Below are 55,499 nucleotides of genomic sequence, written 5' to 3'. Positions count from 1 at the left end.
TCCGCACGGCAAGTTCAGCGTGGGCCTGATCAACCCCGGGGAGGCGGGCTGGGCGGCCGGCGAGCGGACGCTGCGCTGCGGCCTGCAGTTCTCCTCCACCACCGGCAACCTGCTGCCGATCCAGGGCAAGGTCGCCGACCAGGACCAGTCCAAGGTCTGGGACGTGGGCACGTGCATCGGCATCAACAACGGCGTGCCGGCGGATCCGGTGGAGTGCGCCCAGCCGCACGCCTTCGAGGTGATCTCCGTGGTGGACCTGTCCGGGCAGTTCCCCGGCGGTCTGCCCAGCGTCGAGGACCAGGACCGGTACCTCGAGGGGACGTGCACCGAGAACGCCAACGCCTACCTGGGCAGTCCCGACGCGCTGCGCAACAAGACCCTCACGCTGTTCTGGGACAACCTCGACTTCGACAGCTGGCTCGCGGGCAGCCGCAAGGTCAACTGCTCGGTGGGCAAGCAGGTCGAGGGCGGCGGATTCGCGTCGGTCACCGGCACGGCCAAGGGCGACATCCTCATCGACGGCCAGCCGCCGGTGCCGCCGCCCGCCGCGCCCGAGGGCCGCTCACTGCCGACCCCGCTGCCGGGCGCAGGTCCCGTGCCGGGCTCCTGAGGTGAGGGCACGAATGGGCGACGAGCGGTTCGAGGAACTCGTCGGCGAGGCCCTGGATCTGATCCCCCCGGAACTCGCGCGGGCCATCGACAACGTCGTGGTGCTGGTCGAGCCCAGAAACGAGGAAGAGCCCGACCTGCTCGGGCTCTACCACGGGATCGCGCTCACCGAGCGCGACAGCCACTATGCGGGGGCGCTACCGGACACCGTGACCATCTACCGCGACGCGATTCTCGACATCTGCGACTCCGACGACGACGTGGTGCACGAGGTCGCGGTGACGGTCATTCACGAGATCGCTCACTACTTCGGAATCGAGGATGCTCGTCTGCACGAGCTGGGGTGGGGCTAGTGGCCCCGTACCGCGGTCCCGTCGCGCCGTACTTCGGCTTGCGTTGCAGAAAGTGCGGACTGATCGTCGAAATGATCAGCAGGGCGAGCGTTCCGATGATCACCTCTGCGACGACGATGTAGACGAAAGCAATACCGACGATCTTCGCGATCTCTTCCATGTGTCGATCACCTCCGGTCCGACCGTACCGCGGGACGGCCGTCCGGACGGGGTAACCGGCAGTGCCGTTGCCGGGCCTCCGCGGCCCGGCAGCGGCGGCCGGTCACTCGATGCGGTCGAGATCGACGCCCTTGGTCTCGCGGCTGCTCAGCACCGCGACGACGGTGATCATCATGGTCACCACCAGATACGCGACGACGGTCCCGACCCCGAACCGGTCGACGAGCCAGACGGCGATGAAAGGCGCGGGCGCACCGGCGATGATGGACGAGCCCTGGAACACCAGCGAGGATCCGGCATACCGGTACCGGGTCGGGAACAGCTCGGTGATCCAGGCGGCCTCGGGACCGGCGAGAGCGCCGTGGAAGAAGGCGCCGACGCAGACCCCCACCCACAGCATCGGCACGCTCTGCATCTGCACGAGCCAGAAGAACACGGGCGCCCACACCACGAGCACCACGGCGGGGACGAGCATCGCGACGCGGCGGCCGACCCGGTCGGACCAGCGGCCGCCACCGATCATGCCGACGAACTGGAACACCGACGCGAAGGTCACGGCCAGCATCACGTCGCCCCGGGCGAAGCCGTGATAGGTGGTGGCGTACGCGATGACGAAGATCGTGTACACGTAGAACGCGATGTTCTCGCCGAGCCGCATGCCGATGCCGATCAGCACCGGGCGCGGACGGGACAGCGCTTCGACGATGCTCGACCGGGGCTCGGGGCGGTCCGCCGCGGCGGCCTGCGCCGCCCGGAAGACCGGGGACTCCTCGACGCCGTGCCGGATCCAGAAGCCGATGACGAGGAGGGGAACGGCGAACAGGAATGCGATCCGCCAGCCCCATGCGTCGAACGCGTCGGCCGGAAGCAGCAGCACCAGGGTCGAGACGACCACGGCGGCGAGCACGGTCCCCGACGGCGCGCCCGCCTGCGGCCACGACGCCCAGAAGCCGCGACGCTTGGGCTCGCCGTACTCACTCACCAGCAGCACCGCCGCACCGAATTCACCGCCGAGCGCGAAACCCTGGATCATGCGCAGCGCGACGAGCAGGACCGTCGCCCAGATGCCGATCTGTTCGTAGGTCGGCAGCAGCCCGATCGACGCGGTGGCCGTACCGAGCATCACGAACGTGATGACGAGCATCGGTTTGCGGCCGAACCGGTCACCGAGATGACCGAAGACGATGCCGCCGAGCGGCCGGGCGATGAAGCCGAGCCCCTGGGTGGCGAGGGCGAGCAGCAATTTGGTGATGCCGTCGGATCCGGGGAAGAACAGAGGTCCGAGGACGGTGGCGGCGAGGATGCCGTAGATGGCGAAGTCGTACCACTCGAGCACGGCCCCGGCCATGCTGCCGGTGAGGACCCGCTTGAAGCTGCTGCGTGGCGCGTCCGGCGCGGTGCGCACGGCGATCGGGTCGAGCGTGGATCCCATGGCGGGTCCCTTTCGGATCGGGTGAGTCAGAGTCGGAGGGTCAGTCGGTCGCCGCAGGCACGCGAGCAGCAGGTCATCATCTGCCGGTTCGCCGCCCGCTCGGCCTTGGTGAGCACGGTGTCGCGGTGGTCGACCTCGCCTTCGAGGACGGTGACCTCGCAGGAGCCGCAGAGGCCTTCCTCGCAGTCGCTGGGCACGTCGATGTTGTTGGCGCGCAACGCGTCGAGGACGGTCTGGGTGGGCTCGACCCGCACGGTGAGTCCCGAGTCGCGCAGGTCGAGGTCGAAGGCGTGCTCGACGTCCGGGTCGAGTGCCGTGAGGGACGAGGTGAAGTGCTCGACGTGCAGCGCACCGTCGGGCCAGTGCCGGCTCGCGTCCTCGAGTCCGGCGAGCAGCCGTCCGGGCCCGCACGCGTAGATCTGGGTGCCGGACACCGGCGTCGCGAGGAGGGCGGCGAGGTCGACCCGGGTGCCTTCCGCCGAGACGTGCAGGGCGGCGCGGTCCCCGTGCCCGGCGACCCGCTCGAGATAGGCCATCCCGGAACGGTTCCGGCCGCAGTAGTGCAGTTCGTAGCTCCACCCCCGGGCGCGGGCGTGGTCGGCCATGGCCAGGACGGGGGTGATGCCGATGCCGCCGGCCACGAACACGTAGTGCTCGGCGTCGGGGTCGAGCGCGAAGTGGTTCCGGGGCCCGCGAATCCGGAGCGATCCCCCCACCCGGAGCTGTTCGTGGACGTAGCGCGAGCCACCGCGGCTCTCGGGGTCCAGCAGAACGGCGATCTCGTAGGTGGGCGCGTCGGGCGCACCGCACAGGGAGTACTGCCGCGACAGCGCACCGAGGTCGACATCGATGTGGGCGCCAGGAGTCCACGCGGGCAACGCATTTCCTGCAGGAGCCCGTAGGACGACGCGCAGCACGTCGTCGACGATCCGGTCCAGGCGCTCGACGGTGACGGTGCGTGACACCGACCGGGTGGAGGGCTCGCCGATGGTGACGGGATGCTGCCGTTGCAGCACGGCCGGGTCGGTGCGCTCGGGGTTCGCCTGCGGATCCCACTGCACCCACACGTGATCGGGACCGCGGAACGAGGTGTTCGGCAGGTAGGTGAACTCCTGATCGGGTACGAGTTCCATGTGGGGAAGCCGCGTGGTCAGTTCCTCGAGGAAGATCTGCATCTCCATGCGGGCCAGGTTCTTGCCCATGCACTGATGGCTGCCGTACCCGAAGGTGAGGTGGTCGCTCGAGTTCGGGCGCCGGATGTCGAACTCGTCGGGACGGTCGAAGTGCCGCTCGTCATGGTTGGCGGAGGCGTTGACGACGAGCAGCTTTGCGCCGGCGGGGATGTCGACGTCGCCGATGCGGGTGTCGGTGGTGGCCACCCGTCGCCACGCCGCGACCGATCCCGAGTGGCGCAGGCACTCCTCGACGGCGTTGGGGATCAGCGACGGATCCGCGCAGATCTCCTCCCACACCGGGCGGTTCTCGAGCAGCAGCTTGAACGCGTTCGCGGACGCGTTGGCCGTGGTCTCGTGCGCGGCGACGATGCCGGCCATCATCATCGAGTGCAGGTAGGAGTCGGTGACGACGTCCGGCATCTGCTGCTGCATGCGGATCCCGTAGGGCATCCAGCCGTGCCCCGAGGGGTCCTGGCGCATCTTCTCGAGCACCGTGCCCGCGTACTGCCAGAACCTGCCGACCGCCTCGGCGACGGCGACCTGCTCCTCGGGCGCGGGGCGGCCCCAGGTGTTCACGGTGTGGGCGATCGAGTACTTGCGCATCGTCGCCATGTCCTCCTCCGGCACGCCGAGGAAGTGCAGGGCGACGGTGAGCGGTACCTCCCACAGCATCTCGTCCACCAGGTCGGCCTTGCCGGATTCGACGAAGCGGTCGACGTATTCGCGCGTGAGCCGTCGCACCATCGCCTCGTGGTGCGCCAGTTCCTTCGGGGTGAACGGGTCCATGAGTGCGCGGCGGCGCGGCATGTGGGCGGGCTCGTCCTCGTTCACGAGGGTCCGGGCCATGGCGTAGTCGTAGCGGGCGAGGGTGGCGGTGGCCTCCTCGGAGACCGGGGTGATCTTCTCGAGGGCGATGGCCGGTGAGAACACGAGGTTGTCGCGGAACACCGCCTTCACATCCTCGTAGCGGGTGACCACCCAGTAGCCGAGTTCGGGGCTGTAGAACACCGGCTCCTCGTCGCGGGACCAGCGCAGCGACTCGGCCGGATCGGCCTGGTACGCGGGCCCGAACGGATCGAACGCCGCGGCGTTCGTCGACACCGGACAGCCGCCGGCCAGGGCCGCGTGATCGACGGGACACGCCGACGCCGGAACTGATGCACTCATGCTGACACCGAAAACCTCTCCACCTGCACTGTTACTTTTATCGAACAGTTCCGTCCTATATACGGACAAGCAGCAGAGTAAGGGGCGTCACAGATCAGGTCAAGCCGAGATCCGGTCACATCCGCCGGGCTCCACGTCGGGGAACCCGCCCTCTCCCGCGGCCGACACCACCTGCGCCCGATGCCGGAACCGGACGTCCCGAGGAAACACCCGCTCGGCCGGAACGGCCCCGATCGCGCCTCAGCCGGCGGCGGCGCCGAACCACTCGGACAGCCGGCCGAGCAGATCCTGCTGATCGTCGCCGACCCACGCGACGTGGCCGTCGGGTCGCAGCAGCACCGCGGGCACGTCCAGTTCCTCGCTGACGTCGACGATGTGGTCGACGCGGTCGGTCCAGCCCGCCACCGACAACCGGCCGGTCTGATCGAACAGCAGCCCACGGCCGCCGTGCATGAGTTCGTAGAGACGACCTCGCTTCAGCCCCACATCCCGCATCCGCCGGCCGAGCAGATCGTGCCCCGCACCGAAGTCGTAGCGGACCCCGACCGCGGTGATCATCTCGGTGATGTGCCGGTTCACCTCCTCGAGGTCCATCAGCTCCGAGAACAGTTCCCGCAGCGCCGTCGCGCCCGGATCGGTTCCCATCAGCGCGATCTGCGCACGGGTGTTCGCCAGCACGCGCGCCCCCACCGGGTGCCGCTCGGCGTGGTAGCTGTCCAGCAACCCCTCCGGCGCCCAGCCGTCCACTGCCGCAGCCAGTTTCCAGCCGAGGTTGAACGCGTCCTGGATGCCGAGGTTGAGTCCTTGCCCTCCGGTCGGCGGATGGATGTGCGCGGCGTCGCCGGCCAGCAGCACCCGGCCGACCCGGTAGCGCTCGGCCTGCCGGGTGGCGTCACCGAAGCGGGAGAGCCAGCGCGGCGAGTGTGCACCGAAGTCGGTGCCGGCGATCGCCCGCAGCTGCCGCGTGAACTCCCCGAGGGTCGGTGCGGCCGCCCGGTCCTCGCTCACCCCGTCGGCGGGCACGACGACGCGGTACATCCCGTCCCCGAGCGGTGCGGCGCCGAACCGCAGCTGGGTCTTACGGACTTCCGCGACGGCGGCGGCCACCGTCGCCGGGTCCTCGGTCATCCTCATCTCCCCCAGCAGCGTCTCGACCCTGCTGGGCTCGCCGGGAAAGCCCACGCCGAGCAGCTTGCGCACCGTGCTGCGGCCGCCGTCGCAGCCGACGAGGTACCGCGAGCGCAGCCGAGCGCCGTCGGCCGATTCGACCGTCACCCCGTGATCGTCCTGGCTCAGCCCGACCACCTCGCAGCCGCGCCGGATCTCGGCACCGAGTTCGAGGGCACGCTCGTCGAGCAACCGTTCGGTGACCGGCTGCGGAGTGGCGAGGCCGTACGGGTGCGCCGTGTCCAGCCGGTCCGGCCACGGCTTGACGATTCCACCGAAAAGACCGCCGAACCGGAACTTCTCGCTGACGGCGAGGAACCGGTCCAGCAGGCCGCGCTGGTCCATCATCTCGACGCTGCGCGCGTGCAGACCCTGCCCGCGCGACTGCCCGCTCGGTGCGGTCGCCTTCTCGAGCACGAGCGTGCGCACGCCGTGCAGCCGCAACTCGGAGGCCAACATCAAGCCGGTCGGTCCACCGCCGACGACGATCACATCGATCATGAAAACCCCGTTCACTGGTTGAATTTCGGCCACCCCTCCACGCGGGCCGGCGGCCCGCCCGGCGTCCCGCGCCCGCAGATCCCCACCGGCGGCGCGACTCCCCCGGGATCACGTCCGGTCACACCTGCGAATCCCCACTTTCCGCAGGTCCCGGCTTCGACTGGCGATTCTGCAGCACGACGGGGGCCTTGCGGCAAGGCCCCGTGCGCGATATACGTTGAAAGGGGCAGGGAGTCGAAGGCATCCCGGCCGTTCTTTCTCCCGCCCCGCGTTCGATGTGCACCGGAGTACCGTCGATTCCCGGACTCGTGCCCGGCAGCGGGGGTATCAGTCGGTGAGCAGAACGCTCAGGCGCGCTGCCGCGTCCTGGACGGCGAGCGCCGCGGCGTCGACGTCGAGACCGGCGATGGCCACCACCCCGACGCTGCATTCGAGACCGGCCCCCCGGGGCGCGCGCACCCCGGCAGCGACACCCACGGCGCCGCGTTCGAGCTGCCCACGGGTGACGCTGTAGCCGAGCTCCCGGGCCTGCTTCACCGCGTCGGGGTCGCGGGCGTCCTCGGGCCGCAGCGCGAGGATCGCGATCCCGGCCGCACCGCGGTCGAGCGGGTGCCGGTTGCCCACCCGGTAGCCCACGTGCAGGAGCGCTCCCTCCGGCTCCGCGACGAGGATGACGATGCACTCGTTCCCGTGCGCGGCGGAGACGAAGGCCGTCGCCTGCGTGCGCTCGGCCAGGTCGTGCAGCACCGGGCCGGCCGCGTGCTGGAACTGCGGCACGAACCGCGACGAAAGGACGGCGGCACCGGCGCCGAGCCGGATCCGGCCGTCGTCGGCCCGCACGACGAGCGAGTGGGTTTCGAGCGTGGCGACGATCCGGTAGCAGATCGCCCGCGCGATCTCGAGCTCCTTGGCGAGGTCCGCGACCGTGATTCCGGCGGGTGACCGGGAGATGAGGTCGAGCGCGCGCAGACCACGATCGAGCGTCTGCAGCGTACTCATGGCTTCCTCCGTCCGTCCGGATCCGACCCTACCGGCGCGGGCATCGCGCCCGATGCAGCGCATTGCAACGCTTGAGCGCCGCGTGCCGCACTGATTGCCTTCGAGTGACACAGATCACTACGAACGGGAGTCGGCATGAGCATCGAAGGCAAGGTCGCGCTGGTCACCGGGGCTGGACAGGGCATCGGACGGGCGATCGCGCTGCGACTGGCATCCGACGGTGCGGCCGTCGCACTGCTCGATGTCGACGGCGGCAAGCTCGCCGCGGTCGAGGACGAGGTGCGGGCGGCCGGCTCGAAGGCGGTCTCCGTCGTTGCCGATGTGACCGACCGCGAGCAGATCCGGGCCGCCGTCGACCGGACGGAGGCCGAACTGGGCGGGTTCGACATCATCGTCAACAACGCCGGCATCGCCCAGGTCAACCCGATCGCCGACGTGACGCCCGAGGAGGTGTCGCGGATCATGGCGGTCAACGTCGAAGGCGTGCTGTGGGGCATCCAGGTCGCCGCCGCCAAGTTCCGCGAGCGCGGGCACGGCGGCAAGATCGTCAACGCGTCCTCGATCGCCGGTCACGAGGGCTTCGCGATGCTCGGGGTGTACTCCGCGACCAAGTTCGCCGTCCGGGCGCTCACGCAGGCGGCAGCCAAGGAGTACGCCTCCGACGGGATCACCGTCAACGCCTACTGCCCCGGCGTCGTCGGCACCGACATGTGGGTCACCATCGACGAACGCTTCTCGGCGCTGACCGGGGCGCCGAAGGGGGCGACGTTCGAGAAGTTCGTCGGCGGCATCGCGCTCGGCCGGGCGCAGACACCGGAGGACGTCGCGGCCTACGTCTCCTACCTGGCGGGCCCGGACTCCGACTACATGACCGGGCAGTCCGGGTTGATCGACGGCGGCCTGGTCTATCGGTGACCCGAACCCGCGGCACCGGAAGGACATTCCCATGTTGACCAGAACGGTACGGGCACTCACGGTGCCCCTGCTGGTGCTCCTCGACCACATGATGGCGCCGAAGCTCTGCGCCGAGCTGTTCGAGCTCTCCGAGCAACTCGCGGAACCAGCGTGCCGGCCGGTGTCCGGGGCATGTCGCCACTGACCACGATCCGGTGCGGGGGCCTGTACTCGGCGAGGCGACCGCGGAGGTGGCCGGCCGGGGCGCCGGGATCGAGGTCGGCGACGGCGAGCCGGCGACCGGCCTCGTTCAGGCTGCGCAGTTCCGTCGCACCCACCAGCGCATCGAGCTGCCGGGTGGTGTGGAACATGACCCACGCCCGGACCAGCGCCTGCAACTGCGCGTCCGGCAAACCACCCGCCCGCAGCAACGCCCCACGGGTCATGGCGATCGCATCGTGCAGCGCCCGGGTCATGATGTCCTGCAGAATCTCCTGCTTGGACTTGAAGTGGTGGTAGATCGAGGCGACGGTGATGTCGGCGTCGCGGGCGATGTCGCGCATCGAGGTGCCGTGGTACCCGCGCTCGTTCATGTTCCGCAACGCCGAGTCGAGGATCGCCTGCCGGCCGTTACCGGTCCCGACCGTAGCCGCCTTCGCCGCGCTCATCGTCTACTCCGTCCGCCGGTCGTGAACCGCTGACAGCGTAGTCGCAGGGCGGGTGCCCGAATCGGCCGGATCCGCCCCGCGAATCCCGAGACGGCCGTCTCCGCGTGCCGAACCGACGGATGTCGGTCCGACCTGGCAGCATCAGCCGCGGCAGCCTCGCCCGGGGCCGCTCACCATCGGACAACACAGGGGGCCGTCATGCCAGCACCCGTTCTCACCGACGAACAGCGCACCGCCGCACTCGCCAAGGCGGCCGAAGTGCGCAAGGCCCGCAGCGAACTGCTCGCCGCCGTCAAGGCCGGAGAGATCGACGTCCCGGCCGTGCTCGAGAAGGCCGAGACCGACGAGGTCGTGAAGAAGACGAAGGTCTCCGCCCTGATCAAGGCGCTGCCCGGCGTCGGCGCGGTCAAGGCCGCCAAGCTCCTCGAGCAGCTGTCGATCCCGGACACCCGCCGCATCGGAGGCCTCGGCGCCAACCAGCGTCAGGCGCTGCTCGACGCCACGACGGCCGCCTGACCCGTCGTTCGGCCCGGCGCAGGTGTTCCCACGTCCCGGGAACACCTGCGCGGGCGCGCCGACCACGCGCTCCGCGACCACGGAGACCGATCGAGCGGGAGGAGTCGGATGACGACGTCGGTGCCCGAGTCGCGACAGCAGCAGGACCGCCTGCTGTTCCGTTTCATGCTGCTCTCGCTGGCCGCCGCGGTGGTCACCATCGTCCTCAAGGCGAGCGCCGCGTGGTCGACCGGCTCGGTCGGCTTCCTCTCCGATGCCCTCGAATCGGGTGTCAACCTCGTCGCCGCGGTGGTGGCGCTGATCGCGCTGCGGGTGGCGGCCCGCCCCCCGGACGCGAGCCACCACTTCGGCCACGGCAAGGCCGAGTACGTCTCCGCCCTGGTCGAGGGCGCGATGATCTTCGTCGCCGCCACCGCCATCATCTGGACCGCGATCGAACGCCTGATCAGCCCGGTTCCGCTCGTCCAGCCCGGGCTCGGACTGGCACTGTCGACCGTCGCCTCGGTGATCAACCTCGGCGTCGGCCTCACCCTGCTGCGCGTGGGACGCACGCACCGCTCGATCACACTCGTCGCGGACGGCAAGCATCTGCTGACCGACGTGTGGACCTCCGCCGGGGTGATCGTCGGCATCGCGCTGGTCGCCGTCACCGGCTGGGAGCCCCTGGACCCGATCGTGGCGCTCGCCGTGGGCGTCAACATCCTGTGGACCGGGTACCGGCTGCTGCGCGGCTCGGTCAGCGGCCTCCTCAGCGCCGCCCTCCCCCAGCACGAGCAGGACCAGGTCAATGCCGTGCTGGACCGGTTCCGCGCCGAGTGCCCGGTCGAGTTCGCGCCGCTGCGTACCGTCGAATCCGGGCGGCAACGTCAGGTGTTCGTCGTCGTGACCGTGCCCGGGGACTGGACCGTGCGGACCGCTCACGACATGGCCGACCGCATCGAGGCGGCGATCGACGCGGTGCTGCCGCACACCGAGACCTTCATCCACGTGGAACCGGCAACCGCCGGCCCGGGCAGTGCCTGACCCAGGGTAGGAGGTGCAGCGACCGCTGCCGTCGTCTTACGCTCCCGCATTCTCCGTGCTCGCGGGACACCCCGCGAGCCCATCCGAGCCGGAGTTCCGAATTCCACTGCCGTCCGGAATGTCTCGTCACAACCCAGAAGTGACGCAGGTCAGTACCGTGCCGGCGCCGCGGCGACACCGGGAGTGCACCGCGGCACCGGTGGCAGCGAGGAACGGTCGACGGTGTGCCGTCCGCCGGCGGCAGTGTCCGACGTAGGGCTCAGCGAAGCTCCTGGATCCGCACCAGATTGCCCGCCGGGTCGCGGAAGGCACAGTCGCGGATGCCGTACGGCTGCTCGGTCGGCTCCTGGACGACCTCGGTGTCGCCGGCCTGCACCTTCTCGAACGTGGCGTCGAGATCCCGGGTGGCCAGCAGGATCCAGCCGTAGGTGCCCTTGGCCATCATCTCGGCGATGGTGCGGCGCTCGTCGTCGGTGATGCCCGGGTCGACGGCCGGCGGCGCCAGGAGGATGGACGTGTCGGGCTGACCGGCGGGGCCCACCGTGATCCAGCGCATCTTGCCCTGCCCGACGTCGTTGCGGACCTCGAAGCCGAGGACGTCGCGGTAGAAGGCGAGGGAGGCGTCCGGGTCGTCGTGCGGCAGGAAGCTCGTGTGAATGGTGATGTCCATGACGAGCAGGTTAGGAGCGTCTCCGTGTCCCGCGCTTCTCGATTCCTGATCGATCCGCCGAGCGCGAGTCCGTTCCTCGCCGTCGCGCGGCCGATACCGCTTCGTCGACGAACTCGCCGTCCACGCGTGGCACGCCGGAAGCGCTGGGCAACTCCGTTGCCACGTGGCACGATCGCGTACGTGACCGGGGGACCTGCTGACGCGCAGCGGCTGCGCGATCTCGCGCGGCTGCGCCGCGTCCGCGACCGCATCGACCGGGAGTACGCCCAGCCGCTGGACGTCGAGGCGCTCGCCCGCGGGGTGCACATGTCGGCGGGGCACCTCAGCCGGCAGTTCCGGGCGGCGTACGGGGAGTCGCCGTACGCGTACCTGATGACGCGGCGCATCGAACGCGCGATGGCACTGCTGCGTCGCGGCGATCTGAGTGTCACCGAGGTGTGCTTCGCGGTGGGCTGCTCGTCGCTGGGCACCTTCAGCACCCGCTTCACCGAGCTGGTCGGTGTGCCACCCAGCATCTACCGGCGTCAGGCGGCGCACGCGGCGGCGGGGATGCCGTCGTGTGTCGCGAAGACGGTGACCAGACCGATCAGGAATCGAGAAGCGGGAGCCGCGGAGCCGCAACTAGCCTGACCGCCATGACGTCACCGTTGACCCGAGCTTTCCCCTCCCGGCAGATGGAGACCCGATGAGCATGGCCACGAAGACGGACACGCGGTCGCACGCGCCGCACGTTGCCGACAGCCACGACCTGATTCGCGTCCACGGTGCGCGGGTGAACAACCTCCACGACGTCAGCGTCGAGATCCCGAAGCGCCGGTTGACGGTGTTCACCGGCGTCTCCGGCTCGGGCAAGAGCTCGCTGGTGTTCGGCACGATCGCCGCGGAGTCGCAACGGCTGATCAACGAGACCTACAGCGCCTTCGTGCAGGGCTTCATGCCGACCCTGGCGCGTCCCGACGTCGACCTGCTCGAAGGACTGACGACGGCGATCATCGTCGACCAGGAGCGGATGGGTTCCAATCCCCGCTCCACCGTCGGCACCGCCACCGACGCGCACGCGATGCTGCGCATCCTCTTCAGCCGGTTGGGGCAACCGCACGTCGGTTCCCCCAACGCGTACTCGTTCAACGTCCCCTCGGTGAAAGCCAGCGGTGCGATCACGGTCGAGCGCGGCGCCGGCAAGACGAAGACCGAGAAGGCGACCTTCCACCGGCTCGGCGGCATGTGCCCGCGCTGCGAGGGGATGGGCTCGGTCACCGACTTCGACCTGTCCGCGTTGTACGACGAGAACCTCTCGCTCGACGAGGGTGCACTCACGATTCCCGGGTACAGCATGGACGGCTGGTACGGCCGGATCTACCGGGGCTGCGGATTCTTCGACCCGGGCAAGCCGATCCGCAAGTACACCAAGCGGGAACTGCACGACCTGCTCCACAGGGAACCGACCAAGATCAAGGTCGACGGGATCAACCTGACGTACGAGGGGCTGATCCCGAAGATCCAGAAATCGATGCTGTCCAAGGACGTCGATGCCCTCCAGCCGCACATCCGGGCGTTCGTGGAACGGGCCGTGACCTTCTCCACCTGCCCCGCCTGCGGCGGCACCCGGCTCGCCGAGGAGGCCCTGTCCTCGAAGATCGGCGGCAGGAACATCGCCGACGTCTGCGCCATGCAGATCAGTGACCTGGCCGACTGGGTCCGCAGCCTGGACGAACCGTCGGTGGCTCCGCTGCTGACCGGGCTGCAGCACCTTCTCGACGCGTTCGCGGAGATCGGGTTGGGCTACCTCTCCCTCGACCGGCCGGCGGGCACGTTGTCCGGCGGAGAAGCCCAGCGCACCAAGATGATCCGACATCTCGGTTCCTCCCTCACCGACGTCACGTACGTCTTCGACGAGCCCACCATCGGACTGCACCCGCACGACATCGCCCGGATGAACGACCTGTTGCTGCAGCTGCGCGACAAGGGCAACACCGTGCTCGTCGTCGAGCACAAGCCGGAGGCGATCGCGATCGCCGACCACGTCGTCGACCTCGGACCGGGCGCCGGCACCGACGGTGGCGAGGTGGTGTTCGAGGGCACCGTCGAGGGACTGCGCACCAGTGGCACGCTCACCGGGCGGCACCTGGACGACCGCGCATCGGTGAAGCCCGCGGTGCGGACCCCGTCGGGTGTGCTCGAGGTGCGCGGCGCCGACACGCACAACCTGCAGAACGTCGACGTGGACATCCCACTCGGCGTGCTGGTCGTCCTCACCGGCGTGGCGGGCTCCGGGAAGAGCTCGCTGATCGACGGTTCGGTGGCCGGGCGCGAGGGCGTGGTCACGGTCGACCAAGGGGCGATCAGGGGTTCGCGGCGGAGCAATCCGGCGACGTACACCGGGCTGCTCGATCCGATCCGGAAGGCGTTCGCGAAGGCCAACGGCGTGAAACCGGCGTTGTTCAGCGCCAACTCCGAGGGCGCGTGCCCGGCGTGCAACGGCGCCGGGGTCATCTACACCGACCTGGGAGTGATGGCCACCGTCGAATCCACCTGCGAGGAATGCGAGGGGAAGCGGTTCCAGGCGGCGGTGCTGGAGTTCACGTTCGGCGGGCGCAGCATCGCGGACGTGCTTGCGATGCCGGTGGCCGAGGCCGAGGGGTTCTTCGGCGCGGGCGAGACACGGATCCCGGCGGCGCACAAGATCCTGCAGCGGCTCGCCGACGTGGGGCTCGGCTACCTCAGCCTCGGTCAACCGCTGAGCACGCTGTCCGGCGGTGAACGCCAGCGGCTCAAGCTGGCGACCCGGATGGCCGAGAAGGGCGGCGTCTACGTCCTCGACGAACCGACGACCGGTCTGCACCTCGCCGACGTCGAGCAGCTGCTCGGGCTGCTCGACGGATTGGTCGACGCCGGCAAGTCCGTCATCGTCATCGAGCACCACCAGGCGGTCATGGCGCACGCCGACTGGATCATCGACCTCGGTCCCGGCGCCGGCCACGACGGTGGCCGGATCGTCTTCGAGGGCACCCCCGCCGACCTCGTCGCCGCGCGGTCCACCCTCACCGGCGAGCACCTCGCGGCCTACGTCGGCGCCTGACCGTGTCCGTCGCGCGTGCGCCCCGCCGGCACGACGGTCAGTTGGGACGGACGGTGAGGATCTGGGACACGGTGCCCACGGGACCGCGGGTGTCGTGGAGGACGCTGCTCGTCAGGCCGAGACCGTCGGGACCGAACGAGACGGTGGTGTCGAAGCCGAGCCAGTCACCGCGGGGTTCGGTGAACAGGTGGGCGGTGAGGTCGACGTTGGGGAAGGCGACGTCTTCCGGGGACACCCGCACGGTCATGCCGTTGGCGATGTCGAACAGACCGGCGACACCGGCCGGCGCGCTGACCTTCTCGTCGAGCACCAGGGGCAGCGGCGTGCGCACCCAGTACGCCGCCCGGCCCGGCTCGAGCTGGGCGCGGCGGACCTCGGTGGAGGCGATGAACCCGCCCGGCCACACCGTCGAGGCGTCCCACGGCTCCATGGCCTCGGGCGGGTCGATCCGCGGCAGCGACGTCGCCTCCAGCGCGGGGGTGGGACGAGGTTGCATCAGCCAGGCCCGCAGCCGGACCGCGGCGCGACCGTCGTGCGTGAGGACGGCCTCGACGAGCTCGATGGTGCGCCCGGGACGCAGGACCGTCACGGTGGTCTCGACCGTGTCGACCGGGACGGTGCCGAGGATGTCGTAGGACAGGCGGGCGACGACCAGTCCGTCGTCGCGGCGGGCATCCCGGTCGCATTCGACGGCGTGGACCAGCAGCCCCAGCGCGGGCGCGATGTGCTGCTCCTGCGGGTTCCAGGCGCCGCCGACGTGATGGGTCGGCCGGAACGCGGCCGGACCGATCCGTTCGAAGTAGGCCATCTGCTGCTCCAGAGGTCGGGGACTCGTCCAGGCATGATCCCAGGCGGGCACGCTCCTCCGCGGACCGGACGGTGCCGAGCAGGACGGTGCCTGATAGGACGGTGCCTGATAGGACGACGGCAGCCCGCCCCCTGGTCGACCAGGGGGCGGGCTGCCGTGAATTGCGGAGGTACCGCGGTCAGGCGGGGACGTGGGCCTCGGCCCAGGCGTTGTACCCGCCGAGCAGGTCCGACACGTTCTCGAAGCCCTGCGCCCGCAGCAGCGACGCGGCCACACTCGACCGCCACCCGCCGGCACAGTGCACCACGATCGGCTTGCCGGTGGGCACCTGCTCGAGCCGCGCCCGCAGCTGCGCCAACGGAATCGGCACCGCCCCCGGAATCGTCCCGAACTCCCGCTCCCCCGGATTGCGGATGTCGACCAACGCCACCGCATCGGCGGCGAGCATCTCGTCGAGCTCGGCGACGGTGGTGCGCGGCGCGCTCTGCACCAGCTCCGCCAGCTCCGCCGGGAACACCCCGTCGTGATCGACCGTCAGATACCCCAGCGCGTTGTCCGACCCGATCCGGGCCAGCCGCACCGCCGCGTCCTGCTCCTCGCCCGGATAGGTGATCAACACGATCGGCTCCCCCACCTCGGCGACCATGCCGCCGGTCTCGGCGAACCGCCCGTCGAACCCGACGTTGACCGACCCGCGCAGATGCCCCGCCGCGAACTCGTCCACGCTGCGCGCATCGAGCACCCGGGTCCCGGCGGCCAGCTCCGCGCGCACCCGCTCCGGGCTCAGCGCCGGGATGGCCCGGCCCTGATCGAGCAGCGGATGCAGGCTCTTGTTCAACCCGGCATCGACCGAGAAGTACGACGGCGCCGCGGGCTGGCCCTCGGTGACCAGCGCGACGAACGCCTCCTCGCTCATCGGCTGCACCGACGGGTTGCTCACCCGCTGCTCCCCGATCGTCGAGGTCAGCTCCGCCGACAGGTTCTTCCCGCACGACGAGCCGGCGCCGTGCGCGGGCATCACGGTGACCTGATCGGGCAGGGTCAGCAGCTTCTCGTGCACCGTGTGGTACATCGCCCGGGCCAGGTCCTCGGTCGACGAATCCCCCAGGTTCACCAGATCCGGCCGGCCCACATCCCCGATGAACAGCGAATCCCCGGTCAGCACCGCCGTCGGGGTCGCGCCCGGATGCTCGCGCACCAGCACCGAGATCGACTCCCAGGTGTGCCCCGGGGTGGACAGGATCTCGAGGTCCACCTCCCCGAGCGAGAGGTGCTCGCCGTCGCGCAGCCGGCGGATCGGGTAGTCCGCCTCGGCGGCCTCGCCGAACCCGATCCACGCCCCGGTCGCCTCGAGCAGCTCGAGGTGCCCGGAGACGAAGTCGGCGTGGAAATGGGTGTTGATCACACCCTCGATGCTCAGCCCGTGCCTGCGCGCGTCGTCGAGGTACTCGGTGACGTCCCGGCGCGGATCGACCACGATCGCCCGGCCGGTGCCCTCGTCACCGATCAGGTACGACGCGTGCGACAGGCACTCGATGTAGTACTGCTCGAGAATCATCGTGGTTCCTCCGTATGAGTCGATTTCGTCCTCGATGTGGACAACCCTGCCACATACCCCCTAGGGTATGTCAAGTACCCCATGGGGTATCCAAGCGAACCCCGCTCCCCCCGACCGGAAGCACAACCATGAACACTCCTGCCGCCCCCGTCGCCCGGACCGCCGTCACCCCCGAAGCCGATACCCAGGTGCTGCATCGGCTGCGCCGCGCCCAGGGGCAGCTCGCGGGCGTCATCGCCATGCTCGAGTCCGGCCGCGAGTGCCGGGACGTGGTGACCCAGCTCGCCGCCGTCTCCCGGGCGCTCGACCGCGCCGGCTTCAAGATCGTTGCCGCACAGCTTCGTCGGTGCATGCTCGACGAGGAGGACGACACGTGCCCCGACCGGCTCACCGAGGAACAGCTCGAGCGCCTCTTCCTCGCACTGGCCTGAGGGCTACCGCCCGGCGACCCTGAGGGCTACCCGCCCAGCGACCCTGAGGGCTACCGCCCAGTGACCCTGAGGGCTACCGCCCAGTGACCCTGAGGGCTACCGCCCAGCGACTCTGAGGGCTACCCGCCCAGCGACTCTGGGAGCTCCCCCCGGGTGACGACGTTCGCGCCGCGATCAGCGCCGTCGGGCCCCGACCACGGTGTCGTGCACGGTGACGACGCGTCCGTCCGGGTCGGTGACCTCCCGCGCGACGGCGGCATCGGTGACGACGTCCCAGCCGTCGGGATCGAGCAGCGCCACGACGTCCGCCCCCGTGAAGAACAACTCGGGTCGCGGCGGACGCGGCACGGTGGTCTGCAGGTCGGAGGGGTGATGCCCGACGATCAGGAGGGTGCCGCCGGGGGCGACCGCCTCCCCCAGCCGACGGAAGAGGACGTCACGTTCCGGCGAGGGCAGGTGCATGTACTGCGCGGAGACCAGGTCGTATCGCCCTCGGCCCGGGTCCCAGGCGGTCAGGTTCTCGTGCAGCCACGAGATGCGGCCGGCGACCTCGGCGCCGGCCCGGTCCGCGTGCTCGGCGGCGCGTTGCAGGGCGACGCCGGAGACGTCCACACCGTCGACTCGCCAGCCGCGCTGCGCGAGCCAGATGGCGTCCGCGCCTTCGCCGCACCCGACGTCGAGGGCGAGTCCGGGCGAGAGGCCGGCCACCTCCCCCACGAGGTGACGATTGGGCTCACCGCTCCACAGCGCGGGACGGGAACGGTAGCGCTCGTCCCAGAGTTCTTCGTCCTGTAGATGTTCGGGCACTACGACTCCTTCGATCGTCGGGAGGGGGGCGCGGCCGGCCGGCCGCGGACCGTATCGGCGAGTCGGGACCACACCGTCCGCGGCCGAGGCCCGATCAGCTCGCCCACCCGGCCGGGGAGATGCCGCTCGATCGCCGATTCAACTTCTTGCACAGAGGGATTGACGAGCGCGACCGGTCCGACGAAGACCGTCGGCACGATCTCGTCGCCGCCGCTCACTGCCCGGATCCGCGCGGCGGCGGCCCGGTCCTGCCAGATGTCGGTCTCGACGACCTCGATGCCGCGCCTGTGCAGGCCCCGGCGCAGGCGCGAGCAGAACGGACACCCGGGCCGCCACAACACCTCGACTCCGTCGACGAAGTCGGGCAATGTCATCCGGTTTCTCCTTCCGCCTACGTCTCGTCCATATACCCAGAGGGGTATACGACCTCACTGTACCGGCCGCCCGGCGCTGCGCCGCGCGGCCGGCGCCGTTCCCCGGCACGGTGACCTTCGACCCTTTCCGGCGACGCCCGAGGGGTGGACCGTGGAACCACAGCCGCGAGGCGATGCGGAAGGAGAAGCCGTGGCCACGTGGGTCGTTCTGACCGGTGTGCTCCTGGTGGTGGCGCTGTTCGTCCTGTCGCAGGCAGTGCACGTGGTGACCCAGTACGAGAAGGGCGTGCTGTTCCGGTTCGGCCGGCTCATCGGCGTCAGGGAACCCGGACTGCATCTGATCATCCCTCTCGTCGACCGGTTGACGAAGGTGTCCCTGCGGATCGTGACGATGCCGATCCAGTCCCAAGGCATCATCACCCGCGACAACGTCAGTGTCGACATCTCTGCTGTGGCGTACTTTCGCGTCATCGACGCCGTGAAATCCGTCGTCGCGATCGAGAACGTGGCGGCGGCTATCGATCAGATCGCCCAGACCACGCTGCGCAGGGTCGTCGGCCGGCACACGCTCGACGAGGCACTGTCCGAAACGAATGTGATCAACGCGAACATCCGTGAGTTCCTCGACGTGTCCACTCTGGAATGGGGTGTCGAGGTGACGCTGGTGGAACTGAAGGACATCCAGTTGCCCGACAGTATGAAGCGGGCCATGGCGCGGCAGGCCGAGGCGGAACGGGAGAAGCGGGCCAAGATCATCGCCGCCGAGGGTGAGTCGATCGCCGCGACCGCCCTAGGGCAGGCGTCCGACACGATGATGGCCCACCCGCTCGCCCTGCAGTTGCGCAACCTGCAGACCTTGGTGGAACTGGGGGTGGAGAAGAACACCACCGTGGTGTTCCCGGCCCCGATGATGAGCGCCATCGCCGAACTGAAGGCATTCCTCGAACGCGAAACCACCGCTGTCACGGACACGGCCGCGCCGGGAGGCCTCGCGGGCCGCACACGACAGACGGAATCGCCGGGACCCGAGTTCACCGGAAACGGAACCCCGGCACCCACGGTATCGGCACACGAGAGGCACGAGGGGTTGGCGCCATGACGGAACTCGACGGCGGATCGGTCATTGTCACGGGCGGCAGTCGCGGCATCGGCGCCGCCGTCGCCACGATCCTCGCCCGCGAAGGCGCCGGCGTCGTCGTCGCCGACGTGCTCGACGACGAAGGCACCCGCCACGCCGCGACACTCGGCGACGGCTCGAAATTCGTGCACCTCGACGTGACCGACGAAGCGCAATGGTCGGAGGCGGTCGCCGTGGCCGAATCCATCGGCCCGCTGCGGGCGCTGATCAACAACGCCGGCATCCTGTCCGTCGGCACCATCGAGGACCAGACCCGAGCGGAGTTCGAACACGTGCTGCAGGTCGACCTCGTCGGAGCCTGGCTGGGAATGCACGTCGCCGGCCCGGCCCTGCGTCGCGGGCGCGCAGTCGTCGTCAACGTCTCCTCCACGGCGGGACTCATCGGCTACGCCGGCCTCGGCGCGTACGTGGCCGGCAAATGGGCCCTGCGCGGCCTGACGAAGACCGCCGCGCTCGAGTTCGCCCCCGACGGGGTCCGGGTGTGCTCGGTGCACCCCGGACCCATCGACACCCCCATGACGGCGGGGATGGACCGCGGCATCGCCGCCACTCAGCCGATCCCCCGTTTCGGCAGTCCCGAGGAGGTGGCCCGGATGGTGCGGTTCGTCGTCACCGAGGCCACCTACTCGACCGGCTCCGAATTCCTCGTCGACGGCGGCGCCACCACCGGCACGGTGCTGAACCTCGGGACGACGGATGTCCCTGCAGCGCAGTAGCTCGGGAAACGAGTGCACCGGCGTCGGTGGGGTGATTCAATGGCCGGGTGTGCAGATGGATGGCCTACTCGGGCGAGCCGATCCTCGTGGAGGACCTGCTGTTCAAGCCCGAGCATTCACTCATCGACCAGAGCCTGCACTCCCATCTCGGAGCCACCACGACCAACGGTGACGGATTCGGAATCGGCTGGTACGGAATAGGTTCCGAACCGGCCCTGTTCAAGAGCATCGATCCGGCGTGGAACAACCACAACCTGCGGGAGATCGCCGGGCAGATCCGCACCCCACTGCTGTTCGCACACGTGCGCGCCTCGACCGGCACGCAGGTGCAGCGCAGCAACTGCCACCCGTTCCGGCACGGGGAGTGGCTGTGGATGCACAACGGCGAGATCCTCGGTTTCCGGGAGATCAAACGAGAACTGATGATGGCCGTGGATCCGTCGCTGTATCCGGACGTCGCGGGCACCACGGACTCCGAGGTGCTGTTCTTCCTCGCCCTCACGTTCGGTCTCCGGGACGACCCGTTCACCGCGGTCGGCCGGGCAGTCGGGATGGTCGAGAAGGTCGCCCGCGACCGCGGGATCGACGACCCCGTCCAGATGACCGTGGCCACCACGGCCGGCGACACGATCTGGGTGTTCCGCTACTCCACAGAGGGCCGGACCCGGTCTCTGTTCTACTCCACCGAGGTCGCCAAGCTCCGCGAGCTGCACCCCGAGGTGGAGATGTTCCATCGCCTGGGCATCGACACCCGGTTCGTCGTGTCCGAACCGCTCCGCGATCTGCCGGGCGCCTGGAACGAGATGCCCGAGTCCTCGGCCGCCGTGGTCGGCCCCGCCGGCAACGACATCCGGCCGTTCCGGCCGCTCGAGCCGGTGTAGCCGAGAGGGGGACCTTGTGCCCTGTAGCCGCGCGAGGGCAGCATGCGAAGGTCGAACCTGCGTGAACCAGCCCTTTGTGAACCCAGCAATGCCGGAGGACGGCCCCGAGAGGTCCATGCCATGAGTCTCGAGAGTTCACAGAAGGGGCCGGCGACGGCCTCGGGTTCCGCGCTGGTGCTCGCGGTACTGGCCTCGAGTCAGTTCCTGATGACCCTCGACAGCTCCGTGATGAACGTGTCGATGGCGACCGTGGCCGCGGACGTGAACACCACCATCACCGGCATCCAGACCGCCATCACCCTCTACACGCTGGTGATGGCCACCCTGATGATCACCGGCGGCAAGGTCGGCACCATTCTCGGCCGGCGCCGTGCGTTCGGGCTCGGCCTGATCATCTACGGTGCCGGCTCGTTCGTCACCGGCATCGCCCCGAATCTCACCGTCCTGCTCATCGGCTGGTCCCTGCTCGAGGGCATCGGCGCCGCCCTGATCATGCCCGCGATCGTCTCCCTGGTCGCGGCGAACTTCCCCGCCGAACGCCGACCCGCCGCCTACGGACTGGTGGCCGCCGCAGGTGCCGCGGCAGTCGCGGTGGGGCCGCTGCTCGGCGGGGCGGTGACCACGTTCGCGTCCTGGCGCTACGTCTTCTTCGGCGAGGTCGTCCTCGTCGTCCTGATCCTGCTCACGCTGCGCCGCGTGGAAGACATTCCAGCGCAGCGGATCCGGCTCGACCTCGTCGGCTCGCTCCTGTCGGTCGTCGGCCTGGGAATGTTCGTCTACGGCGTGCTGCGCTCGAGCGAATGGGGCTGGATCCAGACCAAACCCGGCGGACCGGCAATCCTGGGACTGTCCCCCGTCATCTGGTTGCTCCTCGGCGGCCTGCTCGTGCTCTACCTGTTCCTGCGCCGGGAGACGTACCTGGCGAAGACGGGCGGCGAACCGCTGGTCGACCCCGCGCTGCTGAGGAACAGCCAGCTCTCCGGCGGGCTGGGCATGTTCTTCGCCCAATTCCTCATCCAGGCCGGGGTGTTCTTCTCCGTCCCCCTGTTCCTGTCGGTGGTCCTCGAACTCAGTGCGCTCGAGACGGGTGTGCGGATCCTCCCCCTGTCGATCGCTCTGGTCCTGGCGGCCGTCGGCATCCCCAAGCTGCGACCCCAGGCGAATCCCCGGCTCGTCGTCCGGGTCGGCCTCGGCATCATGGCCGCCGGCATCCTCCTCCTCGTGGGCGGAATGGACCCCGGCGCCAACGCGGCGGTCGTGTCGATCCCGATGCTGCTGATGGGTCTCGGCCTGGGTGCGCTGGCCTCCCAGCTCGGTGCGGTCACGGTGTCCGCGGTGCCGGACTCGCAGAGTGCCGAGGTCGGCGGTCTGCAGAACACGGCGACCAATCTCGGCGCGTCCCTGGGAACCGCCCTGATCGGGTCGATCCTCATCGCCACCCTGACCACCTCCGTCATCGCCGGCATCGAGAACAACCCGGCGGTACCGGAATCGGTGCAGCAGCAGGCCACCACGGACATGGCTGCCGGGGTGCCGTTCCTGTCCGACACCCAGCTCGAGGATGCCCTGGCCGACGCCGGGGTGGACGAGAGCACCGCGGATGCGATCGTCGAGGTCAACTCGGACGCGCGGCTCGAGGCGCTGCAGGTGGCCTTCGCCGTCACGGCCCTGCTCGCCGTCGCTGCCCTGTTCGGCACCGGATCGCTGCCGCGCGTGCCGGTGGGCACCCGGCCCGGGGAAGGTCAGCGCAGGCCCGACGAGACCGACGACGAGCGCTGAGGCCGGAAGGCCAGGTCCCGGAGCCGCACCCAGTCCCAGGTCGGTGCCGAGACCAGGGCTCCCGGACGGTGCCGGGGCACCCGCACGCGGAGCGCCTGCGGCTCGACGGTGCATCGCACGGGCGTGGGCAGCATCAACGCTTCCCCGTCCACCCCGACCGGTATCTCCGGGGCGTCCGCATCGACGACCACCTCGGTGGCCGCGCGCTGCACCAGACCCCGGCTGCGCGTGCGGCGCAGCAGGTCGACCGCCTGCCCGGCGCCGGCCACCGAGATCGCCACCACTCCGAGCACGCCGCGGTCCAGACGGGGCCGGCGTCCCAGCCCCGCGAGGTCGTCGGTCGCGTACGGGTCGTTGCTCACCAGGACGGCCTGCGCGCCCTCCACCGTCGTGTCACCGTCGATGCGGGCCCGCAGCCGGGTCGCGCTGTCGCGGGCGAGCAGGTCGGGCATCATCCGCAGCGCCGTCCCGGTCTTGTCGTCCCGGTATTCCGGGCTCTGCACCACGTCGGCGTAGACGCCGAACGAGGCGTTGTTGACGAACACCCGTCCGCCGATCCTGCCGAGATCGACGCGCAGTTCCACCCCGTCCCGCAGCGCGTCCAGGCCCGCGGCCGGGTCCTCCCGGTCCAGGCCCAGATCCAGCGCGAAGTGGTTCCGCGTGCCGGCGCTGATCACCAGGAACGGCAGTCCGTGCTCGGCCGCGATCGCCGCCACCAGGGCCTGGGTGCCGTCGCCTCCGGCGACACCGAGCAGGTCGGCGCCCCGCTCCACCGCCTGCCGGGCCAGGGCCTCGACGTCGACGGGACCCGGCCCGGCGAGCAGTGCCACCTCGGCGCCGAGTTCTTCGGCCTTGCGTTGCAGATCGAACTTCACGACCTTGCCGCCCCCCGAACGGGGGTTCATCACCAGGAACGGGCGGTGGACCGGCGGGGCGGGGTACTCGGGCATCCCCTGTTCCGAGCCCCGTCGCAGGGCCGCCCGCGCGCACAGCAGCGCGAGCAGCACCAGCGCGACCGACACCAGCGCGACCCACAGCACGCCCTCCCGCACGAACAGCACGGGCAGGGCGAGAGGTGCGACCACAGCCAGGCCCAGTGACAGCGCACGCGCCAGCCCCCGGGTCGCGAGGAACCAGTACAGGGCCGCGACCGTCACCGCTGCCACCGCCACGCTCGCCACCAGGAGTGCAACAGCGCCGCGCAGGCCCGCGACGACCACCGGCACGACGGCAGCGCAGAGGACGGCGACGAATGCCGCCCGCGCCCACCATCGGCGCGAAGCCGGTACCTGGTCGCCGGGAGCGGCGTCCACCGGGTTCACGACCCGGTCTTCGAGCCCGGCAGCTTCTCCGTCGGCTGCTCGCCCGCCGGCTGTTCGCCCGTCGGAGATGCGCCCGTCGGAGATGCGCCCGTCGGAGGTGCCGACGTCACGTCCCCCGCCGGCTCTTCCCAGGCCCGGGCCGGCCGGATCAGCACCTCGAGCGCGAGCAACGCCAGCAGGGCACCGAGAACGATCCACACGACCACGAGACCGGTCGGGTACCGCCAGAACATCAGCATCAGCGCGGCGACGCCGATGATCGCCAGCCGCAACGCGGTCCGCGCCCGGTAGGCCCCGGCTTCCACCTGGTTCGGTGGCCGCGGCTTACGGGACCGCTGCACCGCGTCCATGCCTCGCCCGAATCCGCGACGGACGGCTGCCGCGGAGGCCGATCCCCCGGTCAGGTACGCCCCGACCGCGATCACCAGGCCGAGGACCGCCACCGCCCGCAGCGCGGTCCGCAGCGGCACCAGCACCGTGTCGGCGATCGCCGAGGCGGCGTCCGGGGACAGCACGTCCGGAGGAATGTCGCCGAGGTAGAGGGACCGGGCGACGATCAGCGCGATCGCGAGGATCAGCATCCCCACGAGCAGTGCCGTCCCGACGAACGCCAGGGCACGACGGCGACGGCCGGGCGGAGCAACGGCCACCGCGGCCACCGCGGCGGCGATCGTGAGCCACGGCAGCACATCCGACGCCGTGTTCAGGGCGCTGACCGCCCGTTGCGCCTTGATCAGTTCCGGCGACTGGAACAGCACGAACTGCTTGTCGATGTCCGGGATCTTCTCGGCGAAGGAGAATCCCCGGTCCAACAGACGAGCCTTGACGTTGTCGATGATCGTGCCGAGGGAGATGCTGACCGTGCCGCTCTCGTCCACCGTCACCGAGGACGGCCCGCCCTCACCGGTGACGACTGCCACCAGACCGGTGTGCGCGGCTCGGTTGGCCTGGATCCACAGATCCTCGAACTGGTCGGTCTGCACCAGCGACAGCACCGTCTCGTACACGAAGTTGCGTGCCTGCCCGGCGATCACCGGCGCGAGGCCCTCCACCGCCCGGTCCACGCGCGGCGCGTCCGCGGTCGCCGGAACGGCATCGGTCAGGGCGGTCAGCGCGTCGGACGTGAGGCCTTCGACATCGACCCGCGCGAAGATCTCGTCGGTGACCGTGCCCGCGATCTCGGTCTGCACCGCGGGATCGGAACCGAGCGGGGCCACCGTGGTGACGTACCGATCCGTGTCGAGGATTTCGCTGCGGACGAACCGCGCCGTCACCGACGTGATCGCCAGCAGAGCGACCAGCACGGTCAGGATCGCCACCGCAGTCCAGCGCAACGCGTGCCGCGGCGGACGCGACACGGGCGGGGGCGACGGCGGGGGCGCCTCGGGCGCGGCCTCCGTCCGCGCCCGCAGCGCGGCCACCTCGGCCCGCAACCGCTCGAGCTCGGCCCGTTCGGCGGTGTCGAGCGGAGCGGTGCCCGTGCCGCTGCGCGTAGGCTCGCTGTCCATCGTCATCTCATTCCACTCGGTGTGACACGGCGGCGGACGAAGCGCTCCAGGGGGATCGAAACCTCTGCACCCTTTGATATTCCGCCGATCGGTGGACGGCCCGGGGTCGATCACCTCGGTCCGGCCTTCACGCGAACCTAGTAGTCCAGCCGTGGATTCCAGGTCGATACCGCCCAGATGACCACCACGTCGAGAGCGATGATCAGAATCGACCACCACGGGTAGTACGGCAACCACATGAAGTTGAGCAGGATCGACAGGGCCGCGACGACGATCGCCGCGACCCGGCCCCAGGTGGCCCCGGTGAGGAGGGCAGCACCTACCACGATGAGGACGGCACCGGTGACGATGTGGATCCAACCCCATGTGGTGAGATCGAACTCGAAGGTGTATTTCTGTCCCACCACGAACAGTTCGCCCTCCGCGACCGCCGCGACGCCCTGCAGCAGTTGCAGAATTCCCACGGTGGCGAGAACGACGGCGGCACCGACCGAAGTGCCCGTCGCGATCTTCTGTCCGACGCTCCTTTCGGCGGTACTGCCCCGGCTCACGCTGCCGTGGCTCGCACTGCCCTGCCCGACACGCACATCCTCGGACACGACCCGTCCCCTTTCCTGAGATCCGGCTCGGTGATCTGCGGTGAAACGACCCGTCGTATCGCCTCCGTTCCTCAGCCGGCGGGTGAGCTTCGGAGCCGGGACCCGACTCGGGTCTGCGCCCAGGACTCGGGCCTCAGATCGTCGACCTGCACACGGGGACCGTAGAACTCGTGAACCAGGCCGAGGACGCGGGCGAGCACCTCCGCGTCCGTGAGATCGTCACGGAGCACCAGATGCAGTTGAGCCGGACTGTCGCCGAAATCCTTCGGCATCATCAGCCGGCACACCCAGTCGCTCATCCGGGCCTCCCGACGCAAGATCTTACCCGGCAAGAAGATCGAGAATGCCGCTTCGCGCCGACCGGCATCCCGACGGTCAACCCATCGACCATCCCGGGCTCCTTCCGACGTCGTTCCACTCCCGATCCAGGGCCGAGATCCTCCGCTTCGCACCGGCCCGGTGCACTCCGTAGAGGAGCAGCAGCGCGACACCGGAGCCCATCCCCCACACCGTGAGCGCGGCAACGACACCGGCTACGACGCCGTCCGAGCCTGTTCTGGGCGCGGCGACGGGATCACCGTTCGAGTCGATCCAGATGTCGATCGTCTCGCCGGGTTTCGCACCGAAGGGCACCTCCACCCTGCCCGTGCGTGTTTCACCGGTCTCGGTCGTCCACCGCGCCGTCGCTCGGTCCGGGTCGCCCGGACCCCGTGTCGCGGTGTCTGTCAGGGCGTCGGCTCGCGCAGGTGCCGGTTCCTCGAGAAGGACCGCCGCCACCTGGTGCCGTTGCTGATGCTCCTGCATCGCCAGTTGGCCGATCCGGGCGTAGGTCGCCGTCCCGTAGGCGGCGGCGAACGGAATCAGGACGAGCACGAACAGTGCCACGGCCAGGACGAGGGCGGATTCCACTCGCTCGGATCGTCGCATCAGGGGATTGCCGCTCCACGGAGCGCGGCGCCACAACCGGAGGGCCAGGGGCTGCTCTGCGTTCATCTCGATACTCCTGCAGTTGCTCGACTACAGTGTTCCGCCGCCGACGGCCGGTGGTGTAGAGCACAAGGTCACCGCTCGATTCGGGTGGTCGCGAGAAGGAGCCGGGGCCTCCGCCCGGCGGTGAGATCGAGGGTCTTTGTCCCCTGGGGAGAGGCCGGTCGCGGTGTCATTCTCGATGTGAGTCGCCCGGGTCGTCGGGAGCTCCGCCCCACCCGGGGTCCGCACACAGAGAGGTGCACATCATGGATTCGTTCTGGGATTACGTGTGGTACACGATCATCGTCTTCGCCTTCGTGGCCTACCTGATCGTGCTGTTCCAGATCTTGGTCGACCTGTTCCGCGATCACACCGTGTCCGGCTTCGCCAAGACCCTCTGGGTGATCGGGCTGGTCCTCTTGCCGTACCTGACAGCCTTCGTCTATCTGATCGCCCGGGGCCGCGGCATGGCGGAGCGGTCGATGCGCGCCCAGCAGGAGACCAAGCAGGCCACCGACGAGTACATCCGGCAGGTGGCCGGCAAGTCCCCGGCCGAGCACATCGCCGATGCGAAGGCTCTGTACGACTCGGGAGTGATCACCGAAGCCGAGTTCGAGCAACTCAAGGCCACGGCGCTGGGACGGACATCCGCTGGACAGGCGGGCATGCAGGTCCGGTAGGAGAGGTCCTGCACGGCATCGCGAGGACGGGCGATCCGGTTCCGAGATGCTCGAAGCAGGCAACCAGTAGGCCGCGCACCGAACGACATGAGGTGGTTCCGGGCGGGGCCTTCCGGATGGGGTCGGAGGACTTCTGCCCCGAGGACATCACCGGCAACGTGCGAGAACGGACGACGGTGCCGACACCCACCCCGGCGGGTCCTCGAGGGCGGATCACACCTCTGCGCACCGACTGCCGGCGCTATCGGCCCGCAGCCAGGCAAGGGGAAAGCACGGAAAGGTCCACCTGCCTCATCGGGTTCCCCTGCCTCATCGCGCTTTACTGCATCGTGCGCGGTCGCTGAGCAACGCGGGTCAATCGATCGAGAACCAGGCCCGCACCTGCGCCTCGTGGTCGACGTAGCGTTCGCCGGAGACGTCGACGACAACCTTGTCGATCGTGCCCCCGGTGAAGCGGAACGGGGACACGTAGTCCGGGGTGACCGGCGAGGCGCTGTCGCGCCCGACGCAGATGCCGTCACCGACGAGGCAGAACGCCCCCGGCTGGGTGACGATCTCATCGGAGGCCACCTGCTGATCGTCGACATAGAGAGTCAGGGTGCCGGCGAAACCCGGCATTGCCGGATCGGTGTTCTTCCCCGATACGGCGAATTCGGCGGTGCACACGTGAGCGCCGAGGGTCAGGTCCCGGTCGGCGACCACGGTCTGCAGGTGCGTGCCGACCCAGTTGAAGGCATAGCGCAGACGACCGTCCTTGACGTACAAGCTGTGACCACCGGCCAGACCGCCGTGGGCGTACAGGACTCCCTCGGCAGCGGCCGAGTCCACGTGCACACCGGCGACGATCGTGTAGGACCGACCGGTGATGGCGACGCCGGCCGCCTCCGGGACGTCCGCGCAGTCCGGATAGTAGACATAGTGGTCGCGCTTCTTGCCCGGGTGGGGACGTTCGGCGAGCACCTGTTCGAGGGCGCTGCGATCGTCCAGCGGTAGCCCGTGGTGACGACCCGCGTAGTAGAACCACAGGCTCTTCAGAGCTTCCAGCCGCTCGGGTTCGGCGTCTGCGAGGTTGTGCAGTTGCGCCCGGTCCTCCGCGAGGTGGTACAGCTCCCACACGTCCTTGTCGAAGTGCCCCCACCCGGACAGGGGCGGATGCACGGAACAGACGAGCCACCCTTCGTGATACAGCGAACGCTGCCCCAGCATCGTGTAGAACTGCACGTCCTTGCCCGGTGCTGTGGGATCGGTCAGCGAGGCCGCGAAGCTCTCTCCTTCGAGGGGGCTCTGGGTGTATCCCTTCAGAACCGCGGGTGGGGTGATGCCGAGCAGCTCGTAGATCGTCGGGACGACGTCGACGGCATGGACGTACTGCGAGCGAGGTTCGGCCGAGGCCTCGATCCGCGCCGGCCACGAGACCACGCACATGTCGGCGACTCCGCCTTCGTAGCCGGCCCAGCGCTTCCAGTACGGAAACGGGGTGTCGAAGGCCCACGCCCAGCCGGTGTTGTAGTGGTTGTACGACACCGGTGTGCCCAGCTCGTCGAGGTGCGGCAGGGTGGTTTCGGTGGTGTCGGGGATCCCGTTGAAGAAGCGCCATTCGTTGAACGATCCGTTGGGTCCGCCTTCCCCGCTGGCACCGTTGTCGGAAACCACGACGACGAGGGTGTTGTCGAGCTCGCCGCTCGCGTCGAGCATGTCGATCACCCGGCCGAGCTGGTCGTCCGTGTAGGAGATGTAACCGGCGAAGACCTCGGCCATCCGGACGAACAGGCGTTGCTCGTCGGCGGTGAGCGAGTCCCAGGGCCGGACGGTGTCGAGCAGCGGCCACGGCTGACCGTCGGGCCCGGTGGTGGCCGGCTCCCCGTGCGGATTGATCGGTGACAGCTCGGTGTTCTCAGGCAACAACCCGAGGTCCTTCTGCCGCTGCAGGATCTCGACGCGGATGGCCTCGTAGCCCTGGTCGAACCTGCCCTTGTACCGGTCGGCCCATTCGGTGAACACGTGGTGCGGGGCGTGCCCGGCCTGCGGGGCCAGGTACATGAAGAACGGCTTGTCGGGGTCGATGGTCTTGGCGTCACGGATGAACCCGATCGCCTTGTCCGCAAGGTCCTTGGACAGGTGGTAGCCGTCCTCGGGCGTTCCGGGGGCGTCGATCGGGTGATTGTCGTAGACCAGATCGGGGTACCAACTGCTGGATTCGCCGCCGAGGAATCCGTAGAAGCGCTCGAATCCGCGGCCCAGCGGCCACCGGGACTTGACCGCCGACATGTTCATTTCTTCCCCCGGCGTCAGATGCCACTTGCCGACGCAGTAGGTGTTCCATCCCCGCTCGGCCAGGACCTCCGAGACGAACCCGTTCTCGGACGGAATGTGGGTGCTGATGCCGGGGAATCCGGAGCTCAATTCGGCGATGGTCGCCATTCCGTTGGTCGTCGCGTTGCGTCCGGTCAGCAGCGACGCGCGGGTCGGGGAACACAGCGCGGTGGTGTGGAAGTTCGAGTACTTCACGCCGCGGTCCGCGATCCGCCGCATCGTCGGGGTCTCGATCGGACCGCCGAAGATGTCCATACTGCCGTACCCGACGTCGTCCCAGGCGATGATCAGGACGTTCGGGGCGTTCTCGGGTGCCTGGGCGGGCAGATACGGCGCCCAATCAGGGACGGAATCACGAATGTCGACCGCGATCTTTCCGTGGTGGGTTCTTGCCATGGCAACGCTCCCGATCTCGAGCAGACCTGTCGTCCTCCGGCATCTCGAGCGTACCGACCAGCCGAATCACCAGACATGCAAACGGCACGATCCGGCGAAGTCTCATCGCATGATGTCTCGGATTCGGCAGAATATGACGACGCCGCCCCTCCGGTCGCGCCTGTCCCGGAACTCCGACGCGGCGAGGCGAGAAGGGCCCGACTCATGATGTGGATCATCTTGGTGTTCCCGGAAGTTCCACTGTGGTCGGGCGTGGCAGCTCTCGTTCTGCCGCGCGGACGCCGATGGCCGACCGGCGCACCCCGCCACCGCCCTCCACCCCCGGAGGGGGCATCGTGACCTGGGCACTCCCGGCGATCGCCGGCATCTTGCTCGTCTTCGCGGCGATCTCCGGACGGGTCGCGGGCACCTCCGTCACGGCTCCGATGGTCTTCACCGTCGGCGGCCTCGTGCTGGGCGCACAGGCTGCCGGGCTGATCGACGTCGAGGCCACCAGCGAAACAGTGAAACTGCTCGCCGAGGTCACCCTTGCCCTCGTGCTGTTCTCCGACGCCGCTGGTGTGGACCCGACTGCTCTACGGTCCGAGATCTCGCTTCCTGCACGCCTTCTCGGTATAGGACTACCGCTGACCATCACGGCCGGCTTCGCCGCCGCGGTACTCGTCCTGGGCGACCTCTCCTGGCCCGAGGCGCTGCTGCTCGCCGTTCTCCTCGCGCCCACCGACGCCGCTCTCGGACAGGCGGTGGTCACCCTGCCGATCCTGCCGACGCGGGTGCGCCAGGGACTCAACGTCGAAAGCGGCCTCAATGACGGCATCTGCGTACCGCTGTTCCTGATCGTGCTGGCGATCGCACGTGCCGAGTCCGGGGCAATCGGTGGCGGTGCAGCCGTACGGTTGGTCACCGAGCAGATCGGCTACGGCATCGTCGCCGGGGTAGGTGCCGGAGCGGTCGCGGCGGCGGTACTGATCCTCGCCGGCCGGCACCGCACGATCGACCCCCTGTGGGTTCAGATCGTGCCGGTGGCCGCCGCCACGCTGGCCTACACCGCCGCCGTGCCCCTCGGCGGCTCGGGATTCATCGCCGCGTTCGTCGGCGGGCTGACCTTCGGGACGATCCGGCACCGCGCCGACGAGGAGGTCTCCCAACTGATCGACGAGGCCGGGGATGTGTTCAACGCCGTGACGTTCATCGTCTTCGGGGCGGTGTTGCTCGGGCCGGCCCTCGAACACCTGTCGTGGCCGGTACTCGCCTACGCCACGCTGAGCCTGACCGTCGTGCGCATGGTCCCCGTCACACTGTCGCTGCTCGGCACCCATGCCCGCGCCCCCACCCTCGCCTTCCTCGGCTGGTTCGGCCCCCGCGGACTGGCCACCATCGTCTTCGTCATCCTGATTCTCGAAGAACCCGGTACCCTGCCCCACGAAGACCTGCTACTGCTCACCGCTGTCGTCACCGTAGGCCTGTCGGTCCTCGCCCACGGAGTCACCGCCGCCCCCCTCGCCGACCGGTACGCCGCATGGTTCCGCCGCCACCCCCGACCCGAACGGAAGCCGGCACACGAGGCGTAGACGCCGCGGCACCGGATATGCGTCCGGAATATCCGATCTGTCCTGCTCGGGTCCATTTCAGGCGCCGTAGGTCACCGGATCGAGCGGTCTTCACCGAGCTCCTTTCCGGGCGCGGCCATCAGGTCTACCGTCGATTGCGTAGAACCCACCGGCAGACCGACTTGCCAGGTCGTCATCGGACTCTCCGACAAGCCGGCCGTCCGGGACGAGGCGGCACGTGGACGCCGCCGAACCGGACGTGGAACCCGCCACGGGTACGTGGCCTTGCCACTCCATCGACGACAACTCGGCAAAGGAGACGACGCGATGACCGAACAGGTCGAACGACAAATCGACAGTGACATCGACGAACTCGGTCCGGTGGACTGGATCGTAGTGGAGTTCCCGGGCAGCAGGTTCAGGGGCGAGATCGCACCCGCCCTCGAAGAACTCGTCGAACGCGGAACAGTACGCGTCCTGGATCTGCTGTTGCTGAAGAAGGACACCGACGGATCGCTCGAAGCGTTCGAGCTCGCCGACCTGGACGAAGCGGAGATCGGCGCGCTGCGCTCCTACGAAGCCGAGCTGGCGATGCTGCTCAGCGAGGAGGACGTCGAGGCGGTCGCCGCGGCCGTAGAGCCCGGCAGCACCGCGGCCTTGCTCGTGTGGGAGAACCTGTGGGCCGCACCGTTCGCGTCGGCGATCCGCCGCGCCGGGGGACAGCTGGTGGCCAGCGGCCGCATTCCCGTACAGGCCCTGCTGGCCGCAATCGAGGCCGACGAACAAGAAGGAGATTGACATGCCACTCGCAGCCAGGCGCATGCGTCGCGCCGCGGTGATCGGACCCGCACCCGTGGCACGTACGGCCACCACCGTTGCGACGGCGGCGGTAGTCGCCCACGGTGTCCGCCGGCGTTCCGACCGCCGGGAAGATCGGCGAGAGGACCGCAGAGACCGGCGCTGACCCGACGGCCGGAACACGGCCGGCTCGTCCGTAAGCCCGACAGCGAAAGGGACTGCCATGGTTGCCACGACGTCAGCGGTGTCGCCGCGTCGTCCCGCCCTCGAACGGTTGCGGGAGGCCGAACATCTCGTCCTGGAGCTGCCCGTCATGGGCCACATCAGCCTCCCGCCGCCCGAACAGCTCGCATACCTCGCGGGCGTCGGCACCTTGGTGGCCCTCGAGCTCCTCGAGTGGCCGGTGGCGGTTGCCATCACCGCGGGCCACCTTCTGGCCGAGGCGCATCACCACCGCCTGCTCCAGGGAATCGGCGAGGCGCTGGAGGAAGCCTGAGCTCCAGCTCGGCGAGGCGGTCCGGCAGGCGTCCGGACAGCAACGCCGGGACGGGGCGGGCGGCGCTCTCTCGGATCAGAGACCGCGCTGAGCGGTGATCCGCCCCGCGGCGATCGCATCGACGAGCGCAGCGTGGTCCCGGACGTTCTGCTCGGCGTAGGCGACCGCGAAAGCCGCTATGGCGTCGTCGAATTCGGTTCCGGATCCGAGGTATGCGGCGATCGCGATGCGGTCGCCGGATCGGGCGTGCCCGTACGCCAGCACCCGTCCGCACAGCCGCCCGTACAGCGTCATGCCGGTGGGGGTCATCGCCTCGACGACCGCAGAGCCCTTGCCGTCCCGCAGCTGCCGCAGGTAGAAGTCGCGCCGGATCCCGTCCGGGCCGGGGCCCTGCTGCCAGCCGAGGAAGATGTCGCTGGCCGCCTGCATCAGCCGCTGGCCGTTGACCACCCGTTCGCCCTCGTTGGCGAACGTCGGTCCGTCCACGTAGTACGAGAGCACGGACCGTTGCGCCTCCTTGGCCTGCAGGAAGAGCGGGTCGTCGTCACCCGTGCCGCGCAACAGGAAGATCCACGCCCGGGTCCCGACGCTACCGACACCGACCACCTTGCGCGCCGCCTGCACGAACTCGAACTGCTCGAGCAATACCCGCCGATCCCACTGGAGGGTCGAGCGGTACTGGCGCAGGCGCTGGTGCAGGTCGGCGTAGAGTTCGTCCGCGTCCGCGTCGGGCAGCACCTCCTCGATGGGGACGATGAGCGGCGGGTTGCTGATGATCCGGCGCCGGCCGTCGACCACCTCGGTCAACTTGGCCAGCGCCTGGACGCTGTCCCGGTGCCGGGACTTCTCGAGAGTCTTGCGCAGGCGCTTCTTCATGGACGAGTCGAGTTCGTCGCGCAGCTCCGCGAGTTCCGCGCCGGCTTCGATGTGCGAATACCAGACCGCCAGATTCCCACGCTCCGCCTGCCGGGCGATCGTCTCGCGGTATTCGGCGGCACAGGCGCGGGCGATGCGCGCCTGCTGCTTGCTCGTGAATCCGTTGTCCTGCGCGGCGATCACGAGACTGGCGACGAGCCGCTTGACGTCCCACTCGAACGGCCCGGGATACGTCTCGTCGAAGTCGTTGATGTCGAAGGTCAGCTTGCGTTCCGGGGTGGCGAAGATACCGAAGTTGCTCAGGTGCGCGTCCCCGCACAGCTGAGTGAGGACGGTCGTGGTCGGCCCGCGGGACAGATCGTCGGCCATCACCAGGGCCGCACCGCGATAGAAGGAGAACGGAGTTTCTGCCATGCGGCCGTAGCGCACCGGAACCAGGTCCGGCACCCGGGACGTCGCCTGCTGCTCCAACAGGTCGAGCGGATCGGGACGACCGCTCGTATCGAACTCGGCGAGCGCGGAGAGCGGGATCCGGGCGCGTGCCGCCCGGCCGCGTTCCGCCCGCTCCTCCCTGGTGAGGTGTTCGACTGCTGTTGCGCTTCTCGAGGTCTCGGCCATCGGATTCTTCCTCTCACGTCTTCTTCTGCTGCTGGCGCCACTTCACGGCCGCGGTCAGGAAACGGATGCCGAGCGCGATAAGGACAAGGTTGCCGACCATCTGCGCCGTGACGAGCGCCCGCGCGCCCTCGGTGGTCGCGACGATGTCGCCGAAGCCCACCGTCGCGAAGACGGTCATGCAGAAGTACAGCGCGTCGATCCGCGAGAGCGGCTCGTCGAACGCTTCCGGATAGTTGTAGGACAGGACGTGATACACCGTCGAGTACCCGACGAGGTAGACGGCGACCGACAGCAGCAGCGCCTCGATCGCCTGCACGGCCGGGTACGGGGACCGCAGCACCTGCCGGATCTGCCAGGCGCACACTGCGCACACCAGGAGGGTCCCGCCGATCAGCAACGCCAGGGTGGAGACATCGTCGATGTCCTCGAGCGGCAGCACGAAGTACGCGATCACCAGCAACACCGTGGTGAGCAGCGGCCGCAGCACCGCCAGCCAGAGCAGCCGTCGGCCTCCTACGTCGGGCAGGCCGGACGGGGCGTCACCGTCGGTCATCGGCGACGTCCCGGCCTGCCGGCGAAGCCGTCAGTAGGAGTCCCGACGCGGGTTCCACGTCGACACCGCCCAGATGACGACCACATCGAGCGCGATGATCAGTATCGACCACCACGGGTAGTAGGGCAGCCACATGAAGTTCGCGAGAATCGACAGTGCCGCAAGCACGATGGCCGCAACCCTCGCCCAGGTCGCGCCGGTGAAGAGGACAAGACCGACGAGGGTGATCACCGCACCGAGCACGATGTGGATCCATCCCCAGGTGGTGAAGTCGAACTTGTACGTGTACTCGATCCCGACGACGAACAACTCGTCCTCGGCTACGGCGGCGATCCCCTGGAAGATCTGGAGGATACCGATCGTGGTGAGGATGATCGCGGCGCCGATGGACGTACCGGCCGCCACACCCTGTTTGACACTCGTGTCCTGGGACATGCCACTCGCCTTCCCTTCGCTCCGGCCCGACGTACGGTATTGTGCGCGCGCCACCGGCCACCCCGCATCGAGTTGACGATCTTCGTGCGATCCCGACCGCATGGCTGCGCGGGAGGGATCCGAAAGGTCTTCGGTCACCACATCGACCGAAGGGCGAGTCGTCCGCGGCCGAGCGGAGAACGACGCCACTGCCGGTCGTGCGCTCCAGTCACCGCGTCGACACAGCCGGACACGGCCCGACCACCTGTTCCCGGCACAGCGGAAAGAGGAATCCCATCGGCGATGCCGACATCCTGGGTCCCGTCGACCATCTCGTCGTCGAGTTACCGCAGACCGACGGCTCGGCCCTGCTGCTGCCGGACGGCCTCGTCGCGCGCGGGATCATCGCGGTGCCGGACCTCGCCTTCGTCCGCAAGGACACCGACGCCTCCCTGGGCGGGATCGACGTCTCCGAGATCGGCTCGAGGACGACATCGACGTGATCCTCTTCGCCGGGGCGGCCACCTGCATGCTCGACGACACCGACCTCGGTGAGACCGGTGCGGCCCTCGGGTGCTCGGCGGCGATCGTCGTCTACGAGAACACCAGGGCCGCACCCTTCGCGGCCACCGTGCGCCCCAACGGCACCCGACTCGTCGCCTCACTCGAGGTGCTCGAAGACCAGACCTGAAGTGCCAGGGAGCACTGACCGAGCTCGAGGCCGAGAACTCGGTCCTCGGCTCGTAGCGGTTTCCAGGAGTTCTCTACTCCGCGCGCCATACCGGCGCGCGCTTCTCGGCGAACGCGCGGGCGCCTTTCTGCGCGTCCGCGGAGGCGAACACGGGCTCGACGAGCGCCCGCTGCGACGCGAACGCCTCCGCATCGGTGTACTGCACCGCCGAGGACATGATCTGCTTGGACGCCCGGACGGCGAGCGGCCCGTTGCCGCTGATGCGGGCGGCGAGCGCCCGCGCCCCGTCCAGCGCCGCACCCGGCTCGGTGAGGGTGTTGACCAGACCGTGCGCGTGCGCCACCTCGGCGGTGAGCGGGTCGCCGGTCAGCACGATCTCCATGGCGAGCTGGTACGGCAGCACCTTGGGCAGGCGCAGCAGGCCGCCGGCTGCCGCGACGAGTCCGCGCTTGACCTCGGGCAGCCCGAATTTAGCGCCCCGGGCAGCGACGACGAGGTCCGCCGAGAGCGCGAGTTCGCATCCGCCGGCGAGAGCCCAGCCCTCGACCGCGGCGATCAGCGGCTTCGTCGGCGGACGCTCGGTGAGCCCGGCGAATCCCCGGCCGGGCAGCGACGGCCGCTCGCCCCGGGTGAACGCCTTGAGGTCCATGCCGGCGCAGAAGGTGCCGCCGGCGCCGGTGACGATCCCGACGACCAGGTCCGGCCGCGCCTCGAACTCGTCGACGGCGGCAGCGAGCGCCTTGGCGACCTCGAGATCGACGGCATTGCGCGCCTCGGGCCGGTTGATGGTCATGACGGCGATGCCGTCGCCGAACTCGGTCAGTACAGCGCTCACGTGGCGTCTCCTCGTCGCGGGGGTTCCGGCCGCACCCGCGGCGCCGCCGGAGCGTCCCGTCGAGTCGATCACCGGACCGGCGCCCGGGACAAAGTCCGAACGGGAGATCGACCCATAGCCGAAACCTATGTAGCGGAACCCGGGCCGTGAGGTACCCGTCACTGTTCTCGCACCGAGGGGAAGAACCCGGGCGGCGGGGGGCGTTGGACTCGACCGATCGACGACGACCACGACATGGAAGGAGACACGCGATGCGCACAGCGCCACCGGCTGCCCCGCCGGAACGACCGGCGCCGCAGCCGATGCGACATCCCGTCGCGTGCGTCCTTCCCCCAGCGGGACCCCGGCAGGCGGGGTCGCCGACGACGCGACCCGGCATCTGCTGACCGCCGCCTCCGCATCCATCCGTTCCTCGACACCGTTCTGCGCCACAACGCGTTTCGTTCTGCCACGACTTCATGCCGGGGCACTGCGCCGCCCCGACCGAACCCGCATTCCATCCTCGGAAGGAGGACCTGCCCGTGACTACGATGCTCACCGACCTGCTCGCCCCGTCGGACACCACGCCGGACTGGGACCTGGCCGCGTGCCGCGGCGACGCGACGCCGGACGCCTGGTTCCCGGACCCGTCGGAGTCGTTCGACTACGCCCGCCGGGTGTGCGCCCGCTGCCCGCTCGTCGCCGCATGCGCCGCCTACGCCGGCGAGACCCGGCAGTCCGGCATCTGGGGCGGCAAGGAGTTCCGCCGCGGCCGCGTGACCCGCGGATAGCCCCTGCACGTCACGCCTGCGCCCCCGTCACCGACTCGCGACGGGGGCGCCGCGCTGTGCGCGACCGGGACACCTACCGATCGCTCAGTAAACATGTCATGCTGACCGGCGTGGAACACATCGACCTGTCCGTCGCCGACGGCATCGCCACCATCACCCTCGACCGTCCCGACCAGCTCAACGCCTTCACCACCACGATGGAGCACGAGCTGATCGAGGCCTACGACCGCTGCGACGCCGACGATTCCGTGCGCGCCGTCGTCATCACCGGCGCCGGACGCGCCTTCTGCGCGGGCGCAGATCTCTCTGCGGGCGCCGACACGTTCGCGCAGCGACTCGACGAACCGCGCGCCGACGACGTCCGGCGCGACGGTGGCGGCCGCGTCGTGCTGCGCATGTTCGAGTGCCGCAAGCCGATCATCGCGGCGATCAACGGCCCGGCCGTCGGCGTCGGCATCACCATGACGCTTGCGGCGGACTTCCGCCTCGCCGCCGACGACGCCCGTATCGGCTTCGTCTTCAACCGCCGCGGCCTCGTCCCCGAGTCGTGTTCCACCTGGTTCCTGCCCCGCCTGGTTCCGCTGCAGACCGCCCTGGACTGGGTGTACTCGGGACGGATCTTCGACGCGACCGAGGCCCACGCGGCCGGGCTCGTCTACGCGCTCCATCCCGCGGCCGATCTGCTCGATCAGGCCCGCGCGTTGGCCCGCAGCCTCACCGAGCACTCGGCGCCGGTCTCGGTGGCGCTGTCCCGGCAGATGATGTGGCGCACGCTCGGCGCGGAGCATCCGATGATCGCGCACCGCATCGAGACCCGCGGCATCAACATCCGCGGCACGGGCCCCGACGCCCGGGAAGGCATCTCGTCCTTCCTCGAGAAGCGTCCCGCGGCGTTCCCGGACCGGGTGTCGAGGGATCTGCCGGATCTGTTCGGTGACGACCTGCCGACGCCACCGTTCCGTCCCTGAACGGTCACCATTGACTGTTTAGATGGGTGGCCCCTACGCTCGGGGGCGACGAACCGAGAGGGGATCCTCATGTCGACCCACGTCCGACCCGCCGTCGTCGAACGCTGGCACCACATCGTCGAGCACAGCGACGAGGCAGCCCTGGACGATCTGATCGCCGACGACGCCGTCTTCTACTCCCCCGCGGTGTTCACGCCGCAGGAGGGGAGAGACCTGACCCTCGCCTACCTGCGGGCCGCGCTCGCCGTGTTCACCGGGCGGGACTTCCGGTACGTCGGCGAGTGGTACTCCGACGGATCGGCGGTGCTCGAGTTCACCGCCGATCTCGACGGCATCCACGTCGACGGCATCGACATGATGCACTGGAACGACGCCGGGCAGATCACCTCGTTCAAGGTGATGATCCGGCCGGTCAAGGGCCTGCAGGCCCTCATGCCGCTCATGGCCGCCCGGCTCGGGCACTCGTGAGGCCGCACCGCCGGCAAGACCGCACCGCTGGCAGGACCGCACCGCCCCCGAGAACGCACCGCCCCTGAGAACGAACCGCCCCTGAGAACGAACCGTAAGACCGCACAGCACAAGGAGTTCCGCATGGCCCTGCCCTCGATCCTGCAAGACCGGCTGCGCCTGCCCGTCGTGGCGTCGCCGATGTTCATCGTCTCCGGCCCGGACCTGGTGATCGCCCAGTGCACCTCCGGCGTCGTCGGCTCGTTCCCCTCGCTCAACGCGCGCCCCCAGGCGATGCTGCGCGAGTGGCTCACCCGCATCACCGAGGCCCTCGCCAAGCACGACGCCAACCACCCCGAAGCGCCGTCCGCGCCGTATGCGGTCAATCTCATCGTGCACCGCTCCAACGACCGCCTCGAAGAAGACCTCGCCACCATCGTCGAATTCGAGGTCCCGGTCGTCATCACCTCCCTCGGCGCCCGCACCGACGTCAACGACGCCATCCACTCCTACGGCGGCATCGTCCTGCACGACGTCATCAACAACACCTTCGCGCGCAAGGCGATCGACAAGGGCGCCGACGGGCTCATCGCCGTCGCCGCCGGCGCCGGCGGGCACGCCGGCGCCCAGTCCCCGTTCGCGCTGGTCCAGGAGATCCGCGAGTGGTTCGACGGCCCACTGCTGCTGTCGGGCTCGATCGCGCACGGCCGCTCGGTCCTCGCCGCGCAGGCCGCCGGCGCCGATCTCGCCTACGTCGGGTCGGCGTTCATCGCCACCGAAGAGGCCAACGCCGACGACCGCTACAAGGACATGATCGTCGACTCGACCGCCGCGGACATCGTCTACTCGAACCTTTTCACCGGCGTGCACGGCAACTACCTGCGCGGCAGTATCGAAGCCGCCGGCCTCGACCCGAACAACCTCGCCGTGTCGGACCCGTCGGCCATGGACTTCGGCACCGGCGAGAGTTCGGGATCGGCACCGGCGGCCAAGGCGTGGCGCGACATCTGGGGTTCAGGACAGGGCATCGGCGCGGTCGACGCCGTCGTACCCGCTGCCGAACTCGTCGACCGGCTCACCACCGAGTACCGCGCGGCGCGCGAGCGGCTCGCCGGCCTGTAGGCGCACCGTCCGGCTGACGGCGGTCGCCACGACCACCCCGCCGAGGAGCGCGGCGAGCACCCCCGCGGTGCTCGCCGCGCCGACGGTCGTCGTCAGCACGCCCACCGTCAGCGGAGCGAACATCGCCGGCAGCGACGTGACCAGACCGGTCGCCGCGCCGACCCGTCCCCGTACCTCGTCGGGTACCAGTTCGGCACAGCGAGCGGTCACCACCACCGACCACGACGGGGTCACCGCCAGCAGGGCCGCGTAACCGGCGGCCGCCGCGACCGGCGAACCCGTGGCCGCCGCGAGGACCGCCAGAGCCCCGAGGGCCGCCGAGAGCACAAGCAGACGGTGTGCCGGAATCCGGCGCCGGAGCCACGGCACCGCCAGGGCTCCGAGCATGCCCCCGCCGTACGCACCGGCGAGCACGATGCCGACCGTCGAGGACGGCGCGTCGCTGCCGACCAGGAGCACGACCACCACCAGGCCACAGCCGTTGACCACGAACTCGGCGACGGCCGTCAGCGCCGCGGTGGTACGAACGAACGGGTGGGATGCGAACCAGCGCAACCCTTCCCGGATCGCGACCCACGGCCGCTCCACGACCGGGCCGTGGACGCGAGGTGCCTGCAGCGGGGTGCGGACCCGGGACGCCGCTGCCCCTGCCACCACGAACGACACGGCATGTCCTGCGAAGGGCAGCGCGGCACCGAGGCCGTAGAGGGTGGCCGCGAGCGGTGGCCCGGCCACGCCCGTCGCATATCCCCGTGCCTCGAACAGCCCGTACGCCGCGCCGAGCTGTTCGCGCTCGACCACCTGCGGCACCGCCGCGTCCTCGGCGAGGCCGCGCACCGCCCACCCCGCCCCGAGCACCGACACGGCGGCGAGGACGGGCACCGGGTCGAACGCGCCGCGCCACGCGCAGAACGCCAGCACCGCGGCGGCGGTGGCCGAGCAGGCGTCGACGGTGAGCATGACGCGGCGGCGATCGAAGCGGTCGACGATCCAGCCGGCGGGCACCGTGGCGGCCGTGAAGGCACCCATCGTCACGGTGGAGACCAGACCCACCGTCGCGGCCGACCCGCTGACCGCGAGCACCCACAGCATGATCGCGACGCCGTAGCCGCGGCTGCCGAGCTGCGCGACCGCCTGCCCGGCGCACAGCCGCGCGAAGTCGGGATTGCGGAGCGCACCGGACACCGGACGTCACCCGAGTCCGGCGGCGGGGTGCCCGAGCGCCGTGACCGCCAGGACCGGTTCGGCGGTGGGGTCGCAGCCGAGCAGGTCTTCGAGCTCGCGGTCACGCATCGCCGTCGCCGTCACCGCACCGAGCCCGAGCGCGGTGGCGGTGAGCAGGACGGTCTGACTGACGTGGCCGAGCTCGACGAGGATGTCGCGGTAGGCGCGGGAATGTTCATACCGCCACCGGGTCCGGGCCGGTACCGCCGTGTAGATGAGCAGCGCCGGGCAGTCCGACAGCCACGGCTGCTCGCCGAGCGCCGCGTCCAGCACGGACCGGGGCACGCTCTGCCCGATCCGTTCCAGCCCACCGCGCATCGGCGCGTAGTGGAAGAACCCCGGCTCGAGTCCGTCGACGCGGTTCGCGTAGAGATACAGCTCGAGGGGGGTGCGGGCACCGGCGGACGGGCTGGTCTTCAGCAGCACCTGCCCGACCTGCGGATGGTCGATCACCGTGACGGGCCCCGCCGCGACGCGCGCGACGGTGCCCACGGCGTCGAGAGACACGGGATCTGCGGTGAACTGCCGGACCGAACGGCGCTCGAACAGGGCCTCGACGAGGCCCGGACGCTGCCATCCCGACGAGTCCGGCCGATCGCCGGGTACGGGAATCATCGGGTGCTGCGGATAGGACTTGGCGGCTGCGGGCGCCGGCTGCTCGCTCGCTTTGGCAGCCGACCGCAGTTCGTCGTCGACTACGTCCGCGAACCGGACGTCCGAGCCGGTGCGGGCCGCGAAATGCAGGTAACGGGCCGACGGGCCCCACGTGCCCCATTCGACGAGCATCTGCTCCTGCTCGGCGTGCTCGGCCGAACCCTCGGCGACGAGCACCTGCGCCTCGAGCAGCCGGTGAGCGATTCCGAGGGGTAACTCCCCCAGCTCGGAGATGCTGTCGAGTTCGCGCCACGACGCGAACCAGCGCAGGACCCGCTCGCTGTCGGGGGTGAGGGCGAACTGCCGGTGGTGCAGGTAGTCGTCCCACACCAGTGTGCCGTTGCGCCAGAACAGCACCGCGTACTCGGCGACGGCGACACGGGTCATCGGTTCTCTCCTCGGTGTGCGGGGACGGCGGCGGCGATCAGAGCACGCACCGCGTTCGTGGTGTCGGAGTCACCGGCGCCGTGTTCTGCCCAGCGCCAGTCGAATTCGGGGTTGACCTCGAGGAAGACGGGGCCGGTGGGGGTGTCGAGCAGGTCGACGGCGCCGAGGTCGAGCCGGAACCGGTCGAGGAGCTCCCGCACGGCCTCGGCGACGTCGGCGGGAATGTCGCAGCGCCGCACGGTGATCGACTCCGGCCGGGTCCACAGCGACTCCGGGGTGGGTCGCGTGACGGCGTACCCGATCAGCGTTCCGCCTACGGCGTGGATGCGCAGTTCCCGGTCGGCGGCCACATATTCCTGGACGAGCACCGGGGCGCCCGTGTGCTGTGTACCGTCGAGCGCCGTACGGGGGATGCGCTGAGGGTAGACACCGAGCAGACGGCCGGGCCGCGGTTCGACGCAGTGCCGGCCGAGGCTCTTGACCAGCAGATCGCCGGTGCCCGGCAGAGCCCGGGCCGCGACGTCGAGCCGCGTCGTCACGAGGGTCGCGGGGACGCGCAGTCCGGCCGCCCGCGCGGCGGCGAGCTGGGTGAGGCGATCGGGGGTTCCGGGCCGCGCGGCGGGATTGAGCGTGCGCACCCCCTCGTGCGCTGTGAGGGCGGTGACGAACGCCTGCCACTGGTCACGCACGTGCAGCGTCGCGTCGGGCGCGGGGTGCCCGCTGCGCAGGGCGTCCACGTCGAAGTACCGCAGCCAGCATACCCGCGGCCGGAACGTCCGGCCGTCACGGGCGAGCAGACCGGTGAGCGGATCCCACTGCACGTCCGTGCCGACGCACCGGTCGCTGTCCAGCCGCACCAGCGCGGTGCCGCGCGCGGCCAGCCACAGCGACAGATCGTCGACCTCGCGGTCGGCGGCACGGGTGAGGACGAGAACGCACGGCGCGGGATCCGGCACCGTGGGATGCCCGACGCGGGCCTGGAAGTCCAGGGATTCGGCGGAGGCCGCGGTGAGATGGGGGTGCGAGCGCAGCAGCAGCGGCAGCGCAGCGGTCATGAGGGTTCCTTCGGTGGCGGTCGTGGGGACGGGACGGCCGGAGCACCGTGGTACTCCGGCCGCTGCACGTCCGTCGATCAGCCGCCGTGACACCCCTTGCAGCCGGGCCGGGTCATGGCCTCGACGTAGTCGCTCGCGTAGGCGGCGAAGGTGGCGTCCTCGATCGCTGCGGCGCTGCGCAGCGCCGCTTCGTCGTCGAGGGTGAGCAGGGTCCGGGCCATCTCTTCGACGTTCATGGCGTCCGCCTTTCCTGGGAGGTTCCGCCGTCCCGGGACCGGGTGGGCGGGCGTCGATCCGACATACCGATCGTCGGCGACGACGCCGCCTCCGCCCAGGCACCCCAGGGCGGAATCTGCTCACCCCCTACCTGTCAGACCTCGTCGAAGTAGGTCAGCTTCGGCGCGCCGGCGAGCAGCGGGCCGAGCTCGGTGATGGCGCCGGGCCCGGCCCGGAACTCGCGGTAGGCGGCGTCGTGCTGCTCCGACTCCCACTTCTCCACGACAACCCAGTGCGCCTCGTTCGACCGGTCGGCGAGCACCTCGATGCCGAGGCAGCCGTCGAACGCACGGGTCTCCTTCAGCACCCGGTCCATCAGTGCGCGGGCCTCCCCGAGCGTCTCGGGCTTGAACTCGAGCTCCAGGAATGCGGTCAGTGCCATAGCTCCTCCTCGTGGTCGAATCTTGCTGGACAACACTTCCGGCGGTTCAGAAGATCGAGTATCCGCCGTCGATCAGGGTGGACGATCCGGTCTGGAACGCGGAGGCATCACTCGCAAGGTACACGGCGATGCCGGCGAAGTCCTCGGGAGTTCCCCACCGGCCCAACGGCACCCGCGAGATCACGTGGGACTCGAACGTCTCCGAGTCCTGCAGCGGCCCGGTCATGTCGGTGGCGATCCAGCCGGGCAGCACGCTGTTGACGCGGATGCGGTGCCGGGCGAGTTCCACCGCGCAGCCGTTGGCCAGAGCCAGGACCCCGGCCTTGGTGGCGGCGTATGCCTGATTGCGTCCGGCGCCCTGGATCGCACCCAGGCTCGACGTGACGATCATCGATCCGCCGGTGCCCTGGCCGACGAGGACCCCGGCCGTCTCGCGCAGGGTGAAGTACGCGCCGTCGAGGTTGGCCGCCATCACCTTCCGGTAGTCCTCGGTGCTCGAGTCGACGAACTGCGCGGGCCGCCCCCCGATTCCGGCGTTGACCACGACGACGTCCAGCCCGCCGAGTTCCTCGACCGTCGCGGCGACACCGTCACGGACGGCCGCTTCGTCGGACACGTCCACCGATCGGGTGAGCACGCGGACCCCGGTGGCCTCGAGGTCGGCCGCCGCCTTCGCGAGACGTTCGGTGCCGCGGCCCCACAGCGCGACGTCGGCGCCCGCGGAGGCGAGCCCCCGCGCCATGCCCAGGCCGATGCCGGCCGAGCCGCCGGTGACGAGTGCCCGCTTACCGGACAGATCGAACATCGTGTCGCTCCTTCGAAGGTGGAGTGGATCAGGCGAATTCGGCAGCGATGTCGCGGCCGATGATCTCCTTCATGATCTCGGTGGTGCCACCGTAGATGGTCTGGATGCGGGTGTCGACGTAGGCGCGCCCGATGGGGTACTCCATCATGTACCCGTAGCCGCCGTGCAACTGCACGCACCGGTCCACGACGCGCTTCTGTAGCTCGGTGGCCCACCACTTGGCCTTGGCGGCGTCGACGGCGGTCAGCTCCCCGGCGTTCAGCGCGAGCACGCACCGGTCGACGTGCGAACCGGTCACCTCGATCTCGGTGAGCATCTCGGCGAGAGCGAAGCGGGTGTTCTGCAGGGCGCCGATCGGCTTGCCGAATGCCGTGCGTTCGAACACATAGTCCTTGGTCCACTCGTACGCCGCCCGGGCCGCGGCGACGGCACCGACGGCGATGGAGATACGTTCGAGGGGAAGGTGTTCCATGAGGTGGACGAACCCCTGCCCCTCGGTCCCGAGCAGGTTGTCCGCCGGCACCCGTACGGCGTCGAAGGACAGCTCGGCGGTGTCCTGGCCGGCCAGGCCCACCTTGTGCAGTTTGCGGCCGCGGGTGAAGCCCGGCATGTCGCGTTCGACGACGAGCAGGGAGAAGCCGCGGGCGCCGGCCTTCGGGTCGGTGCGGGCGACGACGATCACCAGGTCGGAGTGGATTCCGTTGGTGATGAACGTCTTCTGCCCGGTCAGGATCCAGTCGTCACCGTCGCGCACGGCGGTGGTCTTGATCCCCTGCAGGTCTGACCCGGTGCCGGGCTCGGTCATGGCGATGGCCCCGATGAGTTCGCCGGCGGCCATGCCGGGCAGCCAGCGGCGCTTCTGCTCCTCGGTGCCGAGGTCGGCGATGTAGGGGACGGCGATGTCGTCCTGCAGGCTCATGCCGGAGCCGAACGAGGTGGTGCCGGTGCGGGCGATCTCCTCGGCGACGACGCAGCGGAACCGGTAGTCGGTCACGCCGGACCCGCCGTACTCCTCGGGGACGCCGAGGCCGACGACGCCCGCCTTGCCCGCGGCGATCCAGGCGGAGCGGTCGATCAGCCGCTCGTCCTCCCAGCGTTCGTAGTTCGGTTCGACCTCGCGGGCGAGGAACTCGCGTACCGTCTCCCGGTACGCGTCGTGGTCGGCGTCGAAGAAGTAGCGCTTCATGAATGTCCCTGTCTCGGTGTGCACGGTCTCGGTGTGCAGGGCGGGCGGTGCGGCACGGCAGTCACGCTCCGGACGGGCACCCCACGATGCGCAGCGCGATGACGGTGTAGCGCGCGGCGACCTGGTCGGGGGTCAGGGGCCCGCCGATCCGGTACCAGCGGGCGATGGACTGGCACATGCCGAGCAGGGCCCGCACCGCCTCGGCGATGTCGTCGACGACGAACACGCCGCGTTCGACGCCCTCGCCGACGAGATCGAGGGCGATCAACTCGACACGCTTGCGGGTTGCGGCGTAGTGGCGGCGATTCTGCGGCGACACGTGGCGCAACTCGGAGTCGAGGGCGGACTGCCGGGATCGGTAGGTCGAGTTCAGCACGATCGCCTCGACGAAGTGGGTGAAGCGCCGCACGGGGTCGTCGCCGCCCGCGGCGACGGCCGCGAGGGCGCGCTCGGTGAGATCACGTACGGCGGTGTGGAGGAGTGCGACGAGGACGGCTTCCTTGTTCTCGTGGTGGTAGTACAGCGCGGGTACCGTCACCCCGACCCGGCGGGCCAGATCCCGGACGCTGGTGCCGTGGAAACCGTTCTCGCCGAAGGCGTCCAGGGCATGCTCGAGGATGGGGTCGAGCTGCAGCGCCTCGAACTCCCGCCAGTTCGCCAACCGGCGGGGTTCGGGCTGGGCAGTCATCGACCCCGTCCTCTCACATGTTGCTCGTGTGCGACGATCAGCGCGGGGCCATGCGGATGGCACCGTCGAGGCGGATGACCTCGCCGTTGAGCATGGGGTTGGAGACGATGTGCGCGGCCAGGGCGCCGTACTCGGACGGGTCGCCGAGGCGGGCCGGATGCGGGACCTGCTGACCGAGGGACTTCTGTGCCTCCTCCGGCAGCGACCCGAGCAGCGGGGTCTTGAACAGGCCCGGCGCGATGGTGACGACGCGGATGAGCAGCGACGCGAGGTCGCGGGCGATCGGCAGGGTCATGCCGACGACACCGCCCTTGGACGCGGAGTAGGCGGCCTGCCCGATCTGACCGTCGAACGCGGCGACGGAGGCGGTGTTGATGATGACGCCGCGCTCGCCGTCGACGGGCTCGGTCTTCGCGATGCGCTCGGCGGCCAAGCGGATGACGTTGAACGTGCCGAAGAGGTTGACGTCGACGACCTTCTTGAACGCGTCGAGCGGGAAAGCGCCCTTCTTGCTCACGGTCTTGACGGCGTTGCCGATGCCGGCGCAGTTGACCGCGACCCGCAGCGGGCCGAGCGATTCGGCCAGGTCGAGGGCCTCGGTGACGGCGGCCTCGTCGGTGACGTCGGCGGCGGCGAAGCGGACGCGGTCGCCGAGTTCCTTGGCGATGGTCTCGCCGTTGGAGGACGGCAGGTCGATGATGACGACCTGGGCGCCGTCGGCGAGCAGGGCCTCGACGGTCGCGAGGCCGAGGCCGGAGGCGCCCCCGGTGACGACGGCGACGCTGTCGTTGACGATCATGTTCTTCCCTTCGGTTCTGTTGTGTCTCAGAGGCGTTCGATGACGGTGGCGTTGGCCATGCCGGCACCCTCGCACATGGTCTGCAGGCCGTAGCGGCCGCCGGTGGCCTCGAGATGGTTCACCAGTGTGGTCAGCAGGCGGGTGCCGGACGAGCCGAGGGCGTGGCCGAGGGCGATGGCGCCGCCGCGCGGGTTGAGCTTGGCCGGGTCGGCGCCGAACTCGTGTGCCCACATCAGCGGCACCGGGGCGAACGCCTCGTTGACCTCGTAGGCGTCGATGTCGTCGATGCTGAGCCCGGACTTGGCGAGGATCTTGCGGGTGGCCGGGATGGGCGCGGTGAGCATGAACAGCGGGTCGTCGCCGGCGACGGCGAACGAGTGGAACCGGGCCCGCGGCGTCAGGCCCAGCTTGGCCGCGGCCTCCTCGCTCATGATCAGCGCCGCGGAGGCACCGTCGGACAGCGGCGACGAGTTGCCCGGCGTGATGTGCCACTGCGCCTCGGGGAAGCGCTGGGCGTACGCCTCGGTGTAGAACGACGGCTTCAGCCCGGCCAGGCCTTCGACGGTGGTCGCGGCGCGCACCGTCTCGTCGACGGTGTGCCGGACCTGCTCGCCGGCGGCGTTGGTGACCGTGATCGGGACGATCTCGCGGTCGAAGAAGCCGGCGGCGATCGCCTCGGCGGCCCGCTGGTGCGACTGCGCCGAGAACGTGTCGAGCGCCTCGCGGTCGAACTTCCACTTCGCGGCGATCAGTTCGGCGGAGATGCCCTGGTTGACCAGGCCCTCCGGGTAGCGGGCGGCGATGCCCGGGCCGGCGGCGTCCTGGCCCATCGACGAGGTGCCCATCGGCACGCGGCTCATCGACTCGACACCGCACGCGATGACGATGTCGTAGGCGCCGGCGATGACGCCCTGCGCGGCGAAGTGCGCGGCCTGCTGGCTCGAGCCGCACTGGCGGTCGATGGTGGTGGCCGGCACCGACTCGGGGAAGCCGGCCGACAGCAGGGCGGTGCGGGAGATGTTGAGGGCCTGCTCGCCGGCCTGATTGACGCAGCCGCCGATGACGTCGTCGACCAGCGCCGGGTCGAGGTCGTTGCGCGCGGTGATCTCCCGCAGGACGTGGGCGAGCAGTTCGACGGGGTGGGTGCCGGACAGGGCGCCGCCGGGCTTGCCCTTGCCGACCGCGGTGCGGACCACGTCGACGATGACAGCGTTGGTCATGAGGAATTCCTTTCGAGGGGTTGGAGCGGCCCGGGTGTCCCGGAGGGATCGACGAGACCCCGGGCCGAGATCAGAGGGTCAGCGACCCGTCCAGACCGGCTGCCGCTTCTGCGCGAACGCGGTCGGGCCTTCCTTGGCGTCCTCGCTGGTGAAGACCGTCCGCAGCGCGGCGTCGTTGGCCTCCCACACCCCCGGCTCCCAGTCGTCGCCGTGCGCGGTGCGGTGGATCATCGCCTTCGATTCGCGCACCGACAGCGGCGCGTTCGCGGCGATCGTCTCGGCGAGGCCCAGCGCCACCTCGAGCGCGGTTCCCGCGGGGGCGACCCGGTTGACCAGGCCCAGTTCCCTGCCCTGGGCGGCGGAGATCGGCTCGCCGGTCAGCGCGATCTCGAGGGCGATCTTGCGCGGGATCTGCTGCTGCAGGCGGATGACCCCGCCCGCGGCGGCGAACAGGCCCCGCTTGACCTCGGGCAGGCCGAGTTCGGCGTCCTCGTCGACGACCGCGAGGTCGGACGCGAGCACCAGCTCGGTGCCGCCGCCGAGGGCGAACCCGTTGACCGCGGCGATGGTCGGCTTGCTGATCCAGTGCTGGGCGTACCCGGCGAAGCCCCATTCGGGATGTCCCTCGGCGGCGAGACTCTCGCCGGTGGCGAGCGCCTTGAGGTCGGCGCCCGCGCAGAACGCGCGGCCGGCGCCGGTGAGGACCACCACGCGCACCTCCTCGTCGGCCTCGGCCTGCTCGAGCAGCGTGCCGACCGCCGTCGAGAGCGCCGCGTTCACGGCGTTGAGCGCCCGTGGGCGGTTGAGCGTGATGACGGCGACGTTGCCGCGGCGCTCGTACAGCGCGGCAGCTTCGGTGACGGTGGACTCCTCGGCCATGGGGCTCCTGTCGGAAACGGTCAGGTCTACTTATCGATCGCTAAATCACTATCACGGACCGATCGATCGGTCAATGGTCTCGTCTAGCTAGCGTCCGATCAGGACGTTCTGGTATGGATGAGCGGTACGCGATCACCGGGCCGCGGAGCACCGAAACCCGCTCGGCCACAAGGACGGCAGGAGAGCCCATGCAGGCCGTGCAGTTGATCGACAGAACCGGACCCGAGGGCGTGCGGCTCGTGGACGTGCCCGAACCCGACCCGCACGGCAGCGTCCTCGTCGATCTCCACGCCGCCGGAGTCTCGTTCCCGGACCTGTTGCAGACCACCGCCGGCTACCAGGTCGTGCGCCCCCTGCCGTGTGTGCTCGGTGTCGAAGGGGCCGGCGTCGTGCGCTCCGCGCCGGCGGACAGCGGCCTGACACCGGGACAGCGGGTCGCCGTGCTCGCCGCCGCCGGCGCGTGGCAGCAGACCGTCGCGGTGGCCCCGGAATCGGTGTTCCCGCTTCCCGATTCGGTGTCCCTGACCGCGGGCGCCGGGTTCCTCATGAACTATCTCACCGTCCACTTCGCGCTCGACGAACGCGCCCGGTACCGCGCCGGCGACACGGTGCTCGTGCACGGCGCCGCGGGCGGTGTCGGCGTCGCCGCCCTGCACGTCGCGGCCGCCCTCGGCCTCGAGACCGTCGCGGTGGTGAGCACCGCGGAGAAGGCGGCGGTCGCGAAGGCCAACCGCGCCACCCACACCGTCCTCGCGGACGGCTTCAAGGACCGGGTCCTCGAGCTCACCGGCGGCCTCGGGGTCGACATCGTCCTCGACCCCGTCGGCGGGGACCGGTTCACCGACAGCCTGCGTAGCCTGGCACCGAACGGACGCCTGGTGGTCCTCGGCTTCACCGGCGGCGAGATCCCCACCGTCAAGGTCAACCGCCTGCTGCTCAACAACATCTCGGTCCTCGGCGCCGGATGGGGCGAGTACGTGCGCACCTTCCCCGGCTACACCGCCCGCCAATGGGCGCAGCTCGAACCGCTGCTGCGCTCCGGGGCCCTGCTGGTCCCCGAGCCCACCGTCCACCCCATGACGCATGCCGCCGAGGCGCTGCGGTCGCTCGCCGACCGGACCGCGACCGGCAAGGTCGCCCTGAACCTGCGCCCCTGATCGTCCCGAGCACCCGACCCCCGGAGGACCCATGACCATCGACCCGATCGGTCTCGACGTGACCGTCGACGACGGCATCCTGCGTATCACCCTCGACCGGCCCGCCCGGATGAACGCCGTCACCGCCGCCACCCTCGAGGCCGTCGCCGACGCCTTCGAGAAGCACGCCGGCGACGACGCCGTGCGCGTCGCGGTCCTCACCGGTACCGGCCGCGCGTTCTGCACCGGTGCCGACCTCGCCGGCAAGGACCTGTCCGCGCCGCCGTCGGCCGAGACCATCGACGCGGCCAACCGCACCGTCGCCGCGATCCGCGCTTTCCCGCGGCCGGTCGTCGGCGCCGTCAACGGTCCCGCTGCCGGTGTCGGTGTGTCCCTCGCACTGGGCTGCGATCTCACCGTCGCGGCGGAGTCGGCCTACCTGCTGCTCGCCTTCACCCGCATCGGCCTCATGCCCGACGGCGGCGCGACGGCACTCGTCGCCGCGTCGATCGGTCGGGCCCGGGCGCTGAAGATGGCGCTGCTCGCGGAACGGCTGCCCGCGAGCGAGGCCCTCGCGGCCGGCCTGATCGCCGAGGTGTACCCCGACGACGGTTTCGCCGCCGCCGTCGATGCGCTCGCCGCCCGGCTCGCCGCCGGCCCCGTCGAGGCCTTCCGTTCCACGAAGGACGCGATCAACGACGCGACCCTCGGCGAGCTCGACAACGCGTTCGGCCGCGAACGAGCCGGCCAGCTCGAGCTGCTGGCGTCCGCGGACTTCCACGAGGGCGTGAGCGCCTTCCAGGAGAAGCGGACGGCGGTGTTCGGGCGGAGCTGAGCCGGCCCGTCAGGACGTCGAGGCGGGGGTGGCGCCGACCGTCTTGAGGGCGATCGCGACGTACTTGCGCGCCACCTCTTCCGGAGTCAGGGAGCCCTCGCGGTGATACCACCGCGGGATGGACTGGCACATGCCCAGCAACGCGCGGGTGGTCTCGGCCGGGTCCTCGACGTCGAACACCCCGCGCCGGGTCCCGTCCTCGACGATCTCGAGGACGAGCTTCTCGATCTCCTTGCGCACCGCGCGGTAACGCTGCCGGTTCTCGGGACTGAGGTAGCGCACCTCGCCCTCGAGCGCGGCGAGTCGGGGACGGTTCGTCATGCGCAGCACGATCGCCTCGACGGCATTGGCGAGCCGCTGCACCGGGTCGTCGCCGCCGTCGGCGTCCGCGGCGTAGGCGCGCGCCATCACGTCACTCGTCGAGAGCTCGAGCAGCGCGATGAGCAGGCCTTCCTTGTTCTCGTGGTGGTAGTACAGGGCGGGCACGGTGACGCCCACCCGGCGGGCGATCTCCCGCACGGAGGTGCCGTGGAACCCGGTCTCGTAGAACGCATCGAGCGCCGCGGAGAGGATGGGAGTCAGCTCCATCGGCTCGAGACGTCGCCAGTCCGGCCCAGCGACACCGTCCGCGACGGTGCCGTCGGTGGAAGTTCCCATGTGCCGTACCCAACCTATCGATCGCTACGTTCGGACGGCTCGAGGATACCCGTGCGCCGGCAGCACCCGGGACGCCTCCGCGTCCGGGCGCTTCCAGGGCGGACGGTGGGGGCGAACTCTGCCCATCGGATCGTCGGCGCCGGCGCGCCCGGTGTCGTGGAACGGCCCCTGGAAGGTGCCCCAGCGGACGCACTCCCAGCCGCCACCCGGCAGCGGGACCAGCTCGACGCTCTCGGTGTTGGCGAGGTGGTTGCTGGTCGCGAAGCTGCCCGGCACCCGGCCGAGGTGGGCGGCGACGAGGCGGATCGCGGCACCGTGGCTGACCACCACGACGTCCCCCGAACCGCTGTCGAGATAGTCGGCCCGCACCGACTCGACCACCGGCAGGTAGCGGTCCAGGACGTCCATGCCCGATTCACCGCCCGGCACCCGGTCGCGCAGGTCGCCGGTGTGCCAGGACTCGTACACCTTCATGAACAGCGTGTGGGATTCCTCGTCGCTGCGGTCCTCGAGCTCCCCGACCTGCACCTCGTGCAGGCCTTCGCGGACGACGGTGGTCACCCGCGCGGCGAGTTCGACGTGCTCGGCGGTCTGCCGGGCGCGCAGGGCCTGCGAGGCGAACAATGCCGTCGGCGGCTGCTGCGCGAACCCCCGCCCGAGGGTGCGGGCCTGCGCGACGCCGAGCTCGGTCAGTTCGGCGCCCGGCAGTTTGGTGTCGAGGCGACGCGCGACGTTCGCCACCGTCTGTCCGTGCCGCACCAGGATCAATCGGCCGCTCAACGCTCTTCCTCCCCGCGCCGCAGCCGTTGCAGCCACCGCGCATCCTCTTCGTCCGACACCGGGGCCACACCGTGCTGGGACACCGCCGCCCAGGAGCCGAGGAACCGCACCTGCGCGAAGCGGTGCAGCGCCTTGAGCGCCTCGGCGACGAGCGCGTCGTCGATGTGGCCGACACAGTCCAAGTGAAAGAAGTAGGTCCCGTATTCCTGACGGGTGGGACGGGACTCGATCCGGGTGAGGTCGATGCCGCGGGTGGCGAACTCGGTCATGGCCCGCACGAGGGAGCCCGGCTCGTTGGGCAGCTGCAGGATCACCGAGGTGCGGTCGACGCCGGTGCGGGCCGGGGTGGCGGCGGGCCGGGTGGCCAGCACGAAGCGGGTGCGGGCGCCGGAGTGATCGGCGACGCTGTCGGCGAGGACCTGCAGGCCGAGTCGCTGCCCGGCCAGCGCGGTGGACACGCCCGCGTCGGCCTTGCCGGCCGCGACGTCCTCGGCGGCCCCGGCGTTGGACGAGGCGGTCACCACCTCGGCCTGCGGCATGTGGTCGGCGATCCACTGGCGCACCTGTGCGGCGGCCACCGGATAGGCGTGCACGGTGCGGGCCTCGCCGAGCGTGACGCCGGGCCGGGCCACGACGGTGAAGGCCACGTCCAGCTCGGTCTCGGCCACGATCTGCAGGCGCGGGCCCACCGCGAGGGCATCCATCGTGGGGGGCACGGAACCCTCCACCGAGCTCTCGATCGGCACCACGGCAGCGTCGACCGCGCCGTCGCGCACGAGTTGCAGCGCCGCGGGCGGGCTGGCGGCCGACACCCGCTCGACCGGACCGTCGAAGGTTCCGGCATCCTCGAACCGGGCGAGGGCCATCTCCGTGAAGGTTCCGGTGGGACCGAAGTAGGCGATGCGTGGCACGCCTAGAAGGGTACGCACCGAATTCGTCCGGACCCTGTCGTCACGGCAAACGTCGTCCCGGCAAACGTCGTCAGGGCAAACGGAATCATCGCGGCGGCAGGCCGAGGCCGGCGAGGTCCCGCGCGACGGCCGGCGGGTCGTCGACCTCGACGGCGAGCAGGATCTCGCGCACCGCGGCCGCGGCCTCGGGGATCAGCCGGGTCAGCCGGGCGGGGTCGGGTGCGGCGAGCGCGGCGCGCACGTCGTCGCCGCGCAGGGCGGCGACGGTGGCGGCGAGCAGGGCGAGCACCTCGTCGGCGTCGCGGGCGCGCGCGGCGAAGCCGGTGCCGGCGTGGGCGAGGACGGACAGGAAGTCGGCGACCTCCCCCGCCTCGCGCCCGGCGGGCAGGCCGGGGCTGTGCCCGGCACCGACGAGCGCGCGGGCCGTCTCGGGCAGGTCACCGGCGTCGACGTAGACGGTCAGGGGGGCGGGGACGGCGATCGCGAGCGCCACGTCGAGCTCTTCCGCGGGGCAGTCGAGCTGGTAGCGGACCGGGACCGGATGCAGGCCGGACAGGCGTTCGGGTGCGACGTCGAGTTCACCGACGATCCGCAGCGTGGCGGCGCTCCCGGCGAAGGCCTCGGTCAGCGCGGACACCGGCACGACGGGGTCGCCGATCGCGGTGTGGGCGGGGGCGGCGAGTGCGTCGGCGAGGGTCGGGTGCCGGCGGGTGAGCAGGGCGGTGAGCAGGCCGCGGGGCTCCTCGCGGGACGGCGGCATTCCGAGCGTGAGCGGGATGGGCACCTCCTCAGGTTA

Annotated in this window: 57 protein-coding genes and 1 pseudogene (1 of these 58 running past the window's edge); 23 read left to right on the top strand and 35 right to left on the bottom strand. The window is 70.1% G+C overall.

All coding sequences use genetic code 11. The annotated features are described in order from the left end of the window. On the top strand, positions 1-610 hold the 3' portion of the coding sequence (locus ACWPQI_RS01315; protein WP_017681156.1) for a septum formation family protein. 467 nt of this gene lie to the left of the window's left edge; the window shows 610 of its 1,077 coding nt (coding positions 468-1,077); the start codon falls outside the window, past its left edge; it ends in the stop codon at positions 608-610. A gap of 13 nt (positions 611-623) precedes the next feature. Beyond that, positions 624-962: a metallopeptidase family protein gene (locus ACWPQI_RS01310; protein ID WP_017681155.1), complete on the top strand. Its 339-nt coding sequence runs from the start codon at positions 624-626 to the stop codon at positions 960-962. A 262-nt stretch (positions 963-1,224) separates the two neighbouring features. Here the strand turns inward: ACWPQI_RS01310 and ACWPQI_RS01305 are convergent, their stop codons facing one another. From ACWPQI_RS01305 to ACWPQI_RS01290, 4 genes are all read right to left on the bottom strand, one after another. Beyond that, on the bottom strand, positions 1,225-2,553 hold the full coding sequence (locus ACWPQI_RS01305; RefSeq protein ID WP_017681153.1) for an MFS transporter: 1,329 nt from the start codon (positions 2,551-2,553) through the stop codon (positions 1,225-1,227). A 26-nt stretch (positions 2,554-2,579) separates the two neighbouring features. Next, a complete protein-coding gene (locus ACWPQI_RS01300; RefSeq protein ID WP_474738609.1) occupies positions 2,580-4,895 on the bottom strand; it encodes a cytochrome P450 in 2,316 nt (771 codons plus the stop codon). Between the two features lie 240 nt (positions 4,896-5,135). Further along, positions 5,136-6,563: a rifampin monooxygenase gene (gene rox, locus ACWPQI_RS01295; RefSeq protein ID WP_432793630.1), complete on the bottom strand. Its 1,428-nt coding sequence runs from the start codon at positions 6,561-6,563 to the stop codon at positions 5,136-5,138. Positions 6,564-6,890: 327 nt separating this feature from the next. Continuing rightward, positions 6,891-7,562 carry an IclR family transcriptional regulator gene (locus ACWPQI_RS01290; protein WP_040271453.1) on the bottom strand — a complete coding sequence of 224 codons (672 nt, stop codon included), beginning with the start codon at positions 7,560-7,562 and terminating at the stop codon, positions 6,891-6,893. Between the two features lie 135 nt (positions 7,563-7,697). Here ACWPQI_RS01290 and ACWPQI_RS01285 point away from each other — a divergent pair, with 135 nt between their 5' ends. Further along, a complete protein-coding gene (locus ACWPQI_RS01285) occupies positions 7,698-8,477 on the top strand; it encodes an acetoin reductase (RefSeq protein ID WP_048774109.1) in 780 nt (259 codons plus the stop codon). 56 nt (positions 8,478-8,533) lie between these two features. On the opposite strand, the gene ACWPQI_RS01280 is transcribed toward ACWPQI_RS01285, so the two are convergent. Further along, a complete protein-coding gene (locus ACWPQI_RS01280; protein WP_302070955.1) occupies positions 8,534-9,124 on the bottom strand; it encodes a TetR/AcrR family transcriptional regulator in 591 nt (196 codons plus the stop codon). 198 nt (positions 9,125-9,322) lie between these two features. Between ACWPQI_RS01280 and mihF the strand changes: the two genes are divergently transcribed. Beyond that, positions 9,323-9,640, top strand: coding sequence for an integration host factor, actinobacterial type (mihF, locus tag ACWPQI_RS01275; protein ID WP_017681145.1), 318 nt, complete (start codon positions 9,323-9,325; stop codon positions 9,638-9,640). 108 nt (positions 9,641-9,748) lie between these two features. Further along, positions 9,749-10,663 (top strand): cation diffusion facilitator family transporter, encoded by a 915-nt coding sequence (locus tag ACWPQI_RS01270; RefSeq protein ID WP_017681144.1) that lies wholly within the window; start codon positions 9,749-9,751, stop codon positions 10,661-10,663. 259 nt (positions 10,664-10,922) lie between these two features. Here the strand turns inward: ACWPQI_RS01270 and ACWPQI_RS01265 are convergent, their stop codons facing one another. Then, positions 10,923-11,333 (bottom strand): VOC family protein, encoded by a 411-nt coding sequence (locus ACWPQI_RS01265; RefSeq protein ID WP_017681143.1) that lies wholly within the window; start codon positions 11,331-11,333, stop codon positions 10,923-10,925. Positions 11,334-11,513: 180 nt separating this feature from the next. Between ACWPQI_RS01265 and ACWPQI_RS01260 the strand changes: the two genes are divergently transcribed. After that, positions 11,514-11,963: a helix-turn-helix transcriptional regulator gene (locus ACWPQI_RS01260; RefSeq protein ID WP_017681142.1), complete on the top strand. Its 450-nt coding sequence runs from the start codon at positions 11,514-11,516 to the stop codon at positions 11,961-11,963. A 55-nt stretch (positions 11,964-12,018) separates the two neighbouring features. Next, complete coding sequence (locus tag ACWPQI_RS01255; protein WP_474738608.1) at positions 12,019-14,412, top strand: ATP-binding cassette domain-containing protein; 2,394 nt, start codon at positions 12,019-12,021, stop codon at positions 14,410-14,412. A 37-nt stretch (positions 14,413-14,449) separates the two neighbouring features. Here ACWPQI_RS01255 and ACWPQI_RS01250 read toward each other — a convergent pair whose 3' ends face one another. Continuing rightward, a complete protein-coding gene (locus tag ACWPQI_RS01250) occupies positions 14,450-15,220 on the bottom strand; it encodes a thioesterase family protein (protein ID WP_102031855.1) in 771 nt (256 codons plus the stop codon). A 178-nt stretch (positions 15,221-15,398) separates the two neighbouring features. Next, complete coding sequence (locus ACWPQI_RS01245; protein ID WP_474738607.1) at positions 15,399-16,778, bottom strand: MBL fold metallo-hydrolase; 1,380 nt, start codon at positions 16,776-16,778, stop codon at positions 15,399-15,401. A 128-nt stretch (positions 16,779-16,906) separates the two neighbouring features. On the opposite strand from ACWPQI_RS01245, the gene ACWPQI_RS01240 reads away from it, so the two are divergent. Then, a complete protein-coding gene (locus ACWPQI_RS01240; RefSeq protein WP_003939454.1) occupies positions 16,907-17,209 on the top strand; it encodes a metal-sensitive transcriptional regulator in 303 nt (100 codons plus the stop codon). A gap of 174 nt (positions 17,210-17,383) precedes the next feature. Here the strand turns inward: ACWPQI_RS01240 and ACWPQI_RS01235 are convergent, their stop codons facing one another. Next, on the bottom strand, positions 17,384-18,016 hold the full coding sequence (locus ACWPQI_RS01235; protein WP_059174817.1) for a class I SAM-dependent methyltransferase: 633 nt from the start codon (positions 18,014-18,016) through the stop codon (positions 17,384-17,386). Beyond that, positions 18,016-18,390: a glutaredoxin domain-containing protein gene (locus ACWPQI_RS01230; protein WP_010596017.1), complete on the bottom strand. Its 375-nt coding sequence runs from the start codon at positions 18,388-18,390 to the stop codon at positions 18,016-18,018. The genes ACWPQI_RS01235 and ACWPQI_RS01230 overlap by 1 nt, the downstream gene beginning before the upstream one ends. A 190-nt stretch (positions 18,391-18,580) precedes the next feature. Between ACWPQI_RS01230 and ACWPQI_RS01225 the strand changes: the two genes are divergently transcribed. The 4 genes from ACWPQI_RS01225 (at position 18,581) to ACWPQI_RS01210 (ending at position 22,904) form a co-directional block, all read left to right on the top strand. After that, positions 18,581-19,489, top strand: a complete 909-nt coding sequence (locus tag ACWPQI_RS01225) for a slipin family protein (protein WP_017681534.1) — start codon at positions 18,581-18,583, stop codon at positions 19,487-19,489. Next, on the top strand, positions 19,486-20,244 hold the full coding sequence (locus ACWPQI_RS01220; protein WP_304434261.1) for an SDR family oxidoreductase: 759 nt from the start codon (positions 19,486-19,488) through the stop codon (positions 20,242-20,244). Before ACWPQI_RS01225 ends, ACWPQI_RS01220 begins: the two co-directional genes overlap by 4 nt. A 59-nt stretch (positions 20,245-20,303) precedes the next feature. Next, positions 20,304-21,125 carry a class II glutamine amidotransferase gene (locus ACWPQI_RS01215; RefSeq protein WP_026137962.1) on the top strand — a complete coding sequence of 274 codons (822 nt, stop codon included), beginning with the start codon at positions 20,304-20,306 and terminating at the stop codon, positions 21,123-21,125. A gap of 120 nt (positions 21,126-21,245) precedes the next feature. After that, a complete protein-coding gene (locus tag ACWPQI_RS01210) occupies positions 21,246-22,904 on the top strand; it encodes an MFS transporter (RefSeq protein WP_017681537.1) in 1,659 nt (552 codons plus the stop codon). Here ACWPQI_RS01210 and ACWPQI_RS01205 read toward each other — a convergent pair. The 5 genes from ACWPQI_RS01205 to ACWPQI_RS01185 form a co-directional block, all read right to left on the bottom strand. Beyond that, entirely contained in the window at positions 22,868-24,226 is a 1,359-nt protein-coding gene (locus ACWPQI_RS01205) for a diacylglycerol/lipid kinase family protein (protein ID WP_040271444.1), read from the bottom strand. The genes ACWPQI_RS01210 and ACWPQI_RS01205 overlap by 37 nt on opposite strands. Further along, positions 24,223-25,740, bottom strand: a complete 1,518-nt coding sequence (locus tag ACWPQI_RS01200) for a hypothetical protein (RefSeq protein ID WP_010596011.1) — start codon at positions 25,738-25,740, stop codon at positions 24,223-24,225. Before ACWPQI_RS01200 ends, ACWPQI_RS01205 begins: the two co-directional genes overlap by 4 nt. A gap of 131 nt (positions 25,741-25,871) precedes the next feature. Further along, positions 25,872-26,333, bottom strand: a complete 462-nt coding sequence (locus ACWPQI_RS01195; RefSeq protein WP_010596010.1) for a DUF7144 family membrane protein — start codon at positions 26,331-26,333, stop codon at positions 25,872-25,874. Between the two features lie 71 nt (positions 26,334-26,404). Beyond that, a complete protein-coding gene (locus tag ACWPQI_RS01190) occupies positions 26,405-26,632 on the bottom strand; it encodes a hypothetical protein (RefSeq protein ID WP_010596009.1) in 228 nt (75 codons plus the stop codon). A gap of 76 nt (positions 26,633-26,708) precedes the next feature. Beyond that, positions 26,709-27,326, bottom strand: a complete 618-nt coding sequence (locus ACWPQI_RS01185; RefSeq protein WP_010596008.1) for an Rv1733c family protein — start codon at positions 27,324-27,326, stop codon at positions 26,709-26,711. Between the two features lie 242 nt (positions 27,327-27,568). On the opposite strand from ACWPQI_RS01185, the gene ACWPQI_RS01180 reads away from it, so the two are divergent. After that, positions 27,569-27,982, top strand: a complete 414-nt coding sequence (locus ACWPQI_RS01180) for an SHOCT domain-containing protein (RefSeq protein WP_010596007.1) — start codon at positions 27,569-27,571, stop codon at positions 27,980-27,982. 354 nt (positions 27,983-28,336) lie between these two features. Here ACWPQI_RS01180 and ACWPQI_RS01175 read toward each other — a convergent pair whose 3' ends face one another. Continuing rightward, complete coding sequence (locus ACWPQI_RS01175; protein WP_040271438.1) at positions 28,337-30,691, bottom strand: arylsulfatase; 2,355 nt, start codon at positions 30,689-30,691, stop codon at positions 28,337-28,339. A gap of 335 nt (positions 30,692-31,026) precedes the next feature. Between ACWPQI_RS01175 and ACWPQI_RS01170 the strand changes: the two genes are divergently transcribed. The 3 genes from ACWPQI_RS01170 to ACWPQI_RS01160 all read left to right on the top strand — a co-directional run bounded on the left by ACWPQI_RS01170 (position 31,027) and on the right by ACWPQI_RS01160 (position 33,535). Beyond that, a complete protein-coding gene (locus tag ACWPQI_RS01170) occupies positions 31,027-32,262 on the top strand; it encodes a cation:proton antiporter (protein ID WP_040271489.1) in 1,236 nt (411 codons plus the stop codon). A gap of 306 nt (positions 32,263-32,568) precedes the next feature. Continuing rightward, entirely contained in the window at positions 32,569-33,039 is a 471-nt protein-coding gene (locus ACWPQI_RS01165) for a DUF6325 family protein (RefSeq protein ID WP_010596004.1), read from the top strand. A 223-nt stretch (positions 33,040-33,262) separates the two neighbouring features. Further along, positions 33,263-33,535 (top strand): hypothetical protein, encoded by a 273-nt coding sequence (locus ACWPQI_RS01160; RefSeq protein WP_029540166.1) that lies wholly within the window; start codon positions 33,263-33,265, stop codon positions 33,533-33,535. Positions 33,536-33,610: 75 nt separating this feature from the next. Here the strand turns inward: ACWPQI_RS01160 and ACWPQI_RS01155 are convergent, their stop codons facing one another. The 3 genes from ACWPQI_RS01155 to ACWPQI_RS01145 are packed head-to-tail and all read right to left on the bottom strand — an operon-like array spanning position 33,611 to position 36,017. Then, complete coding sequence (locus ACWPQI_RS01155) at positions 33,611-35,029, bottom strand: DUF2252 domain-containing protein (RefSeq protein WP_010596002.1); 1,419 nt, start codon at positions 35,027-35,029, stop codon at positions 33,611-33,613. Between the two features lie 13 nt (positions 35,030-35,042). Further along, on the bottom strand, positions 35,043-35,582 hold the full coding sequence (locus tag ACWPQI_RS01150; protein ID WP_003939435.1) for a potassium channel family protein: 540 nt from the start codon (positions 35,580-35,582) through the stop codon (positions 35,043-35,045). A 30-nt stretch (positions 35,583-35,612) separates the two neighbouring features. Further along, positions 35,613-36,017, bottom strand: a complete 405-nt coding sequence (locus ACWPQI_RS01145; protein ID WP_003939434.1) for a DUF7144 family membrane protein — start codon at positions 36,015-36,017, stop codon at positions 35,613-35,615. A gap of 275 nt (positions 36,018-36,292) precedes the next feature. Here ACWPQI_RS01145 and ACWPQI_RS01140 point away from each other — a divergent pair. Then, positions 36,293-36,687, top strand: a pseudogene (locus ACWPQI_RS01140) (DUF6325 family protein). Positions 36,688-36,760: 73 nt separating this feature from the next. Here the strand turns inward: ACWPQI_RS01140 and ACWPQI_RS01135 are convergent. Continuing rightward, positions 36,761-37,522 (bottom strand): crotonase/enoyl-CoA hydratase family protein, encoded by a 762-nt coding sequence (locus ACWPQI_RS01135; RefSeq protein WP_474738606.1) that lies wholly within the window; start codon positions 37,520-37,522, stop codon positions 36,761-36,763. 521 nt (positions 37,523-38,043) lie between these two features. Here ACWPQI_RS01135 and ACWPQI_RS01130 point away from each other — a divergent pair. The 4 genes from ACWPQI_RS01130 to ACWPQI_RS01115 all read left to right on the top strand — a co-directional run bounded on the left by ACWPQI_RS01130 (position 38,044) and on the right by ACWPQI_RS01115 (position 40,829). Beyond that, positions 38,044-38,292: a WhiB family transcriptional regulator gene (locus ACWPQI_RS01130; RefSeq protein ID WP_017681556.1), complete on the top strand. Its 249-nt coding sequence runs from the start codon at positions 38,044-38,046 to the stop codon at positions 38,290-38,292. 110 nt (positions 38,293-38,402) lie between these two features. Continuing rightward, entirely contained in the window at positions 38,403-39,260 is an 858-nt protein-coding gene (locus ACWPQI_RS01125; RefSeq protein WP_029540165.1) for a crotonase/enoyl-CoA hydratase family protein, read from the top strand. 69 nt (positions 39,261-39,329) lie between these two features. Then, the gene (locus ACWPQI_RS01120) at positions 39,330-39,728 is read left to right on the top strand and encodes a nuclear transport factor 2 family protein (protein WP_432793622.1); all 399 of its coding nucleotides are present in this window, start codon (positions 39,330-39,332) and stop codon (positions 39,726-39,728) included. Positions 39,729-39,851: 123 nt separating this feature from the next. Next, entirely contained in the window at positions 39,852-40,829 is a 978-nt protein-coding gene (locus ACWPQI_RS01115) for an NAD(P)H-dependent flavin oxidoreductase (RefSeq protein WP_474738605.1), read from the top strand. On the opposite strand, the gene ACWPQI_RS01110 is transcribed toward ACWPQI_RS01115, so the two are convergent. The 11 genes from ACWPQI_RS01110 to ACWPQI_RS01060 form a co-directional block, all read right to left on the bottom strand. Continuing rightward, complete coding sequence (locus ACWPQI_RS01110) at positions 40,722-42,014, bottom strand: MFS transporter (RefSeq protein ID WP_040271431.1); 1,293 nt, start codon at positions 42,012-42,014, stop codon at positions 40,722-40,724. The genes ACWPQI_RS01115 and ACWPQI_RS01110 overlap by 108 nt on opposite strands. Positions 42,015-42,020: 6 nt before the next feature. Then, positions 42,021-43,094 carry a SagB/ThcOx family dehydrogenase gene (locus tag ACWPQI_RS01105; protein ID WP_040271429.1) on the bottom strand — a complete coding sequence of 358 codons (1,074 nt, stop codon included), beginning with the start codon at positions 43,092-43,094 and terminating at the stop codon, positions 42,021-42,023. Next, positions 43,091-44,149 carry an ATP-grasp domain-containing protein gene (locus ACWPQI_RS01100; protein WP_040271426.1) on the bottom strand — a complete coding sequence of 353 codons (1,059 nt, stop codon included), beginning with the start codon at positions 44,147-44,149 and terminating at the stop codon, positions 43,091-43,093. Before ACWPQI_RS01100 ends, ACWPQI_RS01105 begins: the two co-directional genes overlap by 4 nt. Positions 44,150-44,226: 77 nt before the next feature. Then, positions 44,227-44,385: a hypothetical protein gene (locus tag ACWPQI_RS01095; RefSeq protein ID WP_003939424.1), complete on the bottom strand. Its 159-nt coding sequence runs from the start codon at positions 44,383-44,385 to the stop codon at positions 44,227-44,229. A 134-nt stretch (positions 44,386-44,519) separates the two neighbouring features. Further along, a complete protein-coding gene (locus ACWPQI_RS01090; RefSeq protein ID WP_040271424.1) occupies positions 44,520-44,807 on the bottom strand; it encodes a putative quinol monooxygenase in 288 nt (95 codons plus the stop codon). A gap of 46 nt (positions 44,808-44,853) precedes the next feature. Continuing rightward, a complete protein-coding gene (locus ACWPQI_RS01085) occupies positions 44,854-45,612 on the bottom strand; it encodes an SDR family NAD(P)-dependent oxidoreductase (RefSeq protein WP_040271422.1) in 759 nt (252 codons plus the stop codon). 28 nt (positions 45,613-45,640) lie between these two features. Then, positions 45,641-46,798, bottom strand: coding sequence for an acyl-CoA dehydrogenase family protein (locus ACWPQI_RS01080; protein WP_040271419.1), 1,158 nt, complete (start codon positions 46,796-46,798; stop codon positions 45,641-45,643). A 61-nt stretch (positions 46,799-46,859) separates the two neighbouring features. After that, positions 46,860-47,486, bottom strand: a complete 627-nt coding sequence (locus ACWPQI_RS01075; protein WP_040271417.1) for a TetR/AcrR family transcriptional regulator — start codon at positions 47,484-47,486, stop codon at positions 46,860-46,862. A gap of 37 nt (positions 47,487-47,523) precedes the next feature. Continuing rightward, on the bottom strand, positions 47,524-48,285 hold the full coding sequence (locus ACWPQI_RS01070; RefSeq protein ID WP_010595988.1) for a 3-hydroxyacyl-CoA dehydrogenase: 762 nt from the start codon (positions 48,283-48,285) through the stop codon (positions 47,524-47,526). Between the two features lie 26 nt (positions 48,286-48,311). Next, a complete protein-coding gene (locus ACWPQI_RS01065) occupies positions 48,312-49,505 on the bottom strand; it encodes a thiolase family protein (RefSeq protein WP_040271415.1) in 1,194 nt (397 codons plus the stop codon). A gap of 78 nt (positions 49,506-49,583) precedes the next feature. Continuing rightward, a complete protein-coding gene (locus ACWPQI_RS01060) occupies positions 49,584-50,384 on the bottom strand; it encodes a crotonase/enoyl-CoA hydratase family protein (protein ID WP_010595986.1) in 801 nt (266 codons plus the stop codon). A gap of 188 nt (positions 50,385-50,572) precedes the next feature. Here ACWPQI_RS01060 and ACWPQI_RS01055 point away from each other — a divergent pair, with 188 nt between their 5' ends. Both ACWPQI_RS01055 and ACWPQI_RS01050 read left to right on the top strand, forming a co-directional pair. Next, complete coding sequence (locus ACWPQI_RS01055) at positions 50,573-51,541, top strand: NADPH:quinone oxidoreductase family protein (RefSeq protein ID WP_040271412.1); 969 nt, start codon at positions 50,573-50,575, stop codon at positions 51,539-51,541. Between the two features lie 31 nt (positions 51,542-51,572). Continuing rightward, positions 51,573-52,355: an enoyl-CoA hydratase gene (locus ACWPQI_RS01050; protein WP_017681564.1), complete on the top strand. Its 783-nt coding sequence runs from the start codon at positions 51,573-51,575 to the stop codon at positions 52,353-52,355. Positions 52,356-52,364: 9 nt separating this feature from the next. Here the strand turns inward: ACWPQI_RS01050 and ACWPQI_RS01045 are convergent, their stop codons facing one another. From ACWPQI_RS01045 to ACWPQI_RS01030, 4 genes are all read right to left on the bottom strand, one after another. Next, positions 52,365-53,012, bottom strand: a complete 648-nt coding sequence (locus ACWPQI_RS01045) for a TetR/AcrR family transcriptional regulator (protein ID WP_010595983.1) — start codon at positions 53,010-53,012, stop codon at positions 52,365-52,367. A 24-nt stretch (positions 53,013-53,036) separates the two neighbouring features. Then, positions 53,037-53,792 carry a histidine phosphatase family protein gene (locus ACWPQI_RS01040; protein WP_474738604.1) on the bottom strand — a complete coding sequence of 252 codons (756 nt, stop codon included), beginning with the start codon at positions 53,790-53,792 and terminating at the stop codon, positions 53,037-53,039. Further along, entirely contained in the window at positions 53,789-54,703 is a 915-nt protein-coding gene (pheA, locus tag ACWPQI_RS01035; RefSeq protein WP_119699296.1) for a prephenate dehydratase, read from the bottom strand. The genes ACWPQI_RS01040 and pheA overlap by 4 nt, the downstream gene beginning before the upstream one ends. A gap of 85 nt (positions 54,704-54,788) precedes the next feature. Next, a complete protein-coding gene (locus ACWPQI_RS01030; protein ID WP_040271488.1) occupies positions 54,789-55,463 on the bottom strand; it encodes a hypothetical protein in 675 nt (224 codons plus the stop codon). Positions 55,464-55,499 lie beyond the last annotated feature (36 nt).

The organism is Rhodococcus sp. LMD (assembly GCF_056108245.1).
The sequence above is the reverse complement of the archived record's forward strand: the minus strand, read 5'-3'. Positions and strand labels throughout refer to the sequence as shown.

Excerpts from the sequence above, each read along its gene's own strand:
- ACWPQI_RS01285 (WP_048774109.1), top strand. The coding sequence starts at position 7,698 with ATGAGCATCGAAGGCAAGGTCGCGCTGGTCACCGGGGCTGGACAGGGC.
- ACWPQI_RS01075 (WP_040271417.1), bottom strand. The coding sequence starts at position 47,486 with ATGACTGCCCAGCCCGAACCCCGCCGGTTGGCGAACTGGCGGGAGTTC.
- ACWPQI_RS01255 (WP_474738608.1), top strand. The coding sequence starts at position 12,019 with ATGAGCATGGCCACGAAGACGGACACGCGGTCGCACGCGCCGCACGTT.
- ACWPQI_RS01210 (WP_017681537.1), top strand. The coding sequence starts at position 21,246 with ATGAGTCTCGAGAGTTCACAGAAGGGGCCGGCGACGGCCTCGGGTTCC.
- ACWPQI_RS01050 (WP_017681564.1), top strand. The coding sequence starts at position 51,573 with ATGACCATCGACCCGATCGGTCTCGACGTGACCGTCGACGACGGCATC.
- ACWPQI_RS01300 (WP_474738609.1), bottom strand. The coding sequence starts at position 4,895 with ATGAGTGCATCAGTTCCGGCGTCGGCGTGTCCCGTCGATCACGCGGCC.
- ACWPQI_RS01220 (WP_304434261.1), top strand. The coding sequence starts at position 19,486 with ATGACGGAACTCGACGGCGGATCGGTCATTGTCACGGGCGGCAGTCGC.
- ACWPQI_RS01190 (WP_010596009.1), bottom strand. The coding sequence starts at position 26,632 with ATGAGCGACTGGGTGTGCCGGCTGATGATGCCGAAGGATTTCGGCGAC.
- ACWPQI_RS01180 (WP_010596007.1), top strand. The coding sequence starts at position 27,569 with ATGGATTCGTTCTGGGATTACGTGTGGTACACGATCATCGTCTTCGCC.
- ACWPQI_RS01175 (WP_040271438.1), bottom strand. The coding sequence starts at position 30,691 with ATGGCAAGAACCCACCACGGAAAGATCGCGGTCGACATTCGTGATTCC.
- ACWPQI_RS01030 (WP_040271488.1), bottom strand. The coding sequence starts at position 55,463 with ATGCCGCCGTCCCGCGAGGAGCCCCGCGGCCTGCTCACCGCCCTGCTC.
- ACWPQI_RS01090 (WP_040271424.1), bottom strand. The coding sequence starts at position 44,807 with ATGGCACTGACCGCATTCCTGGAGCTCGAGTTCAAGCCCGAGACGCTC.
- ACWPQI_RS01310 (WP_017681155.1), top strand. The coding sequence starts at position 624 with ATGGGCGACGAGCGGTTCGAGGAACTCGTCGGCGAGGCCCTGGATCTG.
- ACWPQI_RS01095 (WP_003939424.1), bottom strand. The coding sequence starts at position 44,385 with ATGAACGTCGAAGAGATGGCCCGGACCCTGCTCACCCTCGACGACGAA.
- ACWPQI_RS01045 (WP_010595983.1), bottom strand. The coding sequence starts at position 53,012 with ATGGGAACTTCCACCGACGGCACCGTCGCGGACGGTGTCGCTGGGCCG.
- ACWPQI_RS01200 (WP_010596011.1), bottom strand. The coding sequence starts at position 25,740 with ATGACGATGGACAGCGAGCCTACGCGCAGCGGCACGGGCACCGCTCCG.
- ACWPQI_RS01160 (WP_029540166.1), top strand. The coding sequence starts at position 33,263 with ATGGTTGCCACGACGTCAGCGGTGTCGCCGCGTCGTCCCGCCCTCGAA.
- ACWPQI_RS01060 (WP_010595986.1), bottom strand. The coding sequence starts at position 50,384 with ATGGCCGAGGAGTCCACCGTCACCGAAGCTGCCGCGCTGTACGAGCGC.
- ACWPQI_RS01055 (WP_040271412.1), top strand. The coding sequence starts at position 50,573 with ATGCAGGCCGTGCAGTTGATCGACAGAACCGGACCCGAGGGCGTGCGG.
- ACWPQI_RS01280 (WP_302070955.1), bottom strand. The coding sequence starts at position 9,124 with ATGAGCGCGGCGAAGGCGGCTACGGTCGGGACCGGTAACGGCCGGCAG.
- ACWPQI_RS01185 (WP_010596008.1), bottom strand. The coding sequence starts at position 27,326 with ATGAACGCAGAGCAGCCCCTGGCCCTCCGGTTGTGGCGCCGCGCTCCG.
- ACWPQI_RS01065 (WP_040271415.1), bottom strand. The coding sequence starts at position 49,505 with ATGACCAACGCTGTCATCGTCGACGTGGTCCGCACCGCGGTCGGCAAG.
- ACWPQI_RS01250 (WP_102031855.1), bottom strand. The coding sequence starts at position 15,220 with ATGGCCTACTTCGAACGGATCGGTCCGGCCGCGTTCCGGCCGACCCAT.
- ACWPQI_RS01215 (WP_026137962.1), top strand. The coding sequence starts at position 20,304 with ATGGCCTACTCGGGCGAGCCGATCCTCGTGGAGGACCTGCTGTTCAAG.
- ACWPQI_RS01120 (WP_432793622.1), top strand. The coding sequence starts at position 39,330 with ATGTCGACCCACGTCCGACCCGCCGTCGTCGAACGCTGGCACCACATC.
- ACWPQI_RS01115 (WP_474738605.1), top strand. The coding sequence starts at position 39,852 with ATGGCCCTGCCCTCGATCCTGCAAGACCGGCTGCGCCTGCCCGTCGTG.
- ACWPQI_RS01290 (WP_040271453.1), bottom strand. The coding sequence starts at position 7,562 with ATGAGTACGCTGCAGACGCTCGATCGTGGTCTGCGCGCGCTCGACCTC.
- ACWPQI_RS01080 (WP_040271419.1), bottom strand. The coding sequence starts at position 46,798 with ATGAAGCGCTACTTCTTCGACGCCGACCACGACGCGTACCGGGAGACG.
- ACWPQI_RS01265 (WP_017681143.1), bottom strand. The coding sequence starts at position 11,333 with ATGGACATCACCATTCACACGAGCTTCCTGCCGCACGACGACCCGGAC.
- ACWPQI_RS01105 (WP_040271429.1), bottom strand. The coding sequence starts at position 43,094 with ATGACCCGTGTCGCCGTCGCCGAGTACGCGGTGCTGTTCTGGCGCAAC.
- ACWPQI_RS01270 (WP_017681144.1), top strand. The coding sequence starts at position 9,749 with ATGACGACGTCGGTGCCCGAGTCGCGACAGCAGCAGGACCGCCTGCTG.
- ACWPQI_RS01305 (WP_017681153.1), bottom strand. The coding sequence starts at position 2,553 with ATGGGATCCACGCTCGACCCGATCGCCGTGCGCACCGCGCCGGACGCG.
- rox (WP_432793630.1), bottom strand. The coding sequence starts at position 6,563 with ATGATCGATGTGATCGTCGTCGGCGGTGGACCGACCGGCTTGATGTTG.
- ACWPQI_RS01150 (WP_003939435.1), bottom strand. The coding sequence starts at position 35,582 with ATGACCGACGGTGACGCCCCGTCCGGCCTGCCCGACGTAGGAGGCCGA.
- ACWPQI_RS01145 (WP_003939434.1), bottom strand. The coding sequence starts at position 36,017 with ATGTCCCAGGACACGAGTGTCAAACAGGGTGTGGCGGCCGGTACGTCC.
- ACWPQI_RS01085 (WP_040271422.1), bottom strand. The coding sequence starts at position 45,612 with ATGTTCGATCTGTCCGGTAAGCGGGCACTCGTCACCGGCGGCTCGGCC.
- ACWPQI_RS01240 (WP_003939454.1), top strand. The coding sequence starts at position 16,907 with ATGAACACTCCTGCCGCCCCCGTCGCCCGGACCGCCGTCACCCCCGAA.
- ACWPQI_RS01245 (WP_474738607.1), bottom strand. The coding sequence starts at position 16,778 with ATGATTCTCGAGCAGTACTACATCGAGTGCCTGTCGCACGCGTCGTAC.
- ACWPQI_RS01230 (WP_010596017.1), bottom strand. The coding sequence starts at position 18,390 with ATGACATTGCCCGACTTCGTCGACGGAGTCGAGGTGTTGTGGCGGCCC.
- ACWPQI_RS01155 (WP_010596002.1), bottom strand. The coding sequence starts at position 35,029 with ATGGCCGAGACCTCGAGAAGCGCAACAGCAGTCGAACACCTCACCAGG.
- mihF (WP_017681145.1), top strand. The coding sequence starts at position 9,323 with ATGCCAGCACCCGTTCTCACCGACGAACAGCGCACCGCCGCACTCGCC.
- ACWPQI_RS01070 (WP_010595988.1), bottom strand. The coding sequence starts at position 48,285 with ATGATCGTCAACGACAGCGTCGCCGTCGTCACCGGGGGCGCCTCCGGC.
- ACWPQI_RS01100 (WP_040271426.1), bottom strand. The coding sequence starts at position 44,149 with ATGACCGCTGCGCTGCCGCTGCTGCTGCGCTCGCACCCCCATCTCACC.
- ACWPQI_RS01165 (WP_010596004.1), top strand. The coding sequence starts at position 32,569 with ATGACCGAACAGGTCGAACGACAAATCGACAGTGACATCGACGAACTC.